This is a genomic window from Delftia tsuruhatensis (genome assembly GCF_903815225.1).
GTDB lineage: Bacteria > Pseudomonadota > Gammaproteobacteria > Burkholderiales > Burkholderiaceae_C > Comamonas > Comamonas tsuruhatensis_A.
In genome coordinates this window covers 3,939,865-3,993,055 of the sequence record NZ_LR813084.1, presented here as the reverse complement: position 1 = coordinate 3,993,055, position 53,191 = coordinate 3,939,865, and the positions used below count along the sequence as shown (strand labels likewise).

The 53,191-nt window shown below is 68.5% G+C and carries 55 protein-coding genes and 1 tRNA gene (2 of these 56 running past the window's edge); 24 read left to right on the top strand and 32 right to left on the bottom strand.

Going from position 1 to position 53,191, the window contains the following annotated elements; genetic code table 11:
* The 5 genes in view from L1Z78_RS18080 to L1Z78_RS18060 are tightly spaced (at most 37 nt apart) and all read right to left on the bottom strand, a layout consistent with a single transcriptional unit that may run on beyond the window.
* Positions 1-591, bottom strand: partial view of an acyl-CoA synthetase gene (locus L1Z78_RS18080; RefSeq protein ID WP_234637761.1) — the 5' end (the start) only. The gene continues 1,113 nt to the left of window position 1, outside the view; 591 of the gene's 1,704 nt are visible here — the first part of the coding sequence; its start codon is at positions 589-591; its stop codon lies beyond the left edge, outside the window.
* The gene (locus tag L1Z78_RS18075; protein ID WP_234637760.1) at positions 588-1,754 is read right to left on the bottom strand and encodes an acetyl-CoA acetyltransferase; all 1,167 of its coding nucleotides are present in this window, start codon (positions 1,752-1,754) and stop codon (positions 588-590) included. The genes L1Z78_RS18080 and L1Z78_RS18075 overlap by 4 nt, the downstream gene beginning before the upstream one ends.
* A 37-nt stretch (positions 1,755-1,791) precedes the next feature.
* A complete protein-coding gene (locus tag L1Z78_RS18070; protein WP_234637759.1) occupies positions 1,792-2,625 on the bottom strand; it encodes an SDR family NAD(P)-dependent oxidoreductase in 834 nt (277 codons plus the stop codon).
* Positions 2,622-3,068 (bottom strand): PPC domain-containing DNA-binding protein, encoded by a 447-nt coding sequence (locus L1Z78_RS18065; protein WP_234637758.1) that lies wholly within the window; start codon positions 3,066-3,068, stop codon positions 2,622-2,624. The genes L1Z78_RS18070 and L1Z78_RS18065 overlap by 4 nt, the downstream gene beginning before the upstream one ends.
* Positions 3,061-3,615, bottom strand: coding sequence for a PCC domain-containing protein (locus L1Z78_RS18060; RefSeq protein WP_234637757.1), 555 nt, complete (start codon positions 3,613-3,615; stop codon positions 3,061-3,063). The genes L1Z78_RS18065 and L1Z78_RS18060 overlap by 8 nt, the downstream gene beginning before the upstream one ends.
* 144 nt (positions 3,616-3,759) lie before the next feature.
* On the opposite strand from L1Z78_RS18060, the gene L1Z78_RS18055 reads away from it, so the two are divergent.
* Both L1Z78_RS18055 and L1Z78_RS18050 read left to right on the top strand, forming a co-directional pair.
* Positions 3,760-4,671: a LysR family transcriptional regulator gene (locus tag L1Z78_RS18055; protein WP_234637756.1), complete on the top strand. Its 912-nt coding sequence runs from the start codon at positions 3,760-3,762 to the stop codon at positions 4,669-4,671.
* Between the two features lie 103 nt (positions 4,672-4,774).
* Complete coding sequence (locus L1Z78_RS18050; protein ID WP_234637755.1) at positions 4,775-5,146, top strand: oxidoreductase; 372 nt, start codon at positions 4,775-4,777, stop codon at positions 5,144-5,146.
* 34 nt (positions 5,147-5,180) lie between these two features.
* Here L1Z78_RS18050 and otnI read toward each other — a convergent pair whose 3' ends face one another.
* From otnI to L1Z78_RS18015, 7 genes are all read right to left on the bottom strand, one after another.
* Complete coding sequence (otnI, locus tag L1Z78_RS18045; RefSeq protein ID WP_234637754.1) at positions 5,181-5,990, bottom strand: 2-oxo-tetronate isomerase; 810 nt, start codon at positions 5,988-5,990, stop codon at positions 5,181-5,183.
* 35 nt (positions 5,991-6,025) lie between these two features.
* Complete coding sequence (gene otnK / locus L1Z78_RS18040; protein ID WP_234637753.1) at positions 6,026-7,303, bottom strand: 3-oxo-tetronate kinase; 1,278 nt, start codon at positions 7,301-7,303, stop codon at positions 6,026-6,028.
* Complete coding sequence (ltnD, locus tag L1Z78_RS18035) at positions 7,300-8,229, bottom strand: L-threonate dehydrogenase (protein ID WP_234637752.1); 930 nt, start codon at positions 8,227-8,229, stop codon at positions 7,300-7,302. The genes otnK and ltnD overlap by 4 nt, the downstream gene beginning before the upstream one ends.
* Complete coding sequence (denD, locus tag L1Z78_RS18030) at positions 8,226-9,206, bottom strand: D-erythronate dehydrogenase (RefSeq protein WP_234637751.1); 981 nt, start codon at positions 9,204-9,206, stop codon at positions 8,226-8,228. The genes ltnD and denD overlap by 4 nt, the downstream gene beginning before the upstream one ends.
* Before the next feature lie 35 nt (positions 9,207-9,241).
* Positions 9,242-10,558, bottom strand: coding sequence for an MFS transporter (locus L1Z78_RS18025; RefSeq protein ID WP_234637750.1), 1,317 nt, complete (start codon positions 10,556-10,558; stop codon positions 9,242-9,244).
* 106 nt (positions 10,559-10,664) lie between these two features.
* Complete coding sequence (locus L1Z78_RS18020; RefSeq protein ID WP_234637749.1) at positions 10,665-11,303, bottom strand: aldolase; 639 nt, start codon at positions 11,301-11,303, stop codon at positions 10,665-10,667.
* 103 nt (positions 11,304-11,406) lie between these two features.
* The gene (locus L1Z78_RS18015) at positions 11,407-12,174 is read right to left on the bottom strand and encodes a FadR/GntR family transcriptional regulator (protein WP_234637748.1); all 768 of its coding nucleotides are present in this window, start codon (positions 12,172-12,174) and stop codon (positions 11,407-11,409) included.
* A 402-nt stretch (positions 12,175-12,576) separates the two neighbouring features.
* Here L1Z78_RS18015 and L1Z78_RS18010 point away from each other — a divergent pair, with 402 nt between their 5' ends.
* Together L1Z78_RS18010 and cobT are read left to right on the top strand one after the other, a co-directional pair.
* Positions 12,577-14,379, top strand: coding sequence for a sensor histidine kinase (locus L1Z78_RS18010; RefSeq protein WP_234637747.1), 1,803 nt, complete (start codon positions 12,577-12,579; stop codon positions 14,377-14,379).
* 97 nt (positions 14,380-14,476) lie between these two features.
* Entirely contained in the window at positions 14,477-15,613 is a 1,137-nt protein-coding gene (cobT, locus tag L1Z78_RS18005; protein WP_234637746.1) for a nicotinate-nucleotide--dimethylbenzimidazole phosphoribosyltransferase, read from the top strand.
* A 24-nt stretch (positions 15,614-15,637) separates the two neighbouring features.
* Here cobT and L1Z78_RS18000 read toward each other — a convergent pair whose 3' ends face one another.
* On the bottom strand, positions 15,638-17,110 hold the full coding sequence (locus L1Z78_RS18000; RefSeq protein WP_234642205.1) for a PLP-dependent aminotransferase family protein: 1,473 nt from the start codon (positions 17,108-17,110) through the stop codon (positions 15,638-15,640).
* 112 nt (positions 17,111-17,222) lie between these two features.
* On the opposite strand from L1Z78_RS18000, the gene L1Z78_RS17995 reads away from it, so the two are divergent.
* Positions 17,223-17,969 (top strand): GNAT family N-acetyltransferase, encoded by a 747-nt coding sequence (locus L1Z78_RS17995; RefSeq protein ID WP_234637745.1) that lies wholly within the window; start codon positions 17,223-17,225, stop codon positions 17,967-17,969.
* Here the strand turns inward: L1Z78_RS17995 and L1Z78_RS17990 are convergent.
* Entirely contained in the window at positions 17,945-18,850 is a 906-nt protein-coding gene (locus L1Z78_RS17990; RefSeq protein WP_234642204.1) for a LysR substrate-binding domain-containing protein, read from the bottom strand. The genes L1Z78_RS17995 and L1Z78_RS17990 overlap by 25 nt on opposite strands.
* 135 nt (positions 18,851-18,985) lie before the next feature.
* On the opposite strand from L1Z78_RS17990, the gene L1Z78_RS17985 reads away from it, so the two are divergent.
* Positions 18,986-19,993 carry a tripartite tricarboxylate transporter substrate binding protein gene (locus L1Z78_RS17985; protein WP_234637744.1) on the top strand — a complete coding sequence of 336 codons (1,008 nt, stop codon included), beginning with the start codon at positions 18,986-18,988 and terminating at the stop codon, positions 19,991-19,993.
* Here the strand turns inward: L1Z78_RS17985 and L1Z78_RS17980 are convergent, their stop codons facing one another.
* Positions 19,994-20,854, bottom strand: a complete 861-nt coding sequence (locus L1Z78_RS17980) for a helix-turn-helix transcriptional regulator (RefSeq protein ID WP_326491950.1) — start codon at positions 20,852-20,854, stop codon at positions 19,994-19,996. It lies immediately after the preceding gene.
* Between the two features lie 104 nt (positions 20,855-20,958).
* Here L1Z78_RS17980 and L1Z78_RS17975 point away from each other — a divergent pair, with 104 nt between their 5' ends.
* Positions 20,959-21,447, top strand: coding sequence for a DUF3237 domain-containing protein (locus L1Z78_RS17975; protein ID WP_234637743.1), 489 nt, complete (start codon positions 20,959-20,961; stop codon positions 21,445-21,447).
* Positions 21,448-21,494: 47 nt separating this feature from the next.
* On the top strand, positions 21,495-22,502 hold the full coding sequence (locus tag L1Z78_RS17970) for a Bug family tripartite tricarboxylate transporter substrate binding protein (protein ID WP_234637742.1): 1,008 nt from the start codon (positions 21,495-21,497) through the stop codon (positions 22,500-22,502).
* A gap of 160 nt (positions 22,503-22,662) precedes the next feature.
* Here the strand turns inward: L1Z78_RS17970 and nth are convergent, their stop codons facing one another.
* Positions 22,663-23,316, bottom strand: a complete 654-nt coding sequence (nth, locus tag L1Z78_RS17965; RefSeq protein WP_234637741.1) for an endonuclease III — start codon at positions 23,314-23,316, stop codon at positions 22,663-22,665.
* A gap of 68 nt (positions 23,317-23,384) precedes the next feature.
* Entirely contained in the window at positions 23,385-24,290 is a 906-nt protein-coding gene (locus tag L1Z78_RS17960; RefSeq protein ID WP_234637740.1) for a LysR family transcriptional regulator, read from the bottom strand.
* A gap of 116 nt (positions 24,291-24,406) precedes the next feature.
* On the opposite strand from L1Z78_RS17960, the gene L1Z78_RS17955 reads away from it, so the two are divergent.
* From L1Z78_RS17955 to L1Z78_RS17940, 4 genes are all read left to right on the top strand, one after another.
* A complete protein-coding gene (locus tag L1Z78_RS17955; protein ID WP_234637739.1) occupies positions 24,407-25,894 on the top strand; it encodes an amidase in 1,488 nt (495 codons plus the stop codon).
* Positions 25,895-25,938: 44 nt separating this feature from the next.
* Entirely contained in the window at positions 25,939-26,925 is a 987-nt protein-coding gene (locus L1Z78_RS17950) for a Bug family tripartite tricarboxylate transporter substrate binding protein (RefSeq protein WP_234637738.1), read from the top strand.
* Positions 26,926-27,016: 91 nt separating this feature from the next.
* Complete coding sequence (locus L1Z78_RS17945; RefSeq protein WP_234637737.1) at positions 27,017-28,213, top strand: PLP-dependent aminotransferase family protein; 1,197 nt, start codon at positions 27,017-27,019, stop codon at positions 28,211-28,213.
* Positions 28,210-28,440 carry a SlyX family protein gene (locus L1Z78_RS17940; RefSeq protein WP_234637736.1) on the top strand — a complete coding sequence of 77 codons (231 nt, stop codon included), beginning with the start codon at positions 28,210-28,212 and terminating at the stop codon, positions 28,438-28,440. The genes L1Z78_RS17945 and L1Z78_RS17940 overlap by 4 nt, the downstream gene beginning before the upstream one ends.
* 25 nt (positions 28,441-28,465) lie before the next feature.
* Here the strand turns inward: L1Z78_RS17940 and L1Z78_RS17935 are convergent, their stop codons facing one another.
* Positions 28,466-28,600: a DUF3149 domain-containing protein gene (locus tag L1Z78_RS17935; protein ID WP_234637735.1), complete on the bottom strand. Its 135-nt coding sequence runs from the start codon at positions 28,598-28,600 to the stop codon at positions 28,466-28,468.
* 343 nt (positions 28,601-28,943) lie between these two features.
* Between L1Z78_RS17935 and L1Z78_RS17930 the strand changes: the two genes are divergently transcribed.
* On the top strand, positions 28,944-29,483 hold the full coding sequence (locus L1Z78_RS17930; RefSeq protein WP_234637734.1) for a DUF2721 domain-containing protein: 540 nt from the start codon (positions 28,944-28,946) through the stop codon (positions 29,481-29,483).
* A 31-nt stretch (positions 29,484-29,514) separates the two neighbouring features.
* Here L1Z78_RS17930 and L1Z78_RS17925 read toward each other — a convergent pair whose 3' ends face one another.
* The gene (locus tag L1Z78_RS17925; RefSeq protein ID WP_234637733.1) at positions 29,515-30,420 is read right to left on the bottom strand and encodes an HTH-type transcriptional regulator ArgP; all 906 of its coding nucleotides are present in this window, start codon (positions 30,418-30,420) and stop codon (positions 29,515-29,517) included.
* A gap of 69 nt (positions 30,421-30,489) precedes the next feature.
* Between L1Z78_RS17925 and L1Z78_RS17920 the strand changes: the two genes are divergently transcribed.
* Entirely contained in the window at positions 30,490-31,137 is a 648-nt protein-coding gene (locus L1Z78_RS17920) for a LysE/ArgO family amino acid transporter (protein ID WP_234637732.1), read from the top strand.
* 25 nt (positions 31,138-31,162) lie between these two features.
* On the opposite strand, the gene L1Z78_RS17915 is transcribed toward L1Z78_RS17920, so the two are convergent.
* Both L1Z78_RS17915 and L1Z78_RS17910 read right to left on the bottom strand, forming a co-directional pair.
* Positions 31,163-31,471: a hypothetical protein gene (locus L1Z78_RS17915; protein ID WP_234637731.1), complete on the bottom strand. Its 309-nt coding sequence runs from the start codon at positions 31,469-31,471 to the stop codon at positions 31,163-31,165.
* Between the two features lie 31 nt (positions 31,472-31,502).
* A complete protein-coding gene (locus tag L1Z78_RS17910; RefSeq protein WP_234637730.1) occupies positions 31,503-32,000 on the bottom strand; it encodes an Lrp/AsnC family transcriptional regulator in 498 nt (165 codons plus the stop codon).
* Positions 32,001-32,099: 99 nt separating this feature from the next.
* Between L1Z78_RS17910 and L1Z78_RS17905 the strand changes: the two genes are divergently transcribed.
* Entirely contained in the window at positions 32,100-33,002 is a 903-nt protein-coding gene (locus L1Z78_RS17905) for an EamA family transporter (protein ID WP_234637729.1), read from the top strand.
* A 68-nt stretch (positions 33,003-33,070) separates the two neighbouring features.
* Here L1Z78_RS17905 and L1Z78_RS17900 read toward each other — a convergent pair whose 3' ends face one another.
* Positions 33,071-33,856 (bottom strand): MetQ/NlpA family ABC transporter substrate-binding protein, encoded by a 786-nt coding sequence (locus tag L1Z78_RS17900; RefSeq protein ID WP_234637728.1) that lies wholly within the window; start codon positions 33,854-33,856, stop codon positions 33,071-33,073.
* 197 nt (positions 33,857-34,053) lie between these two features.
* Between L1Z78_RS17900 and L1Z78_RS17895 the strand changes: the two genes are divergently transcribed.
* Positions 34,054-34,290, top strand: a complete 237-nt coding sequence (locus tag L1Z78_RS17895) for a DUF3820 family protein (protein ID WP_234637727.1) — start codon at positions 34,054-34,056, stop codon at positions 34,288-34,290.
* A 16-nt stretch (positions 34,291-34,306) separates the two neighbouring features.
* Here the strand turns inward: L1Z78_RS17895 and L1Z78_RS17890 are convergent, their stop codons facing one another.
* Complete coding sequence (locus tag L1Z78_RS17890; protein WP_234637726.1) at positions 34,307-35,647, bottom strand: PLP-dependent aminotransferase family protein; 1,341 nt, start codon at positions 35,645-35,647, stop codon at positions 34,307-34,309.
* A gap of 112 nt (positions 35,648-35,759) precedes the next feature.
* Here L1Z78_RS17890 and L1Z78_RS17885 point away from each other — a divergent pair, with 112 nt between their 5' ends.
* Positions 35,760-36,239, top strand: a complete 480-nt coding sequence (locus tag L1Z78_RS17885) for a PaaI family thioesterase (protein ID WP_234637725.1) — start codon at positions 35,760-35,762, stop codon at positions 36,237-36,239.
* Between the two features lie 66 nt (positions 36,240-36,305).
* Here the strand turns inward: L1Z78_RS17885 and L1Z78_RS17880 are convergent, their stop codons facing one another.
* The 4 genes from L1Z78_RS17880 to mfd form a co-directional block, all read right to left on the bottom strand.
* Positions 36,306-36,806: an ABC transporter substrate-binding protein gene (locus L1Z78_RS17880; RefSeq protein ID WP_234637724.1), complete on the bottom strand. Its 501-nt coding sequence runs from the start codon at positions 36,804-36,806 to the stop codon at positions 36,306-36,308.
* 280 nt (positions 36,807-37,086) lie between these two features.
* Positions 37,087-37,800, bottom strand: coding sequence for a phosphoserine phosphatase SerB (serB, locus tag L1Z78_RS17875; RefSeq protein ID WP_234637723.1), 714 nt, complete (start codon positions 37,798-37,800; stop codon positions 37,087-37,089).
* Between the two features lie 110 nt (positions 37,801-37,910).
* A complete protein-coding gene (locus tag L1Z78_RS17870) occupies positions 37,911-38,576 on the bottom strand; it encodes a hypothetical protein (RefSeq protein WP_234637722.1) in 666 nt (221 codons plus the stop codon).
* A 9-nt stretch (positions 38,577-38,585) separates the two neighbouring features.
* Entirely contained in the window at positions 38,586-42,080 is a 3,495-nt protein-coding gene (mfd, locus tag L1Z78_RS17865; RefSeq protein WP_234637721.1) for a transcription-repair coupling factor, read from the bottom strand.
* Positions 42,081-42,240: 160 nt separating this feature from the next.
* Between mfd and ispD the strand changes: the two genes are divergently transcribed.
* Both ispD and ispF read left to right on the top strand, forming a co-directional pair.
* The gene (gene ispD / locus L1Z78_RS17860; RefSeq protein WP_234637720.1) at positions 42,241-43,086 is read left to right on the top strand and encodes a 2-C-methyl-D-erythritol 4-phosphate cytidylyltransferase; all 846 of its coding nucleotides are present in this window, start codon (positions 42,241-42,243) and stop codon (positions 43,084-43,086) included.
* Between the two features lie 16 nt (positions 43,087-43,102).
* Positions 43,103-43,582, top strand: a complete 480-nt coding sequence (ispF, locus tag L1Z78_RS17855; protein WP_013803157.1) for a 2-C-methyl-D-erythritol 2,4-cyclodiphosphate synthase — start codon at positions 43,103-43,105, stop codon at positions 43,580-43,582.
* A 75-nt stretch (positions 43,583-43,657) separates the two neighbouring features.
* Here ispF and L1Z78_RS17850 read toward each other — a convergent pair whose 3' ends face one another.
* Both L1Z78_RS17850 and ompR read right to left on the bottom strand, forming a co-directional pair.
* Positions 43,658-45,160, bottom strand: a complete 1,503-nt coding sequence (locus L1Z78_RS17850; RefSeq protein ID WP_234637719.1) for an ATP-binding protein — start codon at positions 45,158-45,160, stop codon at positions 43,658-43,660.
* 100 nt (positions 45,161-45,260) lie between these two features.
* Positions 45,261-45,998 (bottom strand): two-component system response regulator OmpR, encoded by a 738-nt coding sequence (gene ompR / locus L1Z78_RS17845; protein WP_017404718.1) that lies wholly within the window; start codon positions 45,996-45,998, stop codon positions 45,261-45,263.
* Positions 45,999-46,288: 290 nt separating this feature from the next.
* Between ompR and L1Z78_RS17840 the strand changes: the two genes are divergently transcribed.
* Positions 46,289-47,035 (top strand): SIMPL domain-containing protein, encoded by a 747-nt coding sequence (locus L1Z78_RS17840; RefSeq protein ID WP_234637718.1) that lies wholly within the window; start codon positions 46,289-46,291, stop codon positions 47,033-47,035.
* Positions 47,036-47,156: 121 nt separating this feature from the next.
* Here L1Z78_RS17840 and L1Z78_RS17835 read toward each other — a convergent pair whose 3' ends face one another.
* Entirely contained in the window at positions 47,157-47,951 is a 795-nt protein-coding gene (locus tag L1Z78_RS17835) for a 3-hydroxybutyrate dehydrogenase (RefSeq protein ID WP_234637717.1), read from the bottom strand.
* A gap of 174 nt (positions 47,952-48,125) precedes the next feature.
* Between L1Z78_RS17835 and L1Z78_RS17830 the strand changes: the two genes are divergently transcribed.
* The 3 genes from L1Z78_RS17830 to L1Z78_RS17820 all read left to right on the top strand — a co-directional run bounded on the left by L1Z78_RS17830 (position 48,126) and on the right by L1Z78_RS17820 (position 51,412).
* On the top strand, positions 48,126-49,025 hold the full coding sequence (locus L1Z78_RS17830) for an alpha/beta fold hydrolase (protein WP_418921711.1): 900 nt from the start codon (positions 48,126-48,128) through the stop codon (positions 49,023-49,025).
* A complete protein-coding gene (locus L1Z78_RS17825; RefSeq protein ID WP_234637715.1) occupies positions 49,022-51,271 on the top strand; it encodes a RelA/SpoT family protein in 2,250 nt (749 codons plus the stop codon). Before L1Z78_RS17830 ends, L1Z78_RS17825 begins: the two co-directional genes overlap by 4 nt.
* 64 nt (positions 51,272-51,335) lie before the next feature.
* Positions 51,336-51,412 (top strand) — tRNA-Val (locus tag L1Z78_RS17820).
* Between the two features lie 132 nt (positions 51,413-51,544).
* Here L1Z78_RS17820 and speG read toward each other — a convergent pair.
* Entirely contained in the window at positions 51,545-52,075 is a 531-nt protein-coding gene (speG, locus tag L1Z78_RS17815; RefSeq protein WP_234637714.1) for a spermidine N1-acetyltransferase, read from the bottom strand.
* Positions 52,076-52,079: 4 nt separating this feature from the next.
* Positions 52,080-52,760: a TetR/AcrR family transcriptional regulator gene (locus L1Z78_RS17810; RefSeq protein WP_234637713.1), complete on the bottom strand. Its 681-nt coding sequence runs from the start codon at positions 52,758-52,760 to the stop codon at positions 52,080-52,082.
* A 324-nt stretch (positions 52,761-53,084) separates the two neighbouring features.
* Here L1Z78_RS17810 and L1Z78_RS17805 point away from each other — a divergent pair, with 324 nt between their 5' ends.
* On the top strand, positions 53,085-53,191 hold the start of the coding sequence (locus L1Z78_RS17805; RefSeq protein WP_234637712.1) for an NAD(P)-dependent oxidoreductase. It continues 1,270 nt past the right edge of the window; the window shows 107 of its 1,377 coding nt (coding positions 1-107); its start codon is at positions 53,085-53,087; its stop codon lies off the right edge, out of view.

Below are 53,191 nucleotides of genomic sequence, written 5' to 3'. Positions count from 1 at the left end.
CTTGGGGCGGCCGGTGGTGCCCGAGGTGTAGAAGAACCACAGCGGGGTGTCGGCATGCACGGGGGCCACGGAGGGCGCCGCGGCGGCGTTGTCCGCCAGCAGCGCCTCGTAGCCATGCTCGCCCCGGTCCGCGCGCGGCCGGCCGATGGTGATCACATGGCGCAGCCGTGGCGAGGCCGCACGCACGGCATCCACGTGGAGGGCGAACATCTGCTCGGCCAGCATGACGGTGGCGCCGCTGGCGCTGCCCAGGGCCGCCACCTCGGGTGCCGCGAGCCGGAAGTTGACCGGTACCCAGACGGCGCCCAGCCGAAAGGCGGCCCAGCAGCTCTCGAACAAGGCGATGCCGTTGCGCGACAGCACCAGCAGGCGCTCCCCAGGTTGCATGCCCAGCGCGCGCAGGCCCTGGACCAGCGCATCGACGCGGGCGTCGATCTGCGCCCAGCTCCAGCGGTGTTCTCCGTGGATCAGGCCGGGCCGCTCGGGAAACAGGGCGGCCGTCTGGGACAGCAGCAGCGACAGGTTGGCCGCCCGGGGCGAGCCTGGGGCTGGCGCGTGCCGGCCCGTGGGAGAGGGGCTGGCCGCACTCATGCCGCCTCCAGGATGCTCAGGTAGTTGGCCACGGCAGCGCCGCCCATGTTGAACACGGCGCCCAGCCGGGGGGCTGGCAGTTGCATGGCACCGGCCGTGCCGGACAACTGCATGGCCGCCATCACATGCTGGGAGATGCCCGTGGCGCCGATGGGATGGCCGCGCGACTTGAGTCCACCCGAGGGATTGACGGGCAGACGGCCGCCCCGGTGCGTGCTCCCATCCAGGATGGCGCGTGCGCCCTGGCCGTGCGGCGCCAGGCCCATGGCTTCGTACTCGATCAGTTCGGCCACGGTGAAGCAGTCGTGCGTTTCCACGAAGCCCAGGTCGGCCAGCGTGGCGCGCGCATCGGCCAGGCCCCGCTGCCAGGCCAGGGCCGCGCCTTCGAAGCGCGTGGGGTCGCGCCGCGACAAAGGCAGATAGTCGTTGACCTGGGTGCGCGACCGCCAGCGCACGGGCGTCACGCTGGCGTTGCCGCAGGCCTCGGACGAGATGACCAGGGCGGCGGCACCATCGGAGACCGGCGAGCAGTCCGTGCGCTTGAGAGGGCCCGCGACAAAGGGGTTTTTCTCCGAGGCATGGCGGCAGAAGTCGAAGCCCAGGTCGCGCCGCAGGTGGGCCACAGGGTTGTGCACGCCATTGGCGTGGTTCTTGGCCGCAATGGCTGCCAGCGCGTCGCTCTGGTCGCCGAAGCGCTCGAAGTAGCGCGTGGCGATCTGGCCGAACACGCCCGCGAAGCCGGCCGGTGTGCCTCCTTCTTCCTTCACGCAGGAGCAGCGCAGCAGGATCTCGGCGATCTTCGGCCCGGGCTGGGCGTTCATGATCTCCAGGCCCACGACCAGTGCATGCCGCACGCGGCCGCACTGCACGGCGTCGAGCGCGGCCCAGAGGGCGGCCGAGCCGGTGGCGCAGGCGTTCTCGCTGCGCACGGCCGGTACATGGCGCAGCTCTGGTACGGCCATGGCGACCAGGCTGGCGCTGAAATCCTGGGCCAGCAGGCCGCCGTTGAAGTGGCCGACGAAGATGCCGTCGATGTTCCGAGGCTCCAGGCCGGCGGTGTGCAGTGCCGGGTGGATGGCCTCACGCAGCAGTTGTTCGGAGTCGGCGGCGTCGAGCTTGGCGAAGGGCGTGTGGCCCCAGCCGACGATGCGGGGTGGGTTCATGGTGTGTCTCCCGGGTGTTGCGGTGATGGGGTCGCGCTCATGCATGCGCGGGCCGGGCCGGCTCGGCTGCCTCTGCCTGGCGGCGGCGCAGCGTGGGCAGGCCCACGCCTGCGGCGTCGAAGCCGCCATCGACCGCCAGCACCTGGCCGTTGATGAAGCTGGCCGCATCGCTGCACAGAAAGCCCACGGCTTCGGCCATTTCCCGCGGCGTTCCATAGCGGCCCAGCGGAATCGCATCGTGGTAGTCGGAGCGTATGGCCACGCTGTGCACGAGCTTGGCCATCTCGGTCTCCACGGGGCCGGGAGCGATCACGTTCACCCGCACGCCCAGGTTGCCCAGCTCCACGGCGTGCTGGCGCGTCATGTGGATGAGGGCGGCCTTGCTCGTGCCGTAGGCCACGCGCAGCGTGCTGGCCCGCAGCCCCGAGATGGAGGCGATGTTGACGATGGCGCCGCCACCGGCGCTGCGGGCCATCAGCGCACCAAAGGCCTGGGTGCACAGGAAGGCGCCGTCCAGGTTGGTGGCCATGACCGCGCGCCACTCCTGGAACGAGGTCTCCAGCGCGGGCTTGAACACGGCCACGCCCGCATTGTTGACCAGTGCATCCACGCGGCCCCAGCGCGCGATGACCGCGGTCGTGGCGTCCTGTACCTGACCGGGGTCCGCGACGTCGCAGCGCCGGCACAGCAACCGTGCAGGCTGGCCGAGGTCCCGCGCCGTGCGCTCCAGCGTCGGTCCGTCGCTGTCCAGCAAGGCCACATGCCAGTCCCGTTCCAGGAACCATTCGCCTATGGACCGGCCTATGCCGCGTGCCCCCCCGGTGACGACGGCGACGCGGGCGGTGGATGGATGGGAATCTCGGTGGGTCATGGGCAGGCTCCTGGATCGGGATGGAGGGTGGATGGGGAGGGTTGCAGTTCCGGCGCGTGGGGGAGCCACTCTTCCAGCGTCAGCTCGAAGGTGATACAGACGGGATTGGCGCCGGCCACGAAAGGGCCTCCATGCACCCGGCCCTCGGTGTCGGCGACCACGCCGCTCAGGCAGGCGCGCAGCGATCCGTCGCTGTGGCTGCGCACTTCCCCCGCGAGGCTGACCACCTCGATGGCCGGACCTTGCACCAGCAGGCAACTGCCGTCGGCGCGTAGCAGGCAGGCATCGACCAGGCTGCCCAGGGCGCCGCGCACGAAGGCGTTGCGAAAGCCCTGGGCGGCGCAGAGCTTTTCCACGCCCAGCACCAGGTCTTCGTTGGGTGCGATGCGTGCGTAGGCCACGCGGCCCATGCGGCCTGACTCGACCATGCAGGCCTCAGTCATGGCGGGCCTGCATGGTCGCCGGACGCATCAGCGGCATGCCTGTTTCGGGGTCATGGGCGATGCGCAGCTCGAACCCGTCCAGCGCGGTCGCCAGGGCGCCGATCGGCGCATGGGCGATGCGGCAACGCTGCGTCAGCACATGGCCGCCGAGCAGGTGCCCGTCGCAGTCGCTGAAGACGGCGTGGCAGTGGACGCTCGCCGCGCCCGCTTCGGAACGGCCCAGCGTGGCGTTGCCGAACAGCAGTCTCGCGCGGCGCAGCGTTGTGGGCGGGCCGTAGGTGGCGACGGTCCGCCCGCTGCGATCGGGCGGTGCCACGCAGAAATCCAGGTCGTCGAGATCGCCTTGCAACAGGGTCAATGAGGCGTTGTGCACGCCGGCCGAGGCCAGGGCCGTGACGATGGCGTCGAACAGCGATATTCCGGTTGGCAGGGCCAGGCGCAGGTGCCGTGCGCCGGGGGCCTGCCGATGCTCCAGGCGCAATGCGTTGCAGGGCCCGGGGTGGACGAGGGTGCGGGGCCTGGGCAAGGCCGCTGGACGTTCCTGCATGGCTTGTCTCCTGCTGCTGCCTTGTGGTCAGCTTGTGTCGGCCCACTGCGGGATGGTGCGTGCAGGCCCTGTGAAGCAGTCTAGGGATCTGGTTCAATGCAAGGAAGTTTGCAATTCATATGGATCGATTTGCGGAGGCTATGAATGGACATGCGACATCTGCGCTGCTTCGTGGCCGTGGCCGAGGAGATGCACTTCGGCCGGGCGGCCGAACGCCTGCACCTGACCCAGCCACCGGTGAGCCTGGCCATCAAGGAACTGGAGGAGGAGCTGGGCGTGACCCTGCTGGAGCGCACATCGAGGCGCATCGTGCTCACCCAGGCCGGGGAAGATGCGCTGCGCGATGCCCGTGCCGTGCTGGCCGCCGCCGATACCCTGCGGCGTCGTGCACGCGAGACCTCGCAGGGACTCATGGGCTCCCTGGCCATCGGGTTCATCAGCCTGCCGGCCTATTCCTTTCTGCCGGACACGCTGCGCCGCTTCGGCGAGGACTATCCGCAGGTCCGGCTGTCGCTGCAGGAGGGCACGACCGACCAGATCGTGCACGACATCGAAAGCGGTCGACTGGATGTCGGCCTGGTGTTCCGCACGCCGGACCTGCCTGCGTCATTGGAATCCGCGCTGGTGTGGAGCGAGCCGCTGGTGATTGCGCTGCCCCAGCGCCATCCCCTGGCACGGGGGCGGCGCATCGCGCTGGAGAAGCTGGCGCAGGAGCGTTTCCTGGGTTTCGAGCGGCACCAGGGGCCGCTGATGTTCGATGCCATCGTGTCGACCTGCATGCGCCATGGCTTCAGCCCCCGGCTGTTCGCTGCGCGGCAGATGCACACCATCGTCAGCCTGGTCTCGGGCGGCATGGGCGTTGCCCTGGTGCCTTCGTGCGTGCAGGCCATGCAGCGAGAGGGCGTGGCCTACCGGCGCCTGCAGGGTGAAAGGACCGTGGTGGACACGGTGGCTGTCTGGCGGCGCGCCGATGACTCGCCATTGGTGAAGGCGCTGGGGCAGCTGTTGCCCGTGCCCATGCCCCGCAAATGCGGCCATGCCCTGTCCGTGATTTGATCTGGCGCAAGCAAATGCATTCCCGTCGCGGGCGACGGCCTGCCGGCGAAACGGAATTCCTATGATGGGCCGGTGCTTTGAACAAGGAAACGAGGACTATCCCATGCAAGCCTTCCAGATCGTGGTCATTGGTGCGGGAGATACCGGCACGCCGCTGCTTCGGCAACTGCTGGATGCGCCCTTCGTGCAGGTGCTCGGCGTGGCGGACCTGGACCTGGAGCAGCCCGGCATTGCCCTGGCGCGTGCGCGCGGCGTGCCGGTCACCGCCCGCTTCATGGAGCTGGTCGATCCCTCGGTGGACATCATCATCGACGTGACGGGCTCCCCCCAGGTGCGCGAGTCGTTGCGCGCCCACATGGTGGCCACGGGCAACACGCATACGCTGATCATGCATGAGGCGATCGCCCTGCTGATGATGTCGCTGTCGGCCGGCAAGCGGGTGGCCGGCAAGCACGGCGACCTGGAATACGCCTGAGCCAGGCGACCTTCTTGGTTGATGCCGACCCAGGCTACAGCCAGGGCTTGAGCCAGCCAAGCCCCGCGCTGGTGCCGTGCGGGGCCGCCCCGCGCGCGGGGCGGTATTCGCAGCCCACCCAGCCGTCGTAGCCGAGCTCGTCCAGCAGCTTGAACAGATAGCCGTGGCTGATCTCGCCGATGTCGGGCTCGTGGCGTTCGGGCACGCCCGCGATCTGGATGTGGCCGACGCGGCCCGTGGGCAGGTACTGGCGGATCTTCATGGCCAGGTCGCCCTCGACGATCTGGCAGTGGTAGAGGTCCATCTGGACCTGGACCTGGTTCTCGATGCCGGGCTCGGCGATCTCCGCCACCAGCGCATGGGCCTGGTCCTGGCGGTTCAGGAAGAAGCCGGGCATGTCGCGGCCGTTGATGGGCTCCAGCAGGATGGCGATGCCATGGGGGGCGGCCAGGCGCGCGGCATGGCGGATGTTGGCGACATAGGTGGCGCGCAGCGCCTCGTCGCTGACGCCAGCCGGTTTCAGGCCGGCCATGACGTGGATGCGCGGGCAGGCCAGGGCCTGGGCGTAGGCCAGGGCGCGCTCCATGCCCTCGGCGAATTCCGCCTCGCGCCCGGGAATGCAGGCCAGGCCGCGCTCGCCCGCGCTCCAGTCGCCGGGCGGGGCGTTGAACAGCACCTGCCGCAGGCCGTTGTCGCGCAGGCGATCGGCCAGTTGCCCGGGCGCGAAGTCGTAGGGGAACAGGTACTCGACGGCCTGGAAGCCATCGCGCGCTGCGGCGGCGAAGCGGTCGAGGAAGTCCACATCGTTGTAGAGCATGGACAGGTTGGCGGCGAAGCGGGGCATGGTTCTCTCTTGCGTTGCGGTAGGTGCCCAGTGTGTCACTGGTGGCAGGCAAAGGCCTTGGTGAAGAAGTCCACCGTGCCGAAGTTGCCCGACTTGAGCGTGATGTGCAGCCCCTCGGGAGCCGTGGGCGGCACGGCATGGCACCAGGGGACACCGGGGTCGATCTGCGGGCCGATGCGCATCTGCGCGATCCGCAGTGCCTGCACGCAGGCGCCGGAGGTCTCGCCACCGGCGACGATGAGCTGGCGCACGCCCATCTCCACTAGGCCCTGGGCGATGGCGGCGATGGTCTGCTCCACCAGGGCGCCGGCCTTCTCCACGCCCAGGCGGCCCTGCACGGCCTTGACGGCCGAGGATTCGGCCGTGGAGTAGACCAGCACGGGGCCGCTGGCGATGTGCTGGCGGGCCCAGGCCAGGGCCCGGCCGGCCTCGTCCTCTCCCGTGGCGATGCGCAGCGGGTCGATGGCCAGTGCCGGCCGGCCCGAGGCGATGAAGTGCGCGACCTGGGCGTTGGTGGCCACCGAGCAACTGCCCGAGACCACGGCCTGCAGGCCGGTGGGCGGCGGCAGGGCGGCGGCCTGCGGCGTGGGCCGGATGCCGAAATTCGCGGGCAGGGCGATGGCCACCCCCGAGCCGGCCGTGACCAGGGGCATGTCTTTCAATGCCGGGCCCAGGCGCAGCAGGTCGTCGTTGGAGACGGCATCGACGATGGCGAGGCCCGCGCCTTCGGCCTGGAGGGCGGCCATGCGCGCACGCACGGCGGCCTCGCCAGTGGCCACGGCCACATGGTCGATGAGGCCGACCTTGCGCCGTGTCTGCGCCTGCAGCACACGCACGAGGTTGGCGTCCGTCATGGGCGTGAGCGGGTGGTTGCGCATGCCGCTGTCGCTGAGCAGAACGTCGCCCACGAACAGGTGGCCCTTGAAGACGGTGCGCTGGTTGTCCGGGAAGGCAGGGGTGGCGATGGTGAAGTCGCAGTCCAGGGCATCCATCAGCGCCTCCGTGACGGGGCCGATGTTGCCGCGCGCCGTGCTGTCGAAGGTGGAGCAGTACTTGAAATAGATCTGCGGCGCACGGCCACCGGGGCCCTGGCCCTGCAGCCACCGCAGTGCCTGCAGCGACCGGGCAATGGCTTCTTCGGGGGCGGTGGTGCGTGACTTGAGCGCGACCACGACGGCGTCCACATCGTCGCCCACCGGCGCGTCGGGCACGCCGATGCTCTGCACCACGCGCATGCCGGCGCGCACCAGGTTGTTCGCCAGGTCGGTGGCGCCCGTGAAGTCGTCGGCTATGCAGCCCAGCTGCAGGGTCATGGGGCCTCCGTGGCGGGTTGCGGCAGCGTGATGCCGGGGAAGATCTTGATGACGGCGCTGTCGTCCTCGCGGCCGTGGCCCGCCGTCGATGCCTGCATGAACATCTGGTGGGCCGTGGAAGCCAGGGGCAGCGGGAAGGTGCTGTGGCGGGCGGTGTCCAGCACCAGGCCCAGGTCCTTGACGAAGATGTCCACGGCCGACAGCGGCGTGTAGTCGCCGGCCAGCACGTGGGCCATGCGGTTCTCGAACATCCAGCTGTTGCCGGCGCTGTGCGTGATCACCTCGTACAGGGCATCGGCGGCCACGCCTTCGCGCAGGCCCAGGGCCATGGCCTCGGCCGCCGCCGCGATGTGCACGCCGGCCAGCAGCTGGTTGATGATCTTGACCCGGCTGCCCGCGCCGGCGCGGTCGCCCAGGCGGTAGACCTTGCCGGCCATGGCATCCAGCACGCCTTCGCAGGCGGCGTAGGCTTCGGGGCGGGCGGCCGTCATCATGGTCATCTGGCCTGCGGCGGCCCTGGCGGCGCCGCCCGAGATGGGGGCGTCGATGTAGAGCACTCCCAGCGCCTGCAGCCGGGTCTCCAGCGCCTCGGACCAGCGGGGGTCCACGGTGGAGCACATGATGAAGACGGAGCCCGGGCGCAGCGATGCGGCCAGGCCGCCCTCGCCGAACAGCACGGCCTCGGTCTGGCGGGCATTCACGACCACGCTGACCACGACGGTGCAGGCTGCCGCCATGTCGGCCAGGGTGGCGCAAGCCGTGCCGCCCTGGGCGGCGAAGGCGGCCACGGCCTCGGGGCGCAGGTCATAGGCATGGACCGTATGGCCTGCGCGGCGCAGGCTTTGCGCGATGCCCGCGCCCATGGCGCCCAGGCCGATGACGCCGACGGCGGCCGGTGCGGTGCGGGGGGAGTCGGTGGCGTTCATGGCTTGGCGGGTGTCAGGTCATCGGCGATGTAGGCGCGGACGATGCTGGCGAAGTCGCCATCGCCCTGCAGGCCGAGCTGCTCGGCGCGGCGCGTGTCCCAGCGGCCGGGCCAGCTGCCGACGATGCGCTCGATCTTGTCGTCGCGCTGCCAGCTCACGCGGTCCGCCACCGCGTCGCCGGCCACTTCGCGCAGCGCCTGCACCATGTCGCCGGCGCTGACGGACACGCCGGGCAGGTTGATGGGGCGGCGCTCGCCGATGGCCGTGGCATCGAGTTCGCAGCCCGCCACCAGGGCGTCGACGGCGCGGCGCGGCGACAGCAGCCACAGGCGCGTGCCCGGGGCCACGGGGCAGTTGGCGGCTTCGCCGCCCAGTGGTTCGCGGATGATGCCGCTGGCGAACGAGGAGGCCGCGGCATTGGGGCGGCCCGGGCGCACGCTGATGGTGGGCAGGCGCAGCACGCGGCCATCGACGAAGCCGCGTCGCGTGTAGTCGGCCAGCAGCAATTCGGCGATGGCCTTTTGCGTGCCGTAGGAGGACTGGGGGTTGAGGGCGGTGTCGTCGAGCACGGTCTCGGGCAGGGCGCCGCCATAGACGGCCACCGAGCTGGTGAAGACCACGCGCGGCATGTGGCCCGCAGCCCGGCAGGCCTCCAGCAGCGCGCGCGAGGCGTCCAGGTTGATGCGCATGCCCAGGTCGAAGTCGGCCTCGGCCTGGCCGCTGACCACGGCGGCCAGGTGGAAGATCACGGCCGTGTCCTGGTCTATGGCGGCCCGCAGCACCTGCGGGTCGGCGATGTCGCCCACCACGGGGCGCACGCGCGGGTCGTTGCAGTCGGGGGCGGCCACCACGTCGAGCAGGTCAATCTGGTGGATGGGCCAGCGCACGCCTGCCAGGTGCAGCGCACCCTGTTCGAGCAGCTTGCGGGCCAGGCGCTGGCCGAGGAATCCGGCGCCGCCGGTGATCAGTACTTTCATGGGGCTTGAGTTCGGGAAGTGGAAAGGAATGCGTATCAGCGGTTCACCATCTTTGCGGGGGTGAGCCAGACCGCGATGGCACCGATGACGAGAATGGCCGCCAGCACGAACATGCCGGCCTGGGTGGACTGGGTCAGGTCCTTGAGGGTGCCGATCATGTAGGGGCTGGCAAAGCCGGCCAGGTTGCCCACCGAGTTGATGATGGCAATGCCCGCCGCAGCCGCCGTGCCCGACAGGAAGGCCGTGGGCAGGGACCAGAACAGTGGAGCGCAGGTCAGCACGCCGCCGGCTGCCAGCGAAAGGAAGACCAGCGACAGCAGGGTGTTGGCGGAGAAGAGGGCCGCCATGGCGAAGCCCACGGCGCCCATCAGCGCAGGAACGATCAGGTGCCAGCGGCGCTCGCGGCGCTTGTCGGCGCTGTGGCCCAGCAGGTTCATCACGACGATGGCGCACAGGAAGGGAATGGCGCTGAGCAGGCCGATGTTGAGCGTGCCCTGTACACCCGTGGACTTGATCAGCGTGGGCATCCAGAAGGTCAGCCCGTACTGGCCCGCGACGAAGGCGAAGTAGATCAGGCACATCCACCACACGCGCCGGTCGCCGAACACGGCCTTGAGCGAATGCTGCTGGGTTCCGGCCTGCCGCTGGTCGAGTTCGATCTCGCGGGCCAGCAGCTTCTTTTCCGCGTCGCTCAGCCATTTGGCGCTGGAGATGCCGTTGTCCAGGTACAGGATGGTGACGATGCCGATCAGCACGGCGGGGATGGCTTCGATCAGGAACATCCACTGCCAGCCCGCGAGGCCGTGGTCCCCGTGGAAGGCCTGCATGATCCAGCCCGACAGCGGGTTGCCGAAGATGCCGGCCACGGGGATGGCCGACATGAACAGCGCGATGATCTTGGCACGCCGGTGGGCCGGGTACCAGTACGTCAGGTACAGGATGACGCCGGGGTAGAAGCCCGCCTCGGCCAGGCCCAGCAGGAAGCGCAGGATGTAGAAGCCCGTCGGTGTCTCGACGAACATGAACAGGGCCGACAGGATGCCCCAGGTGATCATGATGCGGGCGATCCAGATGCGCGCGCCCAGCCTGTGCATCAGCAGGTTGCTGGGCACCTCGAACAGGAAATAGCCGATGAAGAACACGCCGGCGCCCAGGCCGAAGACGGCTTCGCTGAAGCCCAGGTCCTGGGACATCTGCAGCTTGGCGAAGCCCACGTTGACGCGATCCAGGTAGGCGATCACGTAGCAGAGCATGAGAAAGGGCACGAGGCGCCAGAACACCTTGGCATAGGCGCGGGCCGTCTCCAGGGGCTCGGCCTGGGGGGCGCCGGCCGCGATTTCGCTGGTCGTCATGGATTTGTCTCCCGGTGGATGCGCCGCTTGCTGCCCCGCATGGCGGTGGCGCGGCTGTGGATGGATGAAGGAAGGAAAGCGGCGGTGGGGCGCCGCCCTGCGGTGATCAGTAGCGCGCGCCGAAGGCCGTGCGCAGTTCGTCGATGGCGGTCGCGTCCAGCGGCTGCGGGCGGGGCTGGGTCATCAGCCACAGCCGGGCGGTTTCTTCCAGTTCCTCGAGGGCGTGGCTGGCGTGGGTGACCGAACGCTCCCAGACCACGGGGCCCAGCCGCTCGAACAGCACGCCGCGCACCTGGCCGGCAAGCGCGGCGACCTCGGCCGCGGCCTGCGGGTCGCCAGGACGGCGGTAGCGGATCAGGGGGATGCGGCCCACCTTCATGACCTGGTAGGGGGTGATGGGCGGCAGCACCTCGTCCTCGCGCCAGACACCGGCCAGCGTCAGCGCGACCAGGTGGGTGGAATGCGTGTGGACGATGCCGCGCGCCTCGCGGCCCCTGTCGTAGATGCCCCTGTGCAGCGCCAGGGTCTTGGAAGGCTTGGCTCCCGCGATCCACTGGCCGTTGCCGTCCACCCTGGACAGCTCGGCCGGGTCGAGCCGGCCCAGGCAGGCGTCGGTGGGCGTGATCAGCCAGCCGTCGTCGAGCCGGGCGCTGATGTTGCCCGCGGCGCCGACGGTGTAGCCGCGCTGATGGAGGCTGGCGCCCACCGTGCAGATTTCTTCTCGGATGCGGGACTCGTCGCTCATGGCATGTTGACGGCTGATATTGTCATCAGGTCATCATACAAATTTGTGGAAAAAATCAAAACCAAGTATTAACCCTTGGGTGCGGCCGAGGTGACCCGAAGGCTCAGGGCCTGGTGGCCAGGATGTCGCGGGCCAGGCGCTCGCCGTCCTGCTCCCAGAAGCTGGCATCGGCGCGCTGTATGCGGCTGATGGCATTGCTCATGTGGGTGGCGGCGGCCTTGCGCGCCGCCTTGGGATCGCCGGCCGCGATGGCCAGCACCATGGCGTGGTGCTCCTGCTCGACCGCCTTGCCGAAGTCGTCGCGCCGTGCCTCGTTGGCGCGGGTGATGCGCATGGCATTGCGCAGGAATTGCGACAGGTAGTCCAGCGTGCTGATGAGAAAGGGGTTGCCGGAGGCCTGCGCAATGGCGCGATGGAAGTCCATGTCCTCCTGCACGCCATCGCGGCCCAGGCGCACGGCCTCGGCCAGGGCTTCCTCGGCCCGGTGGATGCGCTGCATGTCTTCTTCGCTGCGACGCCGCGCGGCCAGCTCGGCCACCTCGGCTTCCAGCGCGCGGCGCACTTCCGCGATCTGGATCACGGCGTTCTTGCCGGCCGCGGGCAGGCCCTCGAAGTCCAGCGGCTCGATGCCCGCCGTCTTCACATACATGCCGCTGCCCTGGCGCGACTCCACCAGGTTGCGCGACTTGAGCTGGGACACCGCCTCGCGCACCACGGTGCGGCTGACTTCGAGCTGCTGCACGAGTTCGGCCTCGGTCGGCAGCTTCTGGCCCGGCTGCAGATTGCCGGAGCGGATGCGCGCTTCGAGCTGCTGGGCAACCTGGTCTGCGAGCTTGAGACCGGGCTGGATGGCCGAGAAGGAAACCGTCATGGAGGTGGGGACTGGAGAGACACGGGTGGCTGCGATTGTCTCAGAACGGGTTGCGGTGTCGGCGCAGGCTTGGCATCGCCGCAGGCACCGGCCGTTCGCAAAATCGCTGAAACTGGTTAATCTGCGCCAGAGCCGCCAAATTCCCTGATTCCAGGGATGCCCGTACCGGCGGCGCGGCCCTACCATGGCGCGGCCCCGCCGGTGCGGCGGGTGTCGTGGCCACCCCTTCCCGACTGTTGTCTGTTCGATCCCTTGTCGTCACGCATGAACCGCCTTTGCCTCCTGCTTTGCCGGACCCTGTTCAGGAGGCTGCACAGATGCCGATGGGCCATCGTGCTGTGCGCCTGGTGCCTGTGCCTGCCGGGATGGACCCAGGCGTTGGCGCAGGACTGCGCGCCCCGCATGTTGTCCGTGCTGGCTGCGGAGGAGGCGGGGCCCGGGGCCCTGCGCCCCGCGCAGGGCTGGGTGCCCGTGACCTTGCCCGACATGTGGTCGCGGCGCTGGCCCGGCCACGATGGCGCGGCCTGGTACCGCATCGAATGGGAGCGCGGCTGTGCCGCATCCGCCGGGCCCGTGGCCCTGGGCCTGGATGGCATCAGCATGGCGGGCGAGGTCTTCATCAACGATGATCTGCTGTGGCGCGACGCTTCCCTGGTGGAGCCGTTGTCGCGCAGCTGGAACATGCCGCGCTGGTGGCTGCTGCCGGAGTCCTCCCTGCATGAGGGGGTCAACACGATCTGGGTGCGCGTGGTGGGGCTGGCGGCGCTGTCGCCGGGCCTGGGCGCCTTGCGGCTGGGCAGCCCGCAGGCCGTGGCGCAGCGGCATGCGCAGCAGCTGTGGCAGCAGCGCACGCTGTACTTCATCAATGCCGTGCTGTCGGCCGTGGCGGCCGCATTGTTCCTGCTGGTGTGGTGCCTGAGGCGGCAGGAGCAGGCCTATGGCTGGTTCGGCCTCATGTGCCTGGGATGGCTGCTGTACCTCACCACCTTCGTGGCCGACACGCCCTGGCCCTGGTCCGATACGCTGACCAAGTCGCGCGTCAGCCTGGTGGCGCTGGTGTGGTATGTGCTGTGCGCCTGCCTGCTCACCTTCCGTTTCGGTGGCCAGCGGCTGCCGTTCGTGGAGCGTGCCCTGTGGGTGCTCGCCACGTTGGGCGCGGTGGCGTCGCTGGTCGTGCCGCAGGCAGTGGCGGGGCGCTGGTTCACCGGTATCTGGCTGGGAGCCATGGGCGTGTTTCTGGCCAACTGCCTGCAGTTCCAGTGGCATGCCTGGCGCCCGCGGCCTGAAGGACGCCAGCGCAGGTATGTGCTGCTGGCCATGTGCTGGATGGTGTTCGTGGTGGTGGCCGTGCATGACCTGTCGGGGGTGCTGGGCGTGTGGCAGGTGGCGCGCAGCTGGGCCACCATGAGCGGCCTGCTGATCATCTCGTTGATGGTGCTGCTGCTGGGTGGCCAGCTGGCCCAGCAGATGCGCGGCATGGAGCGCTTCAACCAGGAGCTGGCCGCCCATGTCGCGGGCGCGCGTGCGGAACTGGCCCGGGCGGCGGCGCGCGAGCATGCCCAGGCGCTGGAGAACGCCAGGCTGCAGGAGCGCATGCGCATCGCCCACGACCTGCACGACGGCCTGGGCGGCAGCCTGGTGCGCAGCATGGCCCTGGTGGAGCAGGCGCCGCAGCCGCTGCCCAGCGAGCGCGTGCTGTCGTTGCTCAAGCTGTTGCGCGACGACCTGCGCCAGGTCATAGACCAGGGCTCCAGCGCGGGCGCGGCCGTCCCCCGCACACCGGTGCACTGGGCTGCGCCGCTGCGCCACCGCTTCACGCGCATCCTCGACGAGCTGGGCGTGTCCTCGCGCTGGGACATCGCCGCCCAGTGGCGCCAAATGCCCAGCGCACTGCAGTGCCTGGGCCTGACACGGCTGGTGGAGGAGGCCTTGTCCAACGCCATCAAGCACAGCCGGGCCCGCCATGTGCATGTGCAGTGCACGCAGCCCGGCGCCGACCTGCTGGTGGTGCGCATCGAGGATGACGGCGTGGGCTTCGACGTGGAGGCCGTGCGGCGCGCGGGCCTGAGCGTGGGCATGCGCAGCATGGCCGCGCGCGCCGAGCGCATCGGCGGCGTGCTGACGGTGGAGTCCGGGCCCGGCGCCACCGTGGTGCGCGTGGAGGTGGCGCTGCAGCCGCAGCCCGCCCTGCCATCGCAGGCCTGAGCCGCCGCAACGCGTTCGCGGTGCCCCGGGGCGCGCGATACTTGCGTATTTGCAACTGCCTGCGCCGGCCGTTCCCGGCCCCGGGCGCCGTCCCGCCATGCCCACTCCAACGACCTCCCCAGAACCCCTCGATCGCGGCACGCCCGCCCTTGCCGGGGCCGTGCCCCGCATCGAACCGCTGGCAGATGCCGCCTTCGCCCGGCGCGTGCAGCACGCCATAGATCACAAGACCAAGCCCCTGGGGGCGCTGGGCCGGCTGGAGGCACTGGCGCTGCGCATCGCCTGCATCCTCGGCAGCGAGCGGCCGCGCCTGGAGCAGCCGCAGATGCTGGTGTTCGCGGCCGACCACGGGCTGGCCGCGCGCGGCGTGTCGGCCTACCCCGTGGATGTGACCTGGCAGATGGTCGAGAACTTCATGGCCGGCGGTGCCGCCGTCAGCGTGCTGGCGCGCCAGCACGGCCTGGCGCTGAACGTGGTGGACTGCGGCGTGGCGCGTGACTTCGCGCCGCGCGAGCAGGACCCCGACGACAAGCTGCCCCGCCCCGGCCAGCCGCGGCTTTGGCGCCGCAAGCTGGGCTACGGCACGCGCGACTGCAGCCAGGGGCCCGCGATGACGGCCATCGAATGCGAGATGGCCCTGCGCAATGGCGCGGCCCTGGTGCGCCAGTTGCCGGGCAATGCGCTGCTGCTGGGCGAGATGGGCATAGGCAACACCTCCAGCGCCTCGCTGCTGCTGGCGCAGCTGTGCGGCGAGCCGCTGGCCGAGGTCACGGGCGCCGGCACAGGACTGGATGCGGCCGGGCTGGCGCGCAAGATCGGGGTGCTCCAGGAGGTGCTGCAACGGCACGCCCGGGCCACGCAGCCTCTGGAGGCGCTGGCGGCCATGGGGGGATTCGAGGTCGCCACCATGGTGGGGGCCGTGCTGGAGGCCGCCGCCCAGCGGCGTGTCATCGTGGTCGACGGCTTCATCACCACGGCCGCCGTGCTCGTGGCCTGCCGCCTGCAGCCGGCCGTGCTGGAGCGCTGCGTGTTCTCGCACCGCTCGGGCGAGCCAGGCCATGTGCGCATGCTGGCCCATCTGGGCGCCGAGCCTTTGCTGGACTGGCAGTTGCGCCTGGGCGAGGGCTCGGGCGCGGCCCTGGCCTGGCCGCTGCTGGTGTCGGCCTGCGCCATGCTGGGCGAGATGGCCAGCTTCGAGCAGGCGGGGGTGAGCACCCGCTCTGAAGCGGCGTAGCCGGCGCTGGCGGCATGGCACACCCTACGGGCCGGGCAGGGGGCTGGCCAGCCTGCCCAGCCGCCTGACCAGCGCGGCAAAGCGCGTGGCATCGGTGTTGCCGTAGCCGATCACCAGGCCGTTGTCCTGGGGCAGCGGCGCCATGGCGAAGGAGGACAGGGCGGCCGGGTTCATGCCGGCGCGGCGGGCCTGTTCGGCGATCGCCTTGTCGGCAAGCCCTGGCGGCAGGCGCACCGTCAGGTGCAGGCCTCCCTGGCCGCCCAATACCTCGTGCTCCATGCCCAGCTGCGTGGCCAGGGCCTCGCGCAGCGCGGCCTGGCGCTCGCGGTACAGGCGCCGCATGCGGCCCAGGTGGCGCGAGAACTGGCCGCTTTCCATGAAATCCGCCATGGCCAGCTGTTCCAGCCGGTGGCCGCCGCGCAGCATCTCCGGCACGGCGCGGCAGGCGCTGGCCCCCAGCGCCTGCGGCAGCACGAGGAAGCCCAGGCGCAGCGCCGGGAACATGGTCTTGCTGAAGGTGCCCACATAGAGCACGGGCGCATCGGGCACCTGGCCCTGCATGGCGGCGATGGGCGTGCCCTGGTGGCGGAACTCGCTGTCGTAGTCGTCCTCGATGATCCAGGCGCCCGCACGGCGCGCGCGCTCCAGCAGGTCCAGTCGGCGCGCCACCGAAAGCACGGCGCCCGTGGGGTATTGGTGCGACGGCGTGACCTGGATCAGTCGGGGCGGATGGGTGTCCCACAGCGCGGGCGGGATGAGGGCTCCGTCCGCATCGACACGCAGAGCGCTGACGTGCAGGTCGCCGCCCGCAAAGGCCGATTTCGCCCCCCGGTAGCCCGGCTCTTCCAGCCAGGCATGGTCACCCGGGTTGGTGAGCAGTTGCACGCACAGCGCCAGTGCCCCCTGGGCGCCCTCGGTGATGACCACGCGCGAGGCGTCGCAGCGCACGCCGCGCGAGATGCGCAGGTATTGGGCGATGGCCTCGCGCAGGGCGGGCTCTCCCGCCGGGTCGCCATAGTCCAGCGCATGCACGGGCGCGGCACGCAGCGCGCGGTCCTGGGCGCGGCGCCAGGCCTGGATGGGAAAACGGTCCAGCGCGGGCGTGCCCGGTGTCAGCGGCAGGCTGCGATCCATGGCATGGCGGGTGGGGACGATCCGGACCAGGCGCCGGGCGGTGGCAGGGGCCTGGGCGGCAGCCACGGTGTCCGTCACGGCCCTGGCCGCCGACCTGGACAGGGCGGATACCGGCGCCACGCGCGTGCCCTGGCGGTCGGCGGACACATAGCCTTCCGCCGCCAGCTGTTCGTAGGCGATCAGCACCGTATTGCGCGAGACCTCCAGTTCCTGCGCCAGCGAGCGGGAGGAGGGCAGGCGGTCGCCGGCCGGCAGCCGGCCCGTCAGGATGGCCTGCTTCAGGCGCTGGATCAGCTGCTGCTGGCGCCCCGGCGCGCCGAGGCCCGTTCTCAGGGGGCTGGTGAGCAGGTCGGGCGTGTGCATGATCGGATCGCTGTGGCGTGGCACCATGAAAACATCATCGGCTGGAGCTTTCCATGATGCCACCGGCGGACTATCGTGGCCTTGCCATTGACCATGACAAGGAATCTCTTCCATGCCCACCGCAACCAATGCCCTGCACCAGCCCGTAGGCCCCGGGCTGCCCGACTGGACCCCGCGCCAGCGCCCGCCACGCACGCCCGTCGAGGGCCGCTACTGCCGGCTGGAGCCCCTGTCGGTCGAGCGCCATGCCGCCGACCTGTACGAGGCCTTCAGCCTGGCGCCGGACGCCGGCGACTGGACCTACATGTCGGTGGGGCCGTTCCCCGATGCGCGGGCCTACCGCCAGTTCGCCGAATCGGCACAGGCCGGTGACGACCCCTTGCACCACGCCGTCATCGACCTGGCCACGGGCCGCGCCATCGGCACGCTGGCCTTGATGCGCGTGGATGCCGCCAGCGGCGTGGTGGAAGTGGGCTTCGTGTGCTATTCGCCCCGGCTCAAGCGCACGCGCGCGGCCACGGAGGCGCAGTTCCTGCTGATGCAGCGTGTGTTCGACGAGCTGGGCTACCGCCGCTACGAATGGAAGTGCGACAGCCTGAACGCTCCCTCACGCGCGGCGGCGGCGCGCCTGGGCTTCCGGTTCGAGGGCATCTTCCGCCAGGTCGTGGTCTACAAGGGCCGCAGCCGCGATACCGCCTGGTTTTCCATCATCGACAGCGAGTGGCCAGTGCTGCGCGCGGCATTCCAGCGCTGGCTGGAGCCGGGCAACTTCGATGCGCAGGGCGGGCAGATCCGTTCGCTGGCCAGCCTGATGGAGCAGGGTGCGCCACGGGCTCAGGAACCTGTCGGCGTGGCGTAGAACGCCTGCAGCACCTCGATCAGGGCCTGTGCATGGCGCGGCAGCCGGCCCTGGTCGCGCACCAGGATGCGGCGCTCGCGCACGCTCCAGGGGTCGGTCAGCTCGATCAGGGCCAGCCGCATGCTGTCGCGGTTGCGGCGCGCGGCGCTCTCGGGAACGATGCCTATGCCCACGCCCGCGCCGATCATGCGGCACATGGCATCGAAGCTGGACAGCTGTATGCGCAGCTTCATGGGCTTGCCCAGGCGCTCCGTCACACCCGCCAGAAAGGTCTGCAGCGTGCTGCCCTGCTGCATTCCGATGGCGTCCTCGTCCAGCGTCTCGGCAAAGTCGATGCGCCTGCGCCGCGCGAAGCGGTGGCCGCGGGGCGTGGCCAGCACCAGGCGGTCGGTGCTGAAGTGGATGGTCTGCAGGCCCAGCGTGTCCACCTGTCCGGCCACGATGCCCAGGTCGGCCCGGCCGTCGAGCACGCCGCGCGCTATTTCGGCATTGGGGCGCTCCTGCAGGTCCACGTTCACCTGCGGATGGGCCGACAGGAAGGAGGGCAGGATCTCGGGCAGGAAATCGGTGACGGCCGTGGTGTTGGCGAACACCCGCACATGGCCGCGCAGGCCGGCGCCATATTCCTGCAGGTCATGTCGCAATTGCTCGGCCTGCAGCAGCATGCCGCGCGCGTGGTGCAGGAAGGCCTCTCCCGCAGGCGTGGGCCGCACGCCGCGTGCCTCGCGGTACAGCAGCGGCAGGCCCGATTGCTCCTCCAGTGCCTTGATGCGCTGGCTGGCAGCGGCCAGCGACAGGTGCTGCCTTTCCGAGGCCCGGGTCAGGCTGCCCTGTTCGGCGGCGTGCACGAACAGGCGCAGGTCCGTGAGGTCGAAGTGCATGGAGGTCGAGGAAGGCATGGGCGGCGGCGAGGGTTTGGAAAATCCGAAGGCCGGATCACGAAATGCGCGATTGTGCGCTGGCGCGGGGCGGGCAACCATGGGGTCTTGCGACAAGAACAAATGGAGACATGGCCCATGCCGACTTCCCTCTTTCCCACACCCCGGGGCCTTTTGCGCCGCCGAACCCTGCTGGCCGTCGCGATGGGCGCGCCGCTGCTGTCCCGTGCCCAGGCCTGGCCCGCGCGGCCCATCGTGATGATCGTCCCCCAGGCGCCGGGCGGCACGAACGACATCGTGGGCCGGCTGGTCAGCCAGAAGCTGGCCGAGGTGCTGGGCACCAGCGTGGTGGTCGAGAACCGTCCCGGTGCCGGCGGCAACATCGGCACCCAGGCCGTGGCCAAGGCGGCCAGGGACGGCCACACCTTGCTGATGACCATCAGCAGCAGCCAGGCCATCAATCCCGCGCTCTACCGCAAGCCCGGGTTCGATCCGGTCAAGGATTTCCGGCCCATCGGCCTGATCGGCTCGGTGCCCAATGTGCTGCTGGCCCATCCGGACTTCCCCGCGAAGTCGGTGCCCGAGCTGATCGCCATGGCCCGTGGCCGGCCCGATGAGTACCGCTATGCCTCGGCCGGCAACGGCACGCTCAACCATCTGCTGGGCGAGATGCTCAACAGCATGGCCGGCATCCATCTGCAGCACGTGCCCTACAAGGGCGTGGCGCCCGCGCTCAACGATGTGCTGGGCGGCCAGGTGCCGCTGCTGTTCGGCAGCCTGCCTTCCACGCTGCCCCATATCCAGGCCGGCAGGCTGCGCGCGCTGGCCGTCAGCGGCGGCGCGCGCTCGCCCTTGCTGCCCGAGGTGCCCACGATAGGCGAGACCGTGCCGGGCTACAACGGCACGCTGTGGGTGGGCCTGTTCGCACCCGAGGGTGTGCCCGGCCCGGTGCTGGCGCAACTGCAGGACGGCATGGCCCGCGCGCTGGCGGCCGGCGATCTGCGCACGAAGCTGGAGGCCTCGGGCGTGGAATTGGCCGGACCCGCCGACAGGCCGGTGAGCCCCGTGCAGATGGCAGCCCTGCTGCGCGAGGACATCGCCAAGTGGGCGCGCATCGTCAAGGCGTCCGGCGCCTCGCTGGACTAGTCAGTCCCCAGGCTCCAGGGCCAGCGCGAACAGTTCGCTGCGAAAGTGGATGCCCAGCCGCGCGAACGCGCGGTTGCGGTAGGTCTTGACGGTGGCCAGGCTCAGCGCCAGGTCGCTGGCGACGCCCTCGTGCGTCATGCCCTGCAGCAGGCGCGCGCAGACGTCGAGTTCGCGCGGCGTGAGATCCGCCTGCGCCTGCAGCAGCCGCATGCGCAGCGCGGGCAGGGTATGGCGCAGCTTCGGTGGCGGGGGGGCTGCCGCTGCAGCGGTGCCGGCCGCACTGCCATGGGCCTGGGTCAGCGCGATGTGCTTGTGCGCCAGGGCCAGCAGCGCGGGCGCCATGGCCTCGAATTGGCCGATCTGGGCGTCGTCCAGCGCGTGCTGGTGCTGGTGGCGGTAGAAGTTGACGGCGAAGATGCCGCCGTCCTCCTGGTGCTCGATGATGGACACGCGCTCGGCCATGCCGTGCGCGTCATAGACCAGGGCGCGGTGCTCGCCGCCGACCTCCTGGGCCGTGATGTGGCACAGCGCAGTGGCGGCGCGCGGCCCGGCCGCATCGCCATGGTTCCAGGTGCTGTCGCGCAGATAGGGACCCGACAGATAGGCCCACCAGCAGTCGCGCGTGGTGTCGCGCGCCTCGCTGCTGGCCGACATGTACAGGCAGGGCTGGCTGCGCGGGCCGGTGCGGTAGACCGACCAGGACGCCACGGGCATGAGCGGGCGCATGGATTGCAGCACCTGCTGCGCAAAGCCCGGCTCGCCCAGGCGGTGCACCATGCTGCCCAGCGCATTGGCGGGCAGGGCAGTGCTGTCGAAGCTGTGGTCCGCCGTGGCGGCGCGGGGGGTGGTCCAGTGTCTCAAGATGGGGTGTCGGCAGGCAGGGCGCTGTCATCTTCTGGGATGACAGTCTCGCCGGGCAATGGTGCTTACGCTAGCTTGCAGTTGTTCACCGGACCCACCGCACCATGCCCCACGACTCTGCAGACCTCGGCGCCTTGCCCGATCCGTGCTTTCGCTTCTTTGCCGACCTGAGCGTGGAGGTGGGCCGGCCGCAGGAGGTCGGCGTCACTGTCTACGGCGGCCGCCGGCTGATTCCCATCCTGGGCGGCACGGCACGCGGCGATGGCTGGAGCGCTCGCGTGCTGCCCGGCGGCGCCGACTTCCAGCGCATCGTGCACGAAGGCCTGGCCGAACTCGATGCGCGCTATGCGCTGGAGACCGACGGCGGCGATCTGATCTATGTCAGCAACCAGGCGCTGCGCAGCGGTGATCCGCGGCTCATGGCCAGGCTGGCGCGCGGGGAGCCCGTGGATCCGGCGCGGATCTATTTCCGCTGCGCGCCGCGACTGGAGACGGCCAGCCGGGCGCTGGCCTGGGTCAACGAACGCCTGTTCATCGGCACGGGTGCGCGCCATCCCGACCGCGTGCAGATGCGCTTTCACGCACTGCTCTGAGCCGCGCCTTTCTCACCTCGATAACCACAATGCAGGAGACAACACCCATGAAAAACCAAGCATCGAAGGCGCGCCGCGGCGCTGTGGCTGCCGCTTTTGCCGCCGTGCTGTTCACCGGCCTGGCACCCTGGACCGTGGCCGGCGCGCAGCCGGCCTTCCCGAGCAAGCCCGTGCGCCTGCTCGTCGGCTTTCCTGCGGGAACGGGGCCGGACATCGTGGCGCGGCTGCTGGCGCAGAAACTCTCCGAGCAATGGGGCAACCTGGGCGTGGTCGTGGACAACAAGCCGGGCGCTGGCGGGCTGATCGCTGCGAGCGAGGCCGCCCGCGTCCCGGCCGACGGCTACACGCTGATGCTGGGCGAGACCGGCCAGCTCAGCATCGCGCCCAACACCTACCAGCGCCTGCCCTACGACCCGCAAAAGGATTTCATTCCCGTCAGCCAGGTCGTGACCTCGGACTTCGTGCTGCTGGTCAATCCGCAGAAGGTGCCGGCCCGCAATGTGCCCGATTTCGTGACCTGGGCGCGCCAGCGCAAGCAACTGTTCATCGCCACCTTCGGCGCCGGAACGCCGGGCCACTTCGGCGCCTTCATGTTCGGCAATGCCGTGCAGCTCAAGCCCGAGCCCGTGCACTACAAGAACACCAACGATGCGCTGGGCGGTCTGTTCAGCGGCGACGTGCAGGCCGTCTTCGCCACGACGGCCCTGGCCGCACCCCAGGTCAAGGCGGGCAAGCTGGTGGCCCTCGGCAGCACGGGCGCCACGCGCACCCAGGCCATGCCCGAGGTGCCGACGATCAAGGAGCAGGGCTATCCGTCGCTGGAGTTCAATTCCTGGTTCGGCATCGTTGCCCCCGCGAAGACCTCGCCCGAGATCGTGGCCAGACTGCAGGCCGACATCGTGCGCGCCCTGCAGCAGCCCGACAGCCGCAGCCGCCTGGAGGAGGCCGGCTTTCGCGTGACGGGCACCACGGGCGAGGAACTGGCACGCATCATGCGCGCCGACACGGCCACCTGGGGCAAGGCCGTGGCGGCCACGGGGTTCAGGGCGGATTGAGGAGGGGGTCCAGAGGCTGCCAGGGGTTGACGATTGCAACCCCCGTTGCGGTGAAATCGGCCACGTTTCGCGTTGCCACCGTCATGGCAGCACTCCTGAAGGCGTTTTGCGGTGTAGTGATGTTACTGCCTTGCAGGAAAACCAGACGCTCCCAAGCGCCTCAGCGCTTGCCCGCGGCGGGCGCAGGCGTCTTGGGCGAGAAGTCGCAGTAGGGCGCCACCACGCATTCCCAGCAGCGCGGCTTGCGCGCCTGGCAAACGTAGCGCCCCAGCAGGATGAGCCAGTGGTGCGAGTCCACGGCATAGGCCGGCGGCACGCGCTTCATCAGCTGCAGTTCCACGGCCAGAGGCGTCTTGCCCGGCGCCAGGCCCGTGCGGTTGCCCACGCGGAAGATGTGCGTGTCCACGGCCATGGTGGGTTCGCCGAAGGCCACGTTGAGCACCACGTTGGCCGTCTTGCGGCCCACGCCGGGCAGCGCTTCCAGTTCCTCGCGTGTGCGCGGGACGCGGCCGCCATGGCGCTCCACGAGGATCTGGCAGGTCTGCATCAGGTGCCTGGCCTTGCTGCGGTACAGGCCGATGGTCTTGATATGGTTCTCCAGACCCTCCAGGCCCAGATCCAGGATGGCCTGCGGCGTGTTGGCGACCGGGAACAGCTTGCGCGTGGCCTTGTTCACGCCCACGTCGGTGGCCTGCGCGGAAAGCAGCACCGCCGACAGCAGCTCGAACACATTGGTGTATTCCAGCTCGGTCTGGGGCGAGGGATTGGCGGCCTTGAGGGTGGCGAAGAAGGGTTCGATGCTGGTGGTTTTCATTGTGGGGAGCGCGTATCCATCGATGTGGCAAGCATTGTCGTGCAAGAGGGTGCAGGGGGCACGGGCTCTCACCCCGGCAGCAGCACCTTCAGGTGCTCCACGAAGGCGCGCACACCCTTGGACAGCGTGCGTCCCGCCAGCGTCTGCAGCTCGATGGCGCGGGCGTTCATGCCGCGCTCGCGGATGGTGGCGGCATGCAGCTCGCCGCGCTGTATGCGTTCGCGCATGGTGACCTCGCCGCCCAGGGACAGGCCGCCGCCGTGCAGCACGAAATGCACCAGCGTCTCGAACTGGCCGCTGACCAGGGCGGGCTCGAACACCAGGCGCCGGTGGCCGCAGGCGATGTCGAAGAGCTGGCGCGCGGTGTTGGCGTCCTCGGGCAGGGCGATGGGATGGGGATGCATCTGGGCCAGGGTGAGACTGGCGTGCCGGGCCAGCGCGTGGTCGGGCCGCATGATGGCGACCACCGGGGAAGTCTGGCGGTGCCAGACCTCGATGTCGCGCTCGGCCGCGCGGCTGTAGGTCAGGCCCAGATCTGCCTCGCCGCCGAGCACCGCGCGGGTCACGGCGGCCGGCGCCTCCACGCGCAGGTGGAACTGCATGCCAGGATGCTGCTCGCGAAACAGCGCCATGGCGCGCGGCAGGAACTCGATGGCGAAGCCGCCCGAGCTGCACACGCGCACCAGGCCCCGGCGCAGGCCCTGCAGCGCCTCGATGTCCGAGACCACGCGGTCGGCCTCCAGTGCGCCGCGCCGGGCATGGGCGGCCAGCAGCTCGCCAGCGGGGCTGGGGGCCATGCCGCGGGGCAGTCGCTCGAACAGCGGCACGCCCAGCATCTCCTCGAGGCCGGCGACCTGCCGGCTCACGGCAGAGGGCGAGACGCTCAGCCGCGTGGCGGCTTCGCTGACCGAGCCGCTGCGCACCACTTCGAGAAAGTAGCGCAGTGCCGTGTCCTGGAGACGGTTGGAAAGCATGGCGGCGGGTTTGCAGGTTTGCGAAAAACGCAACGATAAGCCGAGAAAAAGGCGATTGTCGAAATATTTTCGCCTGCTTATGCTGACTTCGTTCTGTCACGAAAGCGGGGAAATCCATGGAGTCGAACGCAAGTGCAGCCGTGTCCGGGCCTGGGCTGGCACAAGGGGGAGATGCCATCGTGGAGATGTCGGCCACCGCGCTGTCCGGGGCCATCCACCGTCGCGCTCTGTCCTGCGAGGAGGTGCTGCATGCCTACTGCGCGCAGATCGACCGGCTCAACCCGGTGGTCAATGCGTTGGTGGCTCCCATGGACCGCGATGGCTTGCGCGGCCGGGCCCGCGAGCTGGACGCGCTGCTGGCGCGCGGCCGCAGCCTGGGACCGCTGCACGGCTTTCCCCAGGCGCCCAAGGACATCATGCCGGCCGCCGGCATGGTGACGACCAAGGGCTCGCCCCTCTTCGCGGGCCAGGTCTCGCAGGCCGATTGCGTGGTCTTCGAGCGCATGCGTGCGGGCGGTGCGCTGTTCGTGGCGCGCAGCAATTCCCCGGAGTTCGGCCTGGGAGGCCACACCTACAACCCGGTCTATGGCACGACGCGCAATGCCTTCGATCCCTCCCGCTCGGCCGGGGGCAGCAGCGGCGGGGCCGGCGTGGCCGTGGCGCTGCGCATGCTGCCCGTGGCCGATGGCTCGGACATGATGGGCTCGCTGCGCACGCCGGCCGCCTTCAACCATGTCTATGGATTGCGCACCTCGGTGGGCTGCGTGCCGCATGGTCCCTCGGAAGAGGTGTTCTGGCAGCAGTTCAGCGTTGCCGGCCCCATGGCGCGCGACATTCCGGACCTGGCCCTGCTGTTGTCCGTGCAGGCGGGCTTTGACGCCCGCCTGCCGCTGACGCACCGCAGCGAGCCCGTCCGGGACTGGACCGCGCTGCTGGAGCGCGACTGCAAGGGCCTGCGCATAGGCTGGCTGGGAGACCTGGGCGGCCATCTGCCGATGGAGCCGGGCCTGCTCGAGACCTGCCGCGCGGCGCTGCGCCATTTCGAGGCCGCAGGCTGCTCGGTGCAGGAAGTTCTGCCAGCCTTCGATTTCGAGCGCCTGTGGAACGCCTGGATCGACCTGCGCAGTTTCAGCGTGGCCGGGGCCAATGCCGCGCTGTACCGCGATCCGGCAAAGCGCGCGCTGCTCAAGCCCGAGGCCATCTGGGAGATCGAGCGCGGCCTGGCCTTGCCGGCCATGGCGGTCTACGAGGCAGCGCGCGTGCGCTCGGCCTGGTACGAGACGCTGCGCCGCCTGTTCGAGCGTCACGACTTCCTCGTGCTGCCCGCAGCCCAGGTCTTCCCCTTCGATGCGGCGCAGGACTGGCCCCATGCCGTGGCCGGCCGCGAGATGGATACCTACCACCGCTGGATGCAGACCGTGGTGCCCGCCACCATGGCCGGGTTGCCGGCCCTGGCGGCGCCTGCGGGCCTGGGGCCCGGGGGGCTGCCCGCGGGGTTGCAGATCATCGGCCCGGCCCAGGCCGACCTGCAGGTGCTGCAGATCGGCCATGCCTATGACCGGGCTGGCGGCTTCTCGCGGGTGCGCAGCCCGCTGCTTGACTGAGTTGTTCCAGGTTTCCGTTCCCTCGTCCCCAGGAGATCCGTGCCATGGTCTTGTCCCGTTCCCGCTTCCTGTCGTGTCTGATGGCCTCGGCCATGGCACTTGCCGTTGCCAGCGTCCACGCCCAGGCCCCGGCCTATCCCGACCATGCGATCAAGCTGGTCGTGCCCTTCGCGCCGGGAGGCGCCACCGACATCCTCGGCCGGCTGCTGGCCACGGGGCTGTCGGAGAAGCTGGGCCAGCCCGTGGTCGTGGAAAACCGCCCCGGCGCGGGCACCGTGGTCGCGGGCGGGCTGGTGGCCAAGGCGCCGCCCGATGGCTACACGCTGCTGCTGGGCGCCAGCACCACGCTGACGCTGAACCCCGCGATCCGCGCCTCGCTGCCCTATGACCCGCTGCGCAGCTTCACTCCGCTGGGGCTGGTCTCCGACATGGGGCTGGTGCTCGTGGTCAACAACGACGTGCCGGTGCGAAGCCTCAAGGACCTGGTGGCCCTGGCCAGGGCCGAGCCCGACAAGCTGTCCTATGGGTCGTTCGGCACCGGGGCATCCGTGCATTTCGGCGGCGAAATGCTCAAGACCGCCACAGGCATGCGCATGGTGCATGTGCCCTTCAACGGCAGCTCGCCCAGCCTCACGGCGCTCATGGGCGGCCAGGTGCAGGTGGCCGTGGATACGGTGGTGGCCACCACGCCGCTGATCAAGGCCGGCAAGATCCGCCCCATCGCCGCCCTGGGCGCGCAACGCCTGCCCCTGCTGCCGCAGGTGCCCACCGTGGCCGAAAGCGGCTATCCGGGCTTTGCCATGGACACCTGGTTCGCCTTCCTCGCACCGGCCGGACTGCCCGCGCCCATCCAGAAGAAGCTGGAGAAGGCGCTGGGCGACACCATGGCCGACCCGGTGATGCAAAAGAAGCTCGTGGACATCGGCCTGTCGCCGGCCTGGGGCCCGGGCAGCGCGTTGCAGGAGCGCATCGAGCGCGAACTGCCCCGGATGCGCGCCGTCGCGGCCCGATCCGACATCAGGGTGGATTGACGCAGACCTCGATCCCGCAGGAAAGCTGCGGCAGGATTGGCGACAATGGGGGCTTCGCTTCTTCACCGCATCGACAACGAGACACCTGCCCATGCAATTCGCCGACCGTCTGAACAACGTAGAAACCTCCGCCATCCGCGAGCTGTTCAAGCTGCTGGGCAAGCCCGGCATCATCAGCTTCGCGGGCGGCTTTCCCGACAGTGCCATGTTCGACGTGGCCGGCATCAGTGCCGCCTCCCAGGCCGCGCTGCAGCAGGAGCCCGGCGCCGCGCTGCAGTACGGTGCGACCGAGGGCTACCAGCCCCTGCGCGAGCAGATCGCCGCCTTCATGGCCTCCAAGGGCGTGGGCGCGCTGGCGCCCGACCAGCTGGTGGTGACCACGGGCAGCCAGCAGGCGCTGGACCTGCTGGGCAAGACCATGATCAATCCCGGCGACAAGGTCATTGTCGAGGGGCCGACCTTCCTGGCCACCATCCAGTGCTTTCGACTGTATGGCGCCGAGGTCATCAGCGCGCCCATCGACGGCGAGGGCGCCCGGGTCGATGTGCTGGAGCAACTGATCGCCGAGCACCGCCCCAGGCTGGTCTACCTGATTCCCACCTTCGGCAACCCCAGTGGCGCCATGCTGAGCCTGGAGCGCCGCAGGAAGGTGCTGGAGCTGGCCGTCAAGTACCAGACGCTGGTGGTGGAGGACGATCCCTATGGCGACCTGTACTTCGGCGAGGCACCGCCGCCCAGCCTGCTGGCCCTGTCCGGCGAGGTGCCCGGCAGCCGCGACTGGCTGGCGCATTGCGGCTCGCTGAGCAAGGTGCTCAGCCCCGGTCTGCGCATCGGCTGGCTCGTGGCTCCCCAGGAGTTGCTGGCACGCGCCGTGATGTGCAAGCAGTTCAGCGATGCCCACACCAGCACCTTTGCCCAGGCCACGGCCGCGCAGTACCTGAAGTCCGGCGCCATGCCCGCCACCCTGGCCCATGTGCGCGAGGTCTATGCGCGCCGCGCCAGGACCATGGGCGATGCGCTGCGCGAGCAACTGGGCGATGCCGTGGAGTTCGTGCAGCCCAGGGGCGGCCTGTTCCTGTGGGTGCGCCTGACCGGCAAGGGTGGCGCGCTGGCCGATGCCGCAGAGCTGGCCAGGCGGGCCATCGCCCAGGGCGTGGCCTTTGTTCCGGGGGCGCCTTTCTTCGCGCAGAACCCTGACACCACGAGCTTTCGCCTGTCCTTCGCCACGGCGGACGAGGACAGGATCCGTGAAGGCATCGCGCGCCTGGCGCAGGCGCTCAAGGCATGAGCGCTGGCCATGAGGATGTGCAGGCCCTGCAGGCCCGCGTGATGGAGCTGGAGATCAAGGCCAGCTACACCGACGATCTGCTGGAACAGCTGAACCTGACCATCTACCGCCAGCAGCAGCAGATCGATCGGCTCATCGAGGAGCTGCGCGACCTGCGCCGCCGGGTCCCGGAAGGCGCCGCGCCCGGCGCTTCGAACCTGCGCGACGAACTGCCGCCGCACTATTGAGCGTGGGCCCCGGTCCGGCGGCCGCTCATTCGAGCGGCTCGCTGGCCACATGCTTCATCTTGCCCAGGAACAGGCGCAGGAAGAAGCCCGCCATGATCAGGATGAAGACGATGACACCCAGGCTCATCAGGCCATAGTCGGTGGAAAAGAGATCGATCATCAGCTTCACAAGTCCTCCTGTCGGTTGTTGGTATCGGTGGGGTTCCGGTCCAACTATCGCCGGGGCTGGCGCCCGGAGGCTTGTGCTGGGTCAACGCCGCGGGCCCGGGGGCTTGTGGCAGCGCAAACCCCGAGCCGGTTCAGCCGCGCGACGGCAGGCACCGCCCTGCCGCGACAGAGCGCGTCATGCCTCCCCAGGTGCCGGCATCGCCACCGCTGTCCGGCATGTGCCGGCCCTGCAAGGCGCGCGAAAATGCAGCCACGATGGCCCGCGACAGCCCCGCTTGCCGCGACAATACTGGCCGCATCGCGCAGACCCCGGCGCAGGACATTCAGAGGACAGCATGATCAATTGGTCACTTGACGCCGACACCGTCACCCACAGCATCCAGCTGGCGCTGGCGCCGGTGTTCTTTCTGACGGCCGTGGCCGGCATGATCGGTGCCGTGGCCGGGCGCCTGGCGCGCATCATCGACCGGGCGCGACGGCTGGAGGAGCTGCTGCGCTCCCCACAGGAGGAGGAGTTCATCGCCCGCAGCCTCAAGGAACTGCACTTCCTGCGCAAGCGCGGCCGGCTGGCCAATGTCTGCATAGGGCTGCTGACCTTGTGCGGCTTTTGCATCGGCCTGACCATCGCCCTGCTGTTCCTGGGCGAGGCCTACGGCATCAACGGCCATGGCTATGCGGTGCTGGGATTTCTCTTCGGCGTGCTGATGTTCCTCTCGGCCCTGGGCTGCTTCATGTGGGAAACCATCATGGCCACCAGCCTGCTGGACTTCCATACCCTGACCCGGGTGCGGGCGGCCGTTCGCACCATCCAGCGGCCTCAGCCCCTCGATCCGGTCCAGACCCCGCCGTCCGGCGAGCCGGCCCGGAGAACCTGACCGCGCTTGCGCGGACCTGGCCGGGCGCGCATCACTCCATCGGCTCCAGCCACGCCGCAGCGGCCTGGATCACGCAGTCGGTCAGGCGCTGCAGGCTGGCCTGGGCGTTGCGGGCGTGGGCCCAGTACATGGGAATGTCCAGGTCGTTGCCGGGCAACAGCTCGACCAGGCTGCCTTCGGCCAGTTGCGCGCCGATCATCAGCGGCGGATGCATGCCCCAGCCCATGCCCAGCTCGCAGGCCCGCGTATAGCCCTGGTTGGAGGGCAGGAAATGGCGTGGCGTGCTGCGCCTGCCCTCGATGCCCAGGCGCTGCAGCCACTGGTCCTGCAGGCTGTCCTTGCGGCCGAAGCTCATCATGGGCGCGCGCGCCATGGCCTCGGGCGTCGCTCCGCCGTGCAGGTGGCGGGCGATGAAGTCGGGGCTGGCGGCGGCCACGTAGCGCATGCGGCCCAGTGGCCAGGTGTTGCAGCCCGGGATGGCCGAGGAGGTGGCCGTGACCGCAGCCAGCACCTCGCCCTCGCGTATGCGCTTGGCCGTGTGGTCCTGGTCGTCGATGCTGATGTCCAGCAGCTCGTTGCCGTCGCGCGTGAAGGCGGCCATGGCATCCATGAACCAGGTGGACAGGGAGTCGGCGTTGACGGCGAGCTTGAGCGTGGGAAGGGCGATCTGCCCTTCGGGCACCAGCTCGGGATTCTTGCGCCGCAGATCGTTCTCCAGCAGGGCGACCTGTTCCACGTGCAGGCACAGCCTGCGACCGGCCTCCGTGCCCGTGCAGGGCTGGCCACGCAGCACCAGCACCTGGCCCACGCGCTCCTCCAGCAGCTTGATGCGCTGGGAGACGGCCGAGGGCGTGATGTGCAGCTTGCGTGCCGCACGCTCGAAGCTGCCTTCGCGCACCACGGCAGCCAGGGCTTCGAGTCCGGCGTAGTCGAGCATTAGTGTTTCTTCATTTGATTGAGTGAATGTAATTTTACTTAATCATTTGCCGATCGGACAATCCTGCCCATGTGGACTGCAAATGCTTCATCTTCCTGGCTGGCCGGCTTCACGGTGTGCCTTTCGCTCATCGTCTCCATCGGCGCCCAGAACCTCTATGTGCTGCGCCAGGCCGTGCATGGCCAGCATGTGCGCGCCTGCGTGGCCTGGTGCGTGGCCAGCGACGTGGTGCTCATCGGCGTGGGTGTCGCGGGCATGGCGCAACTGCTGGGCAGCAACCCCGACCTGGCCCGCTACCTGACCCTGGGCGGTGCCCTGTTCCTGCTGGCCTACGGGCTGATGGCGTTGTGGCGCATGGCCCTGGCGCCCGATGCGCAACTGGCCTCGACGGGGCAACTGGCGCCGCGCGGGCTGCTGGGCGTGCTGTCCACGCTGGCCGTGATCACCCTGTTCAATCCCCATGTCTACCTGGACACGGTGCTGTTGATGGGCTCGATAGGCGCGCGCCAGGAAGGCGCGCTCAAGTGGGTCTATGTCATCGGTGCGGCCTCGGCCAGCCTGTCGTGGTTCGTGCTGCTGGCCTTCGCGGGGCGCCGCATGAAGCGGCTGTTCGAGAAGCCGCGCGCATGGCGGATCCTCGATGGCCTGACGGGTGTGATGATGCTGGCGCTGGCCTGGTGGGTGGCCTCCAGCGCCATGGCGCCCGTGGGCACCTGAGGCCGCACGGGCGGGAAAGGGAGGCTCAGCCCGCCTGCTCCTCCTCGCCCGGAGCCCAGGTTCCCACGGCCTCGATGAGGTTCCAGCTGTTGCATTCGATGCAGTAGTGGCCCGTGGCGCCGGTCTTCTGGCTTTCGGCCTCGATGACGATCCGGTGTCCGTGGCGCTGCGCCTGGGACAGCGGGCGGATCTTGTCGTACTGGTAGCGCTCGGCCAGGTCGCCCCGGAAAGAGATGGTGATGCGGTCGCGCTTGGGGTAGTAGTCGCGTTCGTATTTGTCGAGCGTGCGCGTGGCGACGAGGCGGGCCATGCTGTCCGGAGAAGGTGCGCTCATTGGTGTCTCCCGATTTTATGAATGAGATGTGTCAAATTGTTTCATTGTCGTGCATGTGTTCTGCCAACGGCAACTGCAGCCCGGTCTTGAGGCGTTCCAGCGCGATCGACGTGGTGTAGCGGCGGATGTTGTCATCCCCCGCGAACAGCCGTGTCGCCAGCGCCTGGTACTCCTCCATATCGGCAGCCGTGACGATCAATGAATAGTCGGCTTCACCGGTCACGTAGTAGCACTGCTGCACGGCGGCCTCGCGTGCCACACGTGCGCGAAACGCCAGGGACAGGTCAGGGCGTTCGTTGGCCAGTTGCACACTGATGAGCACGGTGAGCGGCCGACCGACGCGCACCGGATCGACGACGGCGATGTTGGCGGCGATCACCCCCAGTTCGTGCAGCCGCTTGATGCGCCGCTGCACGGCGGGAGCCGACAGGTGCACTTTCTCGGCGATCAGCCTCTGGGGCGTGAGGTTGTCGCGCTGCAGGATGTCGAGAATGGCGCGGTCAAAGGCATCAAGGGAGATGGCAGGCATGGTCGGAATCGGAAAAAAGCGGCCCGAACGAGCGAAACTTGCGTCCGGGGGCTGAAAAACGAGTAATTTCTGGCGCTTGCCTGCAATATCGTACGCGCCATGACAACAAACACCCCATGGACCCGTGTCTGGCCGCTGCTGGCCGTGCTGGGCTCGGTCACGTCGCTGGGCGTCGGCACCTCGCTGGCCAAGCAGCTTTTTCCCGTGCTGGGCGCCCAGGGCACCTCGGCGCTGCGCGTGGGCTTCGCGGCCCTGATCCTGGTGGCCGTCTGGCGGCCCTGGCGCTGGCCGCTGGGGCGTGCGCAGGCCTGGGCGCTGCTGCGTTTCGGCGTGGCCCTGGGGGCCATGAACCTGCTGTTCTACATGGCGCTGCGCACCATTCCCTTTGGCCTGGCCGTGGCCATCGAGTTCTCGGGCCCTCTGGCCGTGGCCATCTACCACTCACGCCGTCCGGTGGACTTCGTTTGGCTGGCGCTGGCTGTCGTGGGCCTGGCGCTGATCCTGCCGCTGGGGGGCTCGGGGGCTGGCCAGTTGGTGCTGGATCCGGTGGGCATCGCCTGCGCGACGGGGGCGGCCATCTGCTGGGCGCTGTACATCCTGCTCGGCCAGCGCCTGGGCAGCGTGCCCAGCGGGCAGGCGGTGTCGTTGGGGCTGCTGTTCGCGGCCATGGTAGTCGTGCCTTTCGGCGTGGCCGAGGCGGGCTTCAAGCTGCTGCAGCCATCCGTGCTGCTGTTCGGCCTGATGGTGGCCGCGATCTCCAGTGCCTTGCCCTACACACTGGAAATGCTGGCGCTGCGCCGGCTGCCGCCTGCCACCTTCGGCATCGCCCTGGCCACGGAGCCGGCCATCGCGGCACTCATGGGCATGCTGCTGCTGCACGAGCAACTGATCGGCACGCAGTGGCTGGCCATCGCCTGCATCATGGGTGCGGCCATGGGCAGCGCGATCACGCGACCGTCATCGGCTGCGAAGGCACCGGTGGACGCCACGCCCGCCAGTTGACGGGCTGGCAGCTTGCGCCATGAAGAAAGCGCCGGCATGCGGCGCTTTCTTCTTTCGGGCAGTCCGGATCAGAAGGCCGGAACGACGGCGCCCTTGTACTTCTCGAGGATGAACTTCTTCACGTCAGGCGTGTGCAGGACGTTGACCAGCTTGGCGATGTTGGGATCGTTGGCGCGGTCCTGGCGCGACACCAGGATGTTGGTGTAAGGCGAGTCGGCGCCTTCGATGAACAGCGCATCCTTGGTCGGGTTGAGCTTGGCCTCGATGGCGTAGTTGGTGTTGATCAGGGCCAGGTCCACGTCACCCAGCGCGCGCGGCAGCAGGGGGGCTTCCAGTTCCTTGAACTTGAGCTTCTTGGGGTTCTTGGCGATGTCCAGCGGCGTGGGCGTCAGGCTCTTGGGGTCCTTGAGTTCGATCAGGCCGTTCTTGGCCAGCAGGATCAGGGCACGACCGCCGTTGGAGGGGTCGTTGGGGATGGCGATGGTGGCGCCGTCCTTCAGATCCTTGATGTTCTTGATCTTCTGCGAGTAGCCGCCGAAGGGCTCGACATGGACCTTGCCGTTGGGCACGGCCACCAGCGAGGTCTTGCGGTCCTTGTTGTAGCTGTCCAGGTAGGGCTGGTGCTGGAAGAAGTTCACGTCCAGCTGCTTGTCCTCGACGGCCGCGTTGGGCTGCACGTAGTCGCTGAATTCCTTGATCTGCAGATCGATGCCCTGGGCCTTCAGCGCCGGCTTGATGTGGTTGAGGATTTCTGCATGGGGCACGGCGGTGGCGCCGATCTTGAGCACGTCGGCGGCCTGGGCCGTCAGGGCCAGCGTGGCAATCGCGATTGCGGAGAGGGCTTTCTTCAACATGACCGAAGGACTTTCTTCAACGGGTTGCAAAAAACGCCGCAGGCCCGGTCGAATGGTTCTATGTCGGGCTGCACGGCAGGCAGGCGCATAGTCTAGTGCGGCGCCAGCGGCCGCGATGAACAATTTTGCTATTTGGTTATAAGGCTGTGGTTTTTTATGCAGATTCCTGCGATGCGGCCGCGCGTACCATGGCGGCCATGGACTCCGAAATGCTGCAAAAGCTGGTGCAGGTGCAAATGCCCTATGGCAAGTACAAGGGGCGGCTGATCGCCGACCTGCCCGGCAACTATCTCCACTGGTTTGCGCGCGAGGGCTTTCCCAAGGGCGAGCTGGGCCAGTTGCTGGCGCTGATGCGGGAGCTGGACCACAACGGGCTGTCGCACCTGCTGCAGCCGCTGCGTGACACAGCGCGCGGAGCCAACGCGGGTTCGTAAAAGTGCATAACACGCTCTAGGGCGCCAGCCCTTCCACAGTGTCCCGCAGCTGCTGCAGCACGGGGCCCAGCTCCGGCAGCGGCACCGAACTCAGGCCCAGGCGCAGTGCGTGGGGCGCATGCCTTGTCGTCGCATAGGCCCGGGCCTGCGAGACGGCGATGCCTTGCCCGGCCAGTGCCGTGGCCACCCGGTCCATTCGCAATGGCTCGGGCAGGCGCAGCCACAGGAACAGCGATGCCGGATGCCCGACCACATCCATGCCTGACAGCAGCCTGCGCGCAATGGCCTGCCTGCGCCGGGCTTCGCTGCGCATGAATTGCTCCTGCCGGCCCACTGCGCCACTGGCCATCCAGCGCGTGGCCATGGCCGTGACCAGGCCGGGCATGCTCCAGTGGCTGGCACGGACCACGGCCTTGACACGGCCTGTCCAGGCCTCTGGCACCACGATGAAGCCGAAGCGCAGCCCGCTGGCCAGGCTCTTGGAGAGGCTGGAGACATGCAGGCAAAGCTCGGGCGCCAGCGCCGCCAGCGGGGGAGGGGCCCGGCCGGCCAGATAGTTATAGGCGGCATCCTCGATCAGCAGGCAATCGTGGCGCCGCGCGATGTCCACGAGGCGCCTGCGCCGGGCCAGCGGCATCACCCATCCCAGCGGGTTGTGCAGCGTCGGCATGCAATAGATGGCGTGGATGCGGCGGCGTGCGCACAGTGCATCCAGCGCATCGAGGTCGGGGCCGTCCTCCAGGCAAGGCACGGGCCGCAGTGCCAGTTGCTGGAGATCGGCCAGCATCCTGAAGCCCGGATAGGTCAGCGCATCCACGGCGACGGCATCGCCCGGCTTGAGCAGGGCGCGCACGGCCATGTCCAGGCCCTGCTGTGCGCCGTTGACCAGGAAGATGCGCTCGGGCTCGGCGGTCAGGCCGCGCTCGCGGGCAAGAAAGTCGGCAACGATGCGCCGCTCGTGCAGGCGCCCCCCCGGTGGCTGCTGGTGCATGAGGGCGGCCAGGTCGCCGCCGGCCGCCAGCTCGCGCAGCATGGCGCGCAGCATCTCGGCCTGCCCGGGCCAGACCGGGTGGTTGAAGGACAGTTCGGCCGCGGACGCGCTCAGGCGGGCTTCGTCGCCACTGTCCCATTCGCGCTGCTGCGGCCTGTCGCGCACGAAAGTGCCACGTCCGGTCTCGCCGATGACCAGGCCCAGCTTGCGCAACTGTGCATAGACCTTGCTGGCCGAGGCCACGGCCAAGCCATGGCGGGCCGCCAGATCACGGTGCGTGGGCAGCAGGGCGCCGGGGGCGAGCCGACCGGTGCGGATGTCGGCGGCCAGTTGTCCGGCCAGAAGTGCCACGGGAGATGCAGGCATGGAATGTAACTAGGACAATTTTTTGATTGTTCCAGTCTAGACCGGCACACTGGTCCGCCAGGCGGCTTTCCCGCCTTGTCCCTGTCCTGAGGACAGGAAACCGAGGAAACCCATGTCTTCCATCCATCTTCCCGTGCTCGAATACCTGCGGCGCCAGATCGAGGGCCGGCTTGCCGGACACGAGTCCACCCACATGCGCTACCCCACGGCGATCTCGCAACTGCTGGGATTTCGCATCGTCGCCATCGGCGAGGCCATGGCCGTGGTGGAGCTGGACGCCGATGCACAGCGCCATGGCAACCAGCAGGGCACGGTGCATGGCGGCCTGCTGTGCGAGCTGGCCGATGCGGCGATCGGCACGGCCCATTCCACGCTGATGGCCGAGGGCGAGAGCTTCACCAGCATCGACTTGAAGGCCACCTTCTTGCGCCCGGTCTGGCGTTCCAGGCTGTGCGCGCGTGCCTGGGCCGAGCATCGCGGACGCACCGTGAGCCACTATCGCTGCGACATCGAGCGCGACGATGGCAAGACCGTGGCCAGCATGGCCAGCGCGGTGATGACGCTGCGTGGCGAGCATGCGCAAGGCCGTTGAGCAGCCTGTGGTGAAAACAGAAAGGCCGCGACAGGCGCGGCCTTTCCATGCGAAGGGGCAGGTGGTTTACTTGGCAGCCGCGCGTGCCGCCTCGGCCTTGGCCTTGGCTTCATCGGCCTTGCGCTGCAGCTCGGCCGCTTCGGCTTCGGCGGCCTTGGCCTTGGCATCGGCTTCCTTGGCGGCAGCGTCCTTGTCGGGCGTCATGGCGCCGGCCAGCGCATTGCCGGCCATGGAGCCTGCCACCGCACCGACGGCAGCGGCACCCAGCGTACCCATCATGCCGGGGCCGGCAGCGGCGGGTGCCGCTGCGGGAGTGGCTGCCGCCGCAGGGGCTGCGGGCGCGGCCGGCGTGGAAGGCGTGGCGGGCTTGCTGGCGGTCGGGGCCGTGGGGGCCGCGGGCTGGGCCGGGGCCTTGCCGATCGAAGCCGGGCGCACGGACTTGCCGCCGCCCAGGCGCTTGGCCTGGGCCAGCGAGGGCACGGTCAGCGATGCAATGGCCAGGGCGATCACGGAGGCAGTGGCGCGGAACGAGGTCTTCACAGAGGTGTTTCCAATCAGGTGGTTCATGTAGGCGGGCGGCAGGCAGGCGCTGCCGGTCGTCCGGCCGCCAACGCCCGAAAGCGCTCTGGCAGGCCTTGCTGCATACATGGGGATGGTGAGGGAGATTCCAAGCACGGGTGCATGCCTGCGCCCGCGACAGCCTGATGTTGTAGGACGGCCATCGGCATTGCGGCGATGGCGGTTATGGGGCTGTGGCGCCCATTGTAGGAAAGGCCGTGGTCGCGAGGGCCCGCAAGCCCACAGGCCGCCATCGGCTATTGGCCCATGGCGGCCCCAGGCCGGGTCTTCAGCGCAGGACTTCCAGCAGGCGGTCCAGGCCGCCCTCGTTGATCGAGACCCTGGCTTCGTTGCGCACGCGGGGCTTGGCGTGGTAGGCCACGGACAGGCCCGCCACCTGCATCATGGGAATGTCGTTGCTGCCGTCGCCCACGGCGATGCACTGGTCGGGGCGGATGCCCAGCAGCGAGGCCACTTCGAGCAGGGTGCGGCGCTTTTCGGCGCCATCGCAGATGTCGCCCCAGGGCTGCTCGATCAGGCCGCCGGTCAGTGCGCCATCGCGTATCTCCAGCACGTTGGCGCGCACGAAGTCCAGGCCCAGCAGGCCGCGCACATGTTCGGCGAAGTAGGTGAAGCCACCGGAGACCAGCAGCACCTTCAGGCCCGCGGCCTGGGCGGCGCGCACCAGTGTTTCGGCACCGGGGGACAGCTTCAGGCGTTCGGCCAGGACACGGGCCATGTCGGCCTCGGTGACGCCGACCAGCTTGCCCACGCGCTGGCGCAGGCTGTCCTTGAAGTCGGTGATCTCGCCGCGCATGGTGGCTTCGGTGATGGCGGCGACCTCGGCCTTCTTGCCGGTGGCGTCGGCGATCTCGTCGATGCATTCGATGGTGATCAGCGTCGAGTCCATGTCGAATGCGATGAGCTTGTAGTCGGCCAGCTTCAGCGGAGGCTGGATGCCGCGGATCAGCAGTCCGGGCGCGAATTCGGTGACATCGGTCATGGGTGGGGCAGCAAAAAGGGGATGGAGCGCCAGTCTGGCGCAACTCAGGCGCGAATCATAGCCAGTGCCCGGCCGGTACGCAGGCTCGTGCGCCATGTTCCCGCCCACGCTCAGGGCGTGGGCGGCCGGCCCAGGTAGATGGCGTCGGACCAGGTGGCCAGCCATTGGGGGCGAAAGACCACGAAGATGGACGTGACCATGCCGGTGACCACGGCGTCGCCCCAGGCCATGAGCCAGCGCGCGATGCGCGACAGGTCTTCGTTGACGCCCGGCAGGGCGTGGCCGGCGGCATGGGCCATCAAACCGGCGATGAAGACGCACAGCACCGTCCCCGCAAAGCCCCGCGCGAGGATGTAGACGAAGATCTGGTGCGGCAGCCAGCGCCGCAGCGCCGCGCCCCAGAGCATGGCCAGCGTCGCGGGCACGATGCCCTGCCAGACTGCGATGCCCAATGCGTCGCCCCAGCCCAGGGCCGGCGACAGCAGGGCCGCCAGTCCGCCGACGACGAGCAGCAGTGGCACGGCCAGTGGCCAGCCCAGTATGAGCACGACCAGGGGCGCCGAGGACCATTGCAATTGCAGCGGCATGCGGTGCAGCGTGGGCAGGGCCCAGATCCAGGGCAGCAGTACCAGCACGGCCAGCAGCGGCGTGAGCAGCGGCGAAGCGATGCGTTCCTGCGGACCGCCAGGTCCGGGCCGCCCGGCCAGCATGCGCCAGGGGCGTAGCCACAGCGCGGTAGCCAGGGCCGGCAGGGCGATGCCCGCTTCGAGGAACATGCCTGATGCCTAGGCGGGCTGGGCCGCTTTCGCTTCCACCAGCGGCTGGCCCAGGCTGCGCAGCACGTCGCGCACCATCTGGGCGCGGTCCTTGGGGTTGTCCAGGGCGCGCTCTATGCGCAGCTTCTCGTTGCCGGCCAGCTTGATGTGCTTGTTCTTCTGGATCAGGTGGATGATGGACATCGGGTCCACGGGCGGCTGGGGCTTGAAGGTGATGTTGATCACGCCGGGCGCCGCATCCACCTTGACCACGCCGTAGGGCTGGGACAGTACGCGCAGGCGGTGCACGTCGATCAGCGTCTGCGCCTGGGGCGGCAGCTTGCCGAAGCGGTCCACGATTTCTTCGAGCAGGGTGTCGATCTGGTCGCTGGTGCGTGCCGTGGCCAGCTTCTTGTAGAAGGACAGGCGCAGATGCACGTCGCCGCAGTAGTCGTCGGGCAGCAGGGCGGGGGCATGCAGGTTGATGTCGGTGGAGGCCGACAGCGGGCTGAGCAGGTCCGGCTCCTTGCCGGCCTTGAGGCTGCGCACGGCCTCGGACAGCATCTCGTTGTAGAGCTGGAAGCCTACCTCCATCATGTTGCCGCTCTGGTTCTCGCCCAGCACCTCGCCGGCACCTCGGATCTCCAGGTCGTGCATGGCCAGGTAGAAGCCCGAGCCCAGTTCCTCCATCTGCTGGATGGCTTCCAGGCGCTGCTGGGCCTGCTTGGTCAGGCTGTCCAGGTCGGGCACCATGAGGTAGGCATAGGCCTGGTGGTGGCTGCGGCCCACGCGCCCGCGCAGCTGGTGCAGCTGGGCCAGGCCGAACTTGTCGGCGCGGCTGATCAGGATGGTGTTGGCGCTGGGCACGTCGATGCCGGTCTCGATGATGGTCGAGCACAGCAGGATGTTGTAGCGCTGGGCCACGAAGTCGCGCATGACGCGCTCCAGCTCGCGCTCGGGCATCTGGCCGTGGGCGACGGCGATGCGTGCCTCGGGCAGGATTTCCTCGAGCTTTTGCTTGCGGTTCTCTATGGTCTCGACCTCGTTGTGCAGGAAGTAGCACTGGCCGCCGCGCTTGAGCTCGCGCAGCACGGCCTCGCGGATCACGCCCGTGCCTTCGTTGCGCACGAAGGTCTTGATGGCCAGGCGCCGCTGGGGTGCAGTGGCGATGACGGACAGGTCGCGCAGGCCCTCCAGCGCCATGCCCATGGTGCGCGGGATGGGCGTGGCCGTCAGCGTGAGCACGTCCACCTCGGCGCGCAGTGCCTTCATGGCTTCCTTGTGGCGCACGCCGAAGCGGTGCTCCTCGTCGATGATCAGCAGGCCAAGGTTCTTGAACTGCGTGGACTCGGACAGCAGCTTGTGCGTGCCCACGACGATGTCCACCGATCCATCGGCGATGCCCTTGACGGCCGCCGTGATCTCCTTGCCCGAGCGAAAGCGCGAGACCTCGGCCACCTTGATGGGCCATTTGGAGAAGCGGTCCACCAGGGTCTGGTAATGCTGCTCGGCCAGCAGCGTGGTGGGCGCGAGGAAGGCCACCTGCTTGCCGCCCGTGACGGCCACGAACGCCGCGCGCAGCGCCACCTCGGTCTTGCCGAAGCCCACGTCGCCGCAGACCAGTCGGTCCATGGGCTGGGGGCTGATCATGTCCTGGATCACGGCGTGGATGGCGGCGCGCTGGTCGGCCGTCTCCTCGAAGCCGAAGTCGTTGGCGAACTGCTCGTAGTCCTGGGGCGAGTAGCGGAATGCATGGCCCTGGCGCGCGGCGCGGCGCGCGTAGATGTTCAGCAGCTCGGCCGCCGAGTCCCGCACCTGCTCGGCGGCCTTGCGCCGGGCTTTTTCCCATTGGCTGCCGCCCAGCTTGTGCAGCGGCGCGTCTTCGGCCGATACACCGGTGTAGCGGCTGATCAGCTGCAGCTGGCTGACCGGCACGTAGAGCACGGCGTCGCCCGCGTACTCCAGGTGCAGGAACTCCTGCAGCGCGGGCGTGCCGTCTGGGTTCTTCTGGCCCATGTCCATGTTGACCAGGCCCCGGTAGCGGCCGATGCCGTGCTCGGAGTGCACGACGGGATCGCCCACCTTGAGCTCGGACAGGTCCTTGATCAGCGCCTCGACATCGCTGACCTGTTCCTGGCGGCGGCGCCTGCGGCCCGTGGGCGTGGTGGCGAACAGCTCGGTCTCGGTGACGAAGTCCAGGCCTTCCTCGACCCAGGCGAAGCCATTCATGAGCGCTGCCGTGGCAATGCCTATCTTCTCGGCGGCATCGCCCTGGAACTCGGCCAGGGAGTCGAAGACCGGCGGATTCACGCCCGAGGCGCGGAAGAAGTCCAGCAGGCTTTCGCGCCGGCCATCGGATTCGGCCAGCAGCAGGATGCGGTGGGCGCTGGCCGTGATGTGCTTTTGCAGCCGTGCCAGCGGGTCCTCGGCGCCGCGCACCACGGACAGGTCGTCGAGCTTCTGGAAGAGGGCGCTGTCGGCGACGTCCTCGGTGCCCTGGCGCAGTGCCAGCTGGGCATGCTCCTTGGCACGCGTGTAGAACTGGTCGGCCGAGAGGAACAGTACCTCAGGCGGCAGGGCGGGGCGCTCGGGGTCGCCCTGTACCAGGCGGAAGCGCTCCCTGGTGTCCTGCCAGAAGCGCTGGAAGGCGGGCTCCAGGTCGCCGTGCAGGACCACGGTGGCGTCCTGGCCCAGGTAGTCGAAGACCGTGGCCGTGTCGTCGAAGAACAGCGGCAGGTAGTACTCGATGCCGGCCGTGGCGATACCCTGGCCCATGTCCTTGTAGATGCGGCTGCGGGTGGGATCGCCCTCCAGCAGCTCGCGCCAGCGCTGGCGGAACCTGGCGCGTGCATCCTCGTCCATGGGGAACTCGCGGCCGGGCAGCAGGCGCACCTCGGGCACGGGATAGAGGCTGCGCTGGGTATCGGGGTCGAAGGTGCGGATGGAGTCGATCTCGTCATCGAACAGGTCCACGCGGTAGGGCTGCAGCGAGCCCATGGGAAACAGGTCGATCAGGCCGCCACGCACCGCGTACTCGCCATGGCTGACCACCTGCGAGACATGCTGGTAGCCGGCCAGGGTCAGTTGGGCCTTGAGCCGGGCCTCGTCCAGCTTCTGGCCGCTCTTGAACTCGAAGGTGTAGCCGGCAAGGAAGGAGGGCGGCGCCAGCCGGTACAGCGCGGTGGTGGCGGGCACCAGCACCACGTCGGCGCCTTGCTCCTTGTCGCGCTGGTTGATGCGCCACAGCGTGGCCAGGCGTTCGCTGATGAGGTCCTGGTGGGGCGAGAAGCTGTCGTAGGGCAGGGTTTCCCAGTCGGGAAACAGCGCGCAGCGCAGGCCCGGCGCGAAGAAGGCCATCTCGTCGATCAGCCGCTGGGCATCGGAGGCGTCGGCCGTGACGATGGCGGTCACGCGGCCCGCTGCCTTCTCGCGCTCGCCCAGGCGGGCCAGCAGCAGGGCGTCGGCACTGCCCACGGGGCGGGGCAGGGTGAAACGTTTTCCGGGAGTGAGCTTGGGCAATTCCATGGTGCGTATGCGCTGGCGCCTTGGCGCCATGACGAGGGAACGACAAAACCCCTCGGCACGCGCAGAGGGGTATCGAACCATTTTAGCCAGCACGCGGCAGGGCATGCCGGCATGCCCGCAAGGCCATGTTGGCGCATCGCGGTCACTACAATGCGCCACCATGACAGATCTGCTTGCGGCGGCTGCGCCCGCGCCCCTGGATTCGGCACGCCTGTGGGCGTTGATTCCCTGCGCCGGCACCGGCTCGCGCGCGATGGCACCGCGAGCGCCCGGCACGCCTGCCTCCGAGCCCGACCTGCCAAAGCAATACCACCTGGTGGCAGGCGCACCCATGGTGGCGCACACCCTGGCCGCCTTTGCCGGCGTGGCGCGTGTGCACCACACGCTGGTGGTGATCGCGCCGGACGATGATTTCTGGAGCAAGGGCCTGCCGGGCCCATCCCCCACGCGCTATTGCACCGTGCCCTGCGGCGGTGCCACGCGGGCCGAGTCCGTGACCAACGGCCTTCAGGCCCTGCTGGCACGCGGCGCGAGCGCGCATGACTGGGTGCTGGTGCACGACGCGGCGCGCTGCCTGGTGACGCCCGCGCTCATCGATGCGCTGATCGATGCCTGCCAGCACGATGCCGTGGGGGGGCTGCTGGCCCACAAACTGCCCGATACGCTCAAGACGGCGGTGACCGGCCCGGGGGGCGTGCGCGTGGCAGGCACCGTGGACCGCAGCGACAAGTGGCTGGCGCAGACGCCGCAGATGTTCCGCATCGCGCCGCTGCTCGACGCCCTGCGGCACGCGGGGGCGGCCGTCACCGACGAGGCCAGCGCCATGGAGGCCGTGGGCCAGCGCCCGCGCCTGGTGCCCGGCGGCGCGCAGAACTTCAAGGTCACCTATCCCGATGACTTCGCGCTGGCCGCCGCCGTGCTGTCCCAGCGCGAGCACGGCGCGACGCTGGAGCGCTACCGTGGCAAGCGCGACCAGGTTCCGGCCTCGGGCAATCCGTTTTTCTGAACCTGGAATGTTTCACATGAATTTTCGTATTGGCGAAGGCTGGGACGTGCATGCCCTGGTGCCCGGGCGCAAGCTGATCCTGGGCGGCATCGAGGTGCCGCATGAGCTGGGGCTGCTGGGCCATTCCGATGCCGACGTGCTGCTGCACGCCATCACCGACGCGCTGCTGGGCGGCGCGGCGCTGGGCGACATCGGCCGGCATTTCCCCGACACCGACCCCGAATTCCGCGGCGCCGATTCGCTGGTGCTGCTGGTGGAGGCGGCGCGCCGCGTGCGCGCGACGGGCCTGGAGATCGGCAACATCGACAGCACCATCATTGCCCAGGCACCCAAGCTGGCACCGCACATTCCTGCCATGCGCGAGCGCATCGCCACGGCGCTGGGGCTGGCGCTGGACCAGGTCAACGTGAAGGCCAAGACGGCCGAGAAGCTCGGCCCCGTGGGCCAGCAGCAGGCCATGGAAGCGCGCGCGGCCGCGCTGCTGTTCCGCGCCTGAACGACGTTCCGGAAAGAGACAGGCCCCGGGATCGTGACCGATCTCCGGGGCCTGTCCAGCGGGTGGTGTGCCTGCTCAGTCCTCGCCGTCCATGCCGCCGTCCTGGGCGCGCGGAGGCAGCTGGCGCTTGATCTGCGGACGCTGCAGGCGCTGCTCGGGCTCGGCGCCCTTGGCCACGCCCGAGGCGCGCTGCAACTGCACATGCGCGACCAGCCCGCCAGTGGAGGAATTGGACAGCGCGAACACGCCGCCCATGCGCTGCACCGTCTTGTCCACGATGGACAGGCCCAGGCCCGCTCCCGCTGCGGCCGTGCGCGCGGAGTCGCCACGGAAGAAGGGCTGGGTCAGGCTGGCCAGTTGCTCAGGCGGCACGCCCCGGCCATGGTCGCGGATGCGGATCACGACCCAGCTTTCGCGCTCGGATGCCGTCACGTCCACGTGCGTGGTTTCGGTCTCGGGGGTCTTGCCGTAGCGGCGGGCGTTCTCGAACAGGTTGGAGATCACGCGGGCCAGCTCCACCTCGTCGGCCATCACATAGACGCCCTCGGGCACGGCCATGCTGATCTGCAGTTCACGATGGTCCTGCACCGCATAGACGCAGGAGGACACCACGGCATGCAGGTTGACGGGGTTGAGCGTCACATGGTCGGGGCGTGCGTAGTCCAGGAACTTGTCGATGGTGGCATCGAGCTGCACGATGTCGGCCACCATGTGCTCGCGCGCCACGTCGTCCACCACGCTCATCTCGGTCTCCAGCCGCAGGCGGGCCAGCGGCGTGCGCAGGTCGTGCGAGATGCCGGCCAGCATCACAGCGCGGTCCTGCTCCAGCTGGGCCAGCTTCTGCGCCATGCGGTTGAAGCCGATGTTGACTTCGCGGATCTCGCTGGTGACGGCTTCCTCGTCGAGCTGGCTGGCGTCGAAATCGCCATCGCGCACGCGGTTGGCCGCATAGCTCAGCTGCTTGAGCGGCCGGTTGATCAGGCGCGCGATCGCGGCGGCTCCTGCCAGTGACAGCAGGCCCGCCGTGATCAGCCAGATCAGCCAGGTGCGCCCGCTGGCCGGCGTGAAACGTGAGCGGTCCATCAGCAGCCAGGTGCGGTCGCCGTTGATGGTGAAGCCCACCCACAGGCCCGGCTCGCCGTTGACGCTACGCGCCACGATGGTGCCGTAGCCCAGGCGGCGCGTGAGTTCCTCGGTCAGGCGCTTGCCCAGCGTGCTCTGGTCCAGCAGCTCGAAGCTGTCGCCGGGCTCGCGTGGCAGGATGCGCACGCCTTCCTGATCGGCCATGGTCTTGATCAGCGAGACGCGGTTGATGGCATCAGAGTGCACAAGTGCCGCGCGGCTGAGATTGACCAGGGAGGCGATCTGCTGGGCTGTGTGCAGCGTGCGCGGCTCGAACTCGAAGGCTCGCAGCGTCTGCAGCCAGGCCAGGATGCTGCCCACCAGCAGCAGGGCCAGCAGGCAGAAGGTGCGCCAGAAAAGATTGAGTCCCAGCGGGGAACGCGTGGTCAAGCGCCGCTCGTACTCGAGCGGCGCAGGACTGGTGGCGTCATGGGGCGGGACGGTGAATGAACTCATGGAATGCGGTTCGTCATTCTAGGGGCCGGCTGCGAGGTTACGCCCGTGCCGGCCAGCTTGCGTTACCGGTTGTCTCCAAGGCAAGCCAGCGGGTCCTCGGTCAGTTCGCGCCGTCCGGCACGAACACATAGCCCACGCCCCAGACGGTCTGGATGTAGCGCGGCGCGGCCGCATCTTCCTCGATGAGCTTGCGCAGGCGCGAGACCTGCACGTCCAGGCTGCGGTCGAAGGGCTCGAACTCGCGCCCGCGTGCCAGCAGGGCCAGCTTCTCGCGCGACAGCGGCTGGCGGGGGTGGCGCACCAGGGCCTTGAGCATGGCGAATTCACCCGTGGTCAGCGGCAGTTCCTCGCCGTTCTTTTGCAGCACGCGCGTGCCCAGGTCGAAGGTGAAGGGACCGAAGCTGACGACCTCGTTGTCGCCGGAAGGCGCGCCAGGCGCCTCCTGCGGGGGGCGGCGGCGCAGCACGGCATGGATGCGCGCCAGCAGTTCGCGCGGATTGAAGGGCTTGCCCAGGTAGTCGTCGGCACCCACTTCCAGGCCCACGATGCGGTCCACGTCCTCGCCCTTGGCGGTCAGCATGATGATGGGGGTGCGGTCATTGGCCGAGCGCAGGCGGCGGCAGATCGACAGGCCGTCCTCGCCGGGCATCATCAGGTCCAGCACGATCAGGTCCACCGTCTCGCGCAGCAGGATGCGGTTCAGCGCCTTGCCGTCTTCGGCAATCATGATCTCGAAGCCTTCCTGCGTCAGATAGCGGCGCAGCAGGTCGCGGATGCGCGCATCGTCATCCACCACCAGGATCTTGTCGGTGCGGTTGGTCGTCGTGGCCATGTTCATCCTCGGTCGGTCATTTGTAACAGCAGCCATTGTTACCAGCTTGCGGCCAAAAGTCTGGTCAAAACCCCTGTTTTTTGCGACATGTTACAGATGTTGCGTTTAAATTTAGGACGAAAAATGTGTCTTTAGAATTTTTAACTCTGATGTTAGTGGGTTGATGCAATTATCGTTGCAATAATGTGGTCAATGATGGGGCTAAAACAGCCCTGTCGCTTTCTGGCGGCACACCGTAGTGAAAGGGCGGCGTGCGGCTGTATCCCTGGCTTCCTTTCATTTCAAAGGATGAACGCATGAGCAAGCTTTCCAAACAGCTGTCCCGCCGCTGGGCCAAGTCCATGGTGGCCGCCACCGCGCTGGCCTGCGCCGGTGGCGCCTGGGCGCAGACGGCGGCCACGGCGCCGGCGCAGCCCTCCAACGTGGTGCAACTGTCTGCCGAAGGCTCGGTGGACGTGGTGCAGGACCTGCTGACGGCCACCTTGTCGGCCACGCGCGAAGGGCGCGATGCCGCCGTCGTCCAGTCGCAGCTGCAAAAAGTGGTCGAGGCCGCCCTGGCCGTGACCAAGCGTGGCGCGCAGCCCGGCCAGATGGATGTGAGCACCGGTAGCTTCGGCATCTATCCGCGCTATGGCAAGGACAACAAGGTCGAGGGCTGGCAGGGCCGGGCGGAAATCCTGTTGCAAGGCCGTGATTTCGCGCGCATCACCCAGACGGCCGCGCAGGTGCAGGACATGACCTTGTCCCACGTGGGCTTCGGCCTGTCGCGCGAGGCGCGCGAAAAGGTCGAGGGCGAGGCCCAGGCCAAGGCCATCGAGCAGTTCAAGCAGCGTGCCTCCACGCTGGCCAAGAGCTTCGGCTTCGCGAACTACAGCCTGCGCGAAGTCAATGTGAGCAGCAGCGACACCTCGGTGCCCATGCCGCGTCCGCGCATGATGGCCATGTCCGCCAAGGCCGCCGGTGCAGAAATGGATGCCGTGTCGGTGGAGGCTGGCAAGGCCCAGGTCATGGTGAATGTCTCGGGCTCGGTGCAGATGTACTGACGTACTGACACGAGAGGGGCATCCGCCCAGCAAAAAAGGAGCGCCTGGCGCTCCTTTTTTGCTTGCCTGCCGGTCTTGCCGCCGTGGCCCTGCCTGCTCGGGTGTCTCGGGCCGGAGGGGTTTACTGGGCCGCCCAGCCGCCATCCATGTTCCAGGCCACGCCACGCACGTTGGCGCCAGCTGGCGAGCAGAAGAACACCGCCAGTTCGCCCAGCTCTTCTGGCGTGGTGAACTGCATCGAGGGCTCCTTCTCGCCCAGCAGCAGCTTCTTGGCCTCCTCGTTGCTGATGCCGTGCTGCTCGGCCTTGGCATCGACCTGCTTTTGCACCAGCGGCGTCAGCACCCAGCCGGGGCAGATGGCGTTGCAGGTCACGCCCGAGGTGGCGTTCTCCAGTGCCGTGACCTTGGTCAGGCCGACGATGCCGTGCTTGGCCGCCACATAGGCGGACTTCTGTGCCGAGCCCACCAGGCCGTGCACCGAGGCCACGTTGATGATGCGGCCCCAGCCCTTGCCGCCGTCGGCGGCCTGCATCATGGGCAGGACCAGGCGCGAGGTATGGAAGGCGCTGGACAGGTTGATGGCGATGATGGCGTCCCAGCGCTCGGGCGGGAAGTCCTCCACGCGCGCCACATGCTGGATGCCGGCGTTGTTCACGAGGATGTCGATCTGGCCGAAATTGCGCACGCTGTACTGGACCATGTCCTCGATGTCCGCGACGCGGCTCATGTCGGCGCCATGGTAGGCGACCTGGGCGCCGGCGGCCTGGCCTGCGGCCAGCACTTCGGCGCGCGGGCCGTCCACATCGCCGAAGCCATTGAGCACGATATTGGCGCCCTGGCGGGCCAGGGCCTTGGCGATCCCGAGGCCGATGCCGCTGGTCGAGCCGGTCACGAGGGCGGTCTTGCCTTTCAACATAGAGAGTCTCCGAATGAATGTACGATGCAACTCAGCCATTATCGGCGCCGGCTCCGCGAATGCGTTCCCATGAATCATCCTACGCTGAACTACGTATCCTGCCCGGCGGCCGCCGGGCGTTCCTCGCCATGGAGCCCAGCCGCCAGCCCGGCGCCGGATGACACCTCCCGCCGCATGGCCTACTGGGAGTGGAATCGCACCGGCGACCCCCACCATCCCCATGTGGTGGTCTGCGTGCATGGACTGTCGCGCCAGGGGCGCGATTTCGACACGCTGGCCGGGCGTCTCAGCGAGCGCGCCCGTGTGATCTGCCCGGACGTGGTCGGTCGTGGGGAAAGCGACTGGCTGCTCGATCCCATGGGATACCAGGTGCCACTGTACGCCGCCGACATGCTGGCCCTGCTGGCCCGGGTCCATGCGCAGGCACCCATCGCGCAACTGGACTGGGTGGGCACCAGCATGGGAGGGCTGATCGGCATGGCGCTTGCCGGCCAGCCGGGGCTGCCGCTGCCCGTGCCGATCCGGCGCCTGGTGCTCAACGACGTGGGGCCCGCCATCGAGTGGTCGGCGCTGGAGCGCATCGGGCAGTACCTGGGCCGGCAACTGCATTTCGCCGATCTGGAACAGGCAGCCGATGCGCTGCTCTTGATTTCGGAAGGATTCGGCCCACATAGCCGTGAGCAATGGCTGCGATTGACGCAGCCTATGCTGCGCGCGGCGCCCCGGGGTGGCATGGAACTGCACTATGACCCGGGGATCGCCGCGCCCTTGCGCCAGATGACGCGGGAGATGGCGCAGGCCGGCGAGGCGTTGCTGTGGCAGCTGTATGACCAGATCAAGGCACGCGTCTTGCTTGTCCGAGGCCGGCACTCGGATCTGCTGACGGTGTCCACGGCACAGGCCATGGCGCAGCGCGGACCGCAGGCGCATTGCGTGGAATTCGAAGGAGTGGGGCATGCGCCCACTTTTGTCGCGGCGGGGCAGGTGGAGCTGCTGCGCCGGTTCTTATGGGGAGAAGAGCGCTTGCCAAGCACCATGAATCTTGCCGAGCAGGCCGGGGAGTGTGTCGAATGAAGACTGTCAGCAGCGAGGCTGCGGTGCAGACGCAGCCATCGGCCGCCGCCGCGCAGGGCTCTGTGCCGCCGGTGCTGCCGCACCTGATCACGGCCACTTCGCAGACCCTGCCTGAACAGGTCAACGCGCTGGCGCGCGCGCGCAGCTTCGCCGAGCCGCTGATCGCCACCGAAACCATGGAGACCGGCGAGAACACCCTGGCACATGCCGATGCCGTGGCTGCCATCCTCAAGACCATCGGTGGCTCCGAAACGATGCAGGCCGCCATCTATCTGGTGCATGCCAGCGTGCACCTGAACCGGCCGCAGGAGGTGATCTCCAAGGCGTTTGGCGAGAACTTCGCCACGCTGGCCGTGGAAACCAACAAGCTCATGCGCGTGCAGCAGCAGGCGCGCGGTGCCGAATTGAGCGGCCAGTACACGGACGATGAGGCCACCCAGACCGAGAACGTGCGCAAGATGCTGCTGGGTTTCTCGCGGGACCTGCGCGTGGTGCTGCTGCGTCTGGCCTCTCGCCTGCAGACCCTGCGCTACTACGCCGCCAGCAAGCGGCCGGTCTCGCCCGGTATCGCGCGCGAGGCACTGACCGTGTTCGCACCGCTGGCCAACCGGCTTGGCATCTGGCAGATCAAGTGGGAGCTGGAGGATCTGTCCCTGCGCTTCCTGGAGCCCGAGACCTACCGCGAAGTGGCGCGCCTGCTCGACGAGAAGCGCGTGGAGCGCGAGGCCTACATGGAGCAGATGCGCGCGCGCCTGGAGGCCGACCTGCGCGCTCACAGCATCAGCGCCACGGTGCAGGGGCGGCCCAAGCACATCTACAGCATCGTCAAGAAGATGCGCGGCAAGTCGCTGAACTTCGACCAGGTCTTCGACATCCGCGCCATGCGCGTCGTCGTGCCCACCGTGAAGGACTGCTACGCGGCCCTGTCCTGGGTGCACGAGCAGTTCACGCCCATCGAGGCCGAGTTCGACGACTACATCGCCCGCCCCAAGCCCAACGGCTACCAATCGCTGCACACCGTGGTGCGTGACGAGACGGGGCGTGCCATCGAGATCCAGATCCGTACACAGGCCATGCACGACCATGCCGAGCATGGTGTGGCGGCCCACTGGGCCTACAAGGAGGCGGGCACCAAGGGCTATGCGGGCGTCACGGCCAGCAGCGAGTACGATGCCAAGATCGCCGTGCTGCGCCAGTTGCTGGCCTGGGGCAGCGACCTGGCGGGAACGCACCATCGCGGCCTGTTCGAGGACCGCATCTACGTGCTGACACCCGACGCCGCCGTCATCGAACTGCCCCAGGGGGCGACGCCCGTGGATTTCGCCTACTCGGTGCACACCAGCCTGGGCCACCGCTGCCGTGGTGCGCGCGTGGACGGGGCCATGGTGCCTTTGAACACGCCGTTGCAGAACGGGCAGACCGTGGAAATCACCACGGTCAAGGAAGGGCGCCCCTCGCGGGACTGGCTCAATGCCGACCTGGGCTACCTGACCAGCAACCGCGCCAAGGCCAAGGTGCGCGCCTGGTTCAATGCCCAGGCCACCCACGAGACCGTGGCGCGCGGCCGGGAGGCGGTCGAGAAGCTGTTGCAGCGCGAAGGCAAGACCGCCGTCAAGCTGGAGGAGCTGGCCACCCAGCTGGGGTTCAAGTCGGCCGATGCGCTGTTCGAGGTCGTCGGAAAGGACGAGTATTCACTGCGCAACATCGAGACTGTGCTGAGGCCCGCGGAGGTCGAGGAGGAGCCGGAGGAATTCACCCTGGTGCGCAAGGCGCGTGGTACCGATTCGCCCAAGGGCGGGGTGCTGGTCGTGGGCGTGGATTCGCTGATGACCCAACTGGCCAAGTGCTGCAAGCCGGCGCCGCCCGACGACATCCGGGGCTTCGTCACGCGGGGCAAGGGCGTGAGTGTGCACCGCGCCGACTGCTCCAACTTCCGCGAGATGGCCGCGCGCAATGCCGAGCGCGTGATCGACGTGGCCTGGGGCCTGCCCAAGGCGGCGGCCGCGACGTCGGCCGTCTATCCCGTCGATGTGGCAGTGGAGGCGGCCGACCGGCAGGGCCTGCTGCGCGATATCTCCGAGGTCTTCGCGCGCGAGAAGACCAATGTCATCGGCGTGCAGACCCAGTCGGTCAAGGGCACGGCCTGGATGACCTTCACCGTGGAGGTGGCCGACTCGGGACGCCTGAACAAGGTGCTGGGTATCGTGGCCGCCGTGGCGGGCGTGCGTTCGGCCCGGCGCAGGTGAGTTCGATCTTTTTTTGCCGAAGTTGTGAAAAACCCGTGCTAGAATCGCATTCTCGAACAAACACAGGCGCGTAGCTCAGCTGGTTAGAGCACCACCTTGACATGGTGGGGGTCGTTGGTTCGAGTCCAATCGCGCCTACCAATCTTCCATTGCCAGATGGAATGCAAAAAGCCTTCTGATCACTCAGAAGGCTTTTTTGTTTGTGTGCCCGCCAACGATGGGCAGACTTGCCGGCCAAAGAGGCGGGCAGGGCCCGCGCTCCTCTGTCAGGGGTCAGGTGCCGACCCCGGCCTGTGCCTGCAAGTAGTCGTTTTGCAGCAGGTACATGCGGATGGCGTTGCGGTACCGGCCGTTGGCGAAGAACTCGTCGATCAGCACGCCTTCCTGCACGAAGCCTATGCGCGCGTAGATGTGGATGGCTTTCTCGTTCTCCTGGTCCACATGCAGAAAGATCTTGTGCAGGTTCAGCGTCTTGAAGCCATAGTCGAGCGCCAGCCGCGTCGCCTGGCCTGCGATGCCCCGACCCTGCTGCTCGGGGGCGATGATGATCTGGAACTCGGCACGCCGGTGGATGAGGTCGATCTCCACCAGCTCGACCAGGCCGGCGCGATCGTTCTGGTGCTCGACGATGAAGCGGCGCTCGGTCTGGTCGTGCACGTGGGCGTCATACAGCGCGGAAAGCTCGTCGAAGGTCTCGTAGGGCTCCTCGAACCAGTAGCGCATGATGGCTGCGTTATTGTTGAGCAGATGCACGGAGCGCAGATCTTCGCGTTCCAGCGGTCTCAGGCGGATGCTGTGATTCATGCCCTCATTGTGCGAGAGGCTTGGTATCCGGCTGCAGGCCACGGATTACCAGGCGGTAGATCAGTTCCGCTGCCGTGTCGTAGTCGTCGGCGGTCAGTGCGGGCTGGCCCAGCAGCAGCGCGAACTGGGCTTGCTGATCGGCATAGGCCTGGGTCACTGACCAGAGAATGAACATCAGGTGGGTGAAATCCACGCGGGCGATCTTGCCCTGTGCCACCCAACGCTCGAAGGCCTGGACGTCGGCGGCCAATGCAGGGCCCACCTGACTGGATATGGCCTGGCCGAAGCGGGGCGCGCCGGCCATCACCTCGCGCGTGAAAACCCGGGAGCCATGCGGCCGTTCGCGCGAGGACTGCAGCTTGGCGCGGATGTAGATGCGCAAGGCCTCGGCGGGGTCGTCGCCGCGCAGCAGATCGGACATGCCGGCCAGCCACTGGGTCAGCACATCGCCCAGCACGCGCAGGTACAGCTCCTCCTTGCTGGCGAAGTAGTACAGCAGGTTGTGGCGGCTCAGGCCGGCGTCGTGCGCGATCAGCTCCAGCGATGCGCCTTCGAAGCCGTATTGCGCAAAGTGCAGCTCGGCCGTCTGCAGGATGTTCAGTTCCTTGCGCAGCCGTGCGGCCGTGGGTTTGCGCGTGGCCGATCGCGCCAAGGAAGGGGGCGCGTTGTCAGAAAGGGTTGCCATTGCGCAGATGGTAAGTCGAGATAAGTTGCGCCATTTTGGTGCGATTGTCTGGCATCTTTCTTGCTGACGACTTTCTGGGTGATTTTACTGATTGGTAAATTTTTTCACCCGCGTAAATTCCGTTCCACCCCCAGTGCGCCCGACAAGAGGCGTCACTTACACATGCGAGGACCACGATGAAACCTCCGAAGACTGTGTTGTTGGATCCGGGGCCGTGCAGGAGTTCTTCCTGCGGCCCGCCTTGCGTTGTCCGAGATGGCCTGGCGTGCACCTGCATGCTGCGGCCCCTTTCACGCCCTCAATCCTGACTCTGGAGGATGCACCATGGATAGCCCCGCGCAACGCGCCTGCGGCATTGCCGCCGGCCGACTGAACCTGGCCGATTACGCGGCCAATTTCTCCGACGCCCATCCCGCGCTGAACCGTTCCCA

What these genes read in the sequence shown, in the direction of transcription:
- L1Z78_RS18075 (WP_234637760.1), bottom strand. Translation starts at nt 1,754, where the DNA reads ATGAACCCACCCCGCATCGTCGGCTGGGGCCACACGCCCTTCGCCAAG.
- L1Z78_RS18070 (WP_234637759.1), bottom strand. Translation starts at nt 2,625, where the DNA reads ATGACCCACCGAGATTCCCATCCATCCACCGCCCGCGTCGCCGTCGTC.
- L1Z78_RS18065 (WP_234637758.1), bottom strand. Translation starts at nt 3,068, where the DNA reads ATGACTGAGGCCTGCATGGTCGAGTCAGGCCGCATGGGCCGCGTGGCC.
- L1Z78_RS18060 (WP_234637757.1), bottom strand. Translation starts at nt 3,615, where the DNA reads ATGCAGGAACGTCCAGCGGCCTTGCCCAGGCCCCGCACCCTCGTCCAC.
- L1Z78_RS18055 (WP_234637756.1), top strand. Translation starts at nt 3,760, where the DNA reads ATGGACATGCGACATCTGCGCTGCTTCGTGGCCGTGGCCGAGGAGATG.
- L1Z78_RS18050 (WP_234637755.1), top strand. Translation starts at nt 4,775, where the DNA reads ATGCAAGCCTTCCAGATCGTGGTCATTGGTGCGGGAGATACCGGCACG.
- otnI (WP_234637754.1), bottom strand. Translation starts at nt 5,990, where the DNA reads ATGCCCCGCTTCGCCGCCAACCTGTCCATGCTCTACAACGATGTGGAC.
- otnK (WP_234637753.1), bottom strand. Translation starts at nt 7,303, where the DNA reads ATGACCCTGCAGCTGGGCTGCATAGCCGACGACTTCACGGGCGCCACC.
- ltnD (WP_234637752.1), bottom strand. Translation starts at nt 8,229, where the DNA reads ATGAACGCCACCGACTCCCCCCGCACCGCACCGGCCGCCGTCGGCGTC.
- denD (WP_234637751.1), bottom strand. Translation starts at nt 9,206, where the DNA reads ATGAAAGTACTGATCACCGGCGGCGCCGGATTCCTCGGCCAGCGCCTG.
- L1Z78_RS18025 (WP_234637750.1), bottom strand. Translation starts at nt 10,558, where the DNA reads ATGACGACCAGCGAAATCGCGGCCGGCGCCCCCCAGGCCGAGCCCCTG.
- L1Z78_RS18020 (WP_234637749.1), bottom strand. Translation starts at nt 11,303, where the DNA reads ATGAGCGACGAGTCCCGCATCCGAGAAGAAATCTGCACGGTGGGCGCC.
- L1Z78_RS18015 (WP_234637748.1), bottom strand. Translation starts at nt 12,174, where the DNA reads ATGACGGTTTCCTTCTCGGCCATCCAGCCCGGTCTCAAGCTCGCAGAC.
- L1Z78_RS18010 (WP_234637747.1), top strand. Translation starts at nt 12,577, where the DNA reads ATGTTGTCCGTGCTGGCTGCGGAGGAGGCGGGGCCCGGGGCCCTGCGC.
- cobT (WP_234637746.1), top strand. Translation starts at nt 14,477, where the DNA reads ATGCCCACTCCAACGACCTCCCCAGAACCCCTCGATCGCGGCACGCCC.
- L1Z78_RS18000 (WP_234642205.1), bottom strand. Translation starts at nt 17,110, where the DNA reads ATGCACACGCCCGACCTGCTCACCAGCCCCCTGAGAACGGGCCTCGGC.
- L1Z78_RS17995 (WP_234637745.1), top strand. Translation starts at nt 17,223, where the DNA reads ATGCCCACCGCAACCAATGCCCTGCACCAGCCCGTAGGCCCCGGGCTG.
- L1Z78_RS17990 (WP_234642204.1), bottom strand. Translation starts at nt 18,850, where the DNA reads ATGCACTTCGACCTCACGGACCTGCGCCTGTTCGTGCACGCCGCCGAA.
- L1Z78_RS17985 (WP_234637744.1), top strand. Translation starts at nt 18,986, where the DNA reads ATGCCGACTTCCCTCTTTCCCACACCCCGGGGCCTTTTGCGCCGCCGA.
- L1Z78_RS17975 (WP_234637743.1), top strand. Translation starts at nt 20,959, where the DNA reads ATGCCCCACGACTCTGCAGACCTCGGCGCCTTGCCCGATCCGTGCTTT.
- L1Z78_RS17970 (WP_234637742.1), top strand. Translation starts at nt 21,495, where the DNA reads ATGAAAAACCAAGCATCGAAGGCGCGCCGCGGCGCTGTGGCTGCCGCT.
- nth (WP_234637741.1), bottom strand. Translation starts at nt 23,316, where the DNA reads ATGAAAACCACCAGCATCGAACCCTTCTTCGCCACCCTCAAGGCCGCC.
- L1Z78_RS17960 (WP_234637740.1), bottom strand. Translation starts at nt 24,290, where the DNA reads ATGCTTTCCAACCGTCTCCAGGACACGGCACTGCGCTACTTTCTCGAA.
- L1Z78_RS17955 (WP_234637739.1), top strand. Translation starts at nt 24,407, where the DNA reads ATGGAGTCGAACGCAAGTGCAGCCGTGTCCGGGCCTGGGCTGGCACAA.
- L1Z78_RS17950 (WP_234637738.1), top strand. Translation starts at nt 25,939, where the DNA reads ATGGTCTTGTCCCGTTCCCGCTTCCTGTCGTGTCTGATGGCCTCGGCC.
- L1Z78_RS17945 (WP_234637737.1), top strand. Translation starts at nt 27,017, where the DNA reads ATGCAATTCGCCGACCGTCTGAACAACGTAGAAACCTCCGCCATCCGC.
- L1Z78_RS17940 (WP_234637736.1), top strand. Translation starts at nt 28,210, where the DNA reads ATGAGCGCTGGCCATGAGGATGTGCAGGCCCTGCAGGCCCGCGTGATG.
- L1Z78_RS17935 (WP_234637735.1), bottom strand. Translation starts at nt 28,600, where the DNA reads ATGATCGATCTCTTTTCCACCGACTATGGCCTGATGAGCCTGGGTGTC.
- L1Z78_RS17930 (WP_234637734.1), top strand. Translation starts at nt 28,944, where the DNA reads ATGATCAATTGGTCACTTGACGCCGACACCGTCACCCACAGCATCCAG.
- L1Z78_RS17925 (WP_234637733.1), bottom strand. Translation starts at nt 30,420, where the DNA reads ATGCTCGACTACGCCGGACTCGAAGCCCTGGCTGCCGTGGTGCGCGAA.
- L1Z78_RS17920 (WP_234637732.1), top strand. Translation starts at nt 30,490, where the DNA reads ATGTGGACTGCAAATGCTTCATCTTCCTGGCTGGCCGGCTTCACGGTG.
- L1Z78_RS17915 (WP_234637731.1), bottom strand. Translation starts at nt 31,471, where the DNA reads ATGAGCGCACCTTCTCCGGACAGCATGGCCCGCCTCGTCGCCACGCGC.
- L1Z78_RS17910 (WP_234637730.1), bottom strand. Translation starts at nt 32,000, where the DNA reads ATGCCTGCCATCTCCCTTGATGCCTTTGACCGCGCCATTCTCGACATC.
- L1Z78_RS17905 (WP_234637729.1), top strand. Translation starts at nt 32,100, where the DNA reads ATGACAACAAACACCCCATGGACCCGTGTCTGGCCGCTGCTGGCCGTG.
- L1Z78_RS17900 (WP_234637728.1), bottom strand. Translation starts at nt 33,856, where the DNA reads ATGTTGAAGAAAGCCCTCTCCGCAATCGCGATTGCCACGCTGGCCCTG.
- L1Z78_RS17895 (WP_234637727.1), top strand. Translation starts at nt 34,054, where the DNA reads ATGGACTCCGAAATGCTGCAAAAGCTGGTGCAGGTGCAAATGCCCTAT.
- L1Z78_RS17890 (WP_234637726.1), bottom strand. Translation starts at nt 35,647, where the DNA reads ATGCCTGCATCTCCCGTGGCACTTCTGGCCGGACAACTGGCCGCCGAC.
- L1Z78_RS17885 (WP_234637725.1), top strand. Translation starts at nt 35,760, where the DNA reads ATGTCTTCCATCCATCTTCCCGTGCTCGAATACCTGCGGCGCCAGATC.
- L1Z78_RS17880 (WP_234637724.1), bottom strand. Translation starts at nt 36,806, where the DNA reads ATGAACCACCTGATTGGAAACACCTCTGTGAAGACCTCGTTCCGCGCC.
- serB (WP_234637723.1), bottom strand. Translation starts at nt 37,800, where the DNA reads ATGACCGATGTCACCGAATTCGCGCCCGGACTGCTGATCCGCGGCATC.
- L1Z78_RS17870 (WP_234637722.1), bottom strand. Translation starts at nt 38,576, where the DNA reads ATGTTCCTCGAAGCGGGCATCGCCCTGCCGGCCCTGGCTACCGCGCTG.
- mfd (WP_234637721.1), bottom strand. Translation starts at nt 42,080, where the DNA reads ATGGAATTGCCCAAGCTCACTCCCGGAAAACGTTTCACCCTGCCCCGC.
- ispD (WP_234637720.1), top strand. Translation starts at nt 42,241, where the DNA reads ATGACAGATCTGCTTGCGGCGGCTGCGCCCGCGCCCCTGGATTCGGCA.
- ispF (WP_013803157.1), top strand. Translation starts at nt 43,103, where the DNA reads ATGAATTTTCGTATTGGCGAAGGCTGGGACGTGCATGCCCTGGTGCCC.
- L1Z78_RS17850 (WP_234637719.1), bottom strand. Translation starts at nt 45,160, where the DNA reads ATGAGTTCATTCACCGTCCCGCCCCATGACGCCACCAGTCCTGCGCCG.
- ompR (WP_017404718.1), bottom strand. Translation starts at nt 45,998, where the DNA reads ATGAACATGGCCACGACGACCAACCGCACCGACAAGATCCTGGTGGTG.
- L1Z78_RS17840 (WP_234637718.1), top strand. Translation starts at nt 46,289, where the DNA reads ATGAGCAAGCTTTCCAAACAGCTGTCCCGCCGCTGGGCCAAGTCCATG.
- L1Z78_RS17835 (WP_234637717.1), bottom strand. Translation starts at nt 47,951, where the DNA reads ATGTTGAAAGGCAAGACCGCCCTCGTGACCGGCTCGACCAGCGGCATC.
- L1Z78_RS17830 (WP_418921711.1), top strand. Translation starts at nt 48,126, where the DNA reads ATGGCCTACTGGGAGTGGAATCGCACCGGCGACCCCCACCATCCCCAT.
- L1Z78_RS17825 (WP_234637715.1), top strand. Translation starts at nt 49,022, where the DNA reads ATGAAGACTGTCAGCAGCGAGGCTGCGGTGCAGACGCAGCCATCGGCC.
- speG (WP_234637714.1), bottom strand. Translation starts at nt 52,075, where the DNA reads ATGAATCACAGCATCCGCCTGAGACCGCTGGAACGCGAAGATCTGCGC.
- L1Z78_RS17810 (WP_234637713.1), bottom strand. Translation starts at nt 52,760, where the DNA reads ATGGCAACCCTTTCTGACAACGCGCCCCCTTCCTTGGCGCGATCGGCC.